Origin of the sequence: Streptomyces sp. NPDC101178, from assembly GCF_044767965.1 — a bacterium.
In the GTDB taxonomy this organism is placed as follows: domain Bacteria; phylum Actinomycetota; class Actinomycetes; order Streptomycetales; family Streptomycetaceae; genus Streptomyces.
In genome coordinates this window covers 56,825-113,798 of the sequence record NZ_JBIWOZ010000012.1, presented here as the reverse complement: position 1 = coordinate 113,798, position 56,974 = coordinate 56,825, and the positions used below count along the sequence as shown (strand labels likewise).

Annotated in this window: 52 protein-coding genes and 1 riboswitch (2 of these 53 cut by a window edge); of the genes, 32 read left to right on the top strand and 20 right to left on the bottom strand. The window is 71.7% G+C overall.

What is annotated here, in order from left to right; translation table 11 throughout:
• Positions 1-459 carry the 5' portion of a bacterioferritin gene (bfr, locus tag ACIRR8_RS28915; protein ID WP_387550899.1) on the bottom strand. Its footprint begins 21 nt before the window's first position, so the window shows 459 of its 480 coding nt (coding positions 1-459); its start codon is at positions 457-459; its stop codon lies off the left edge, out of view.
• Between the two features lie 152 nt (positions 460-611).
• Here bfr and ACIRR8_RS28910 point away from each other — a divergent pair, with 152 nt between their 5' ends.
• Positions 612-1,244, top strand: a complete 633-nt coding sequence (locus ACIRR8_RS28910; RefSeq protein WP_404070289.1) for a sulfite oxidase-like oxidoreductase — start codon at positions 612-614, stop codon at positions 1,242-1,244.
• A gap of 75 nt (positions 1,245-1,319) precedes the next feature.
• Here the strand turns inward: ACIRR8_RS28910 and ACIRR8_RS28905 are convergent, their stop codons facing one another.
• The 5 genes from ACIRR8_RS28905 to thiO form a co-directional block, all read right to left on the bottom strand.
• Positions 1,320-2,183, bottom strand: coding sequence for a deoxyribonuclease IV (locus ACIRR8_RS28905; RefSeq protein WP_404070287.1), 864 nt, complete (start codon positions 2,181-2,183; stop codon positions 1,320-1,322).
• Between the two features lie 2 nt (positions 2,184-2,185).
• Entirely contained in the window at positions 2,186-4,114 is a 1,929-nt protein-coding gene (gene pknB, locus ACIRR8_RS28900) for a Stk1 family PASTA domain-containing Ser/Thr kinase (RefSeq protein WP_404070285.1), read from the bottom strand.
• Positions 4,115-4,295: 181 nt separating this feature from the next.
• Entirely contained in the window at positions 4,296-5,090 is a 795-nt protein-coding gene (locus ACIRR8_RS28895) for a thiazole synthase (protein WP_404070283.1), read from the bottom strand.
• A gap of 2 nt (positions 5,091-5,092) precedes the next feature.
• Positions 5,093-5,305, bottom strand: a complete 213-nt coding sequence (gene thiS / locus ACIRR8_RS28890) for a sulfur carrier protein ThiS (protein WP_404070281.1) — start codon at positions 5,303-5,305, stop codon at positions 5,093-5,095.
• Complete coding sequence (gene thiO, locus ACIRR8_RS28885) at positions 5,302-6,510, bottom strand: glycine oxidase ThiO (protein WP_404070279.1); 1,209 nt, start codon at positions 6,508-6,510, stop codon at positions 5,302-5,304. Before thiO ends, thiS begins: the two co-directional genes overlap by 4 nt.
• A riboswitch (TPP riboswitch) is annotated at positions 6,508-6,620 on the bottom strand. It overlaps the preceding gene by 3 nt.
• Before the next feature lie 109 nt (positions 6,621-6,729).
• On the opposite strand from thiO, the gene ACIRR8_RS28880 reads away from it, so the two are divergent.
• The 6 genes from ACIRR8_RS28880 to ACIRR8_RS28855 all read left to right on the top strand — a co-directional run bounded on the left by ACIRR8_RS28880 (position 6,730) and on the right by ACIRR8_RS28855 (position 11,557).
• Positions 6,730-7,071 carry a hypothetical protein gene (locus ACIRR8_RS28880; RefSeq protein WP_404070277.1) on the top strand — a complete coding sequence of 114 codons (342 nt, stop codon included), beginning with the start codon at positions 6,730-6,732 and terminating at the stop codon, positions 7,069-7,071.
• A gap of 29 nt (positions 7,072-7,100) precedes the next feature.
• Complete coding sequence (locus ACIRR8_RS28875) at positions 7,101-8,345, top strand: NAD(P)/FAD-dependent oxidoreductase (protein WP_404070275.1); 1,245 nt, start codon at positions 7,101-7,103, stop codon at positions 8,343-8,345.
• A 71-nt stretch (positions 8,346-8,416) separates the two neighbouring features.
• Positions 8,417-8,782, top strand: a complete 366-nt coding sequence (locus ACIRR8_RS28870; protein ID WP_030564177.1) for an Rv2175c family DNA-binding protein — start codon at positions 8,417-8,419, stop codon at positions 8,780-8,782.
• A 79-nt stretch (positions 8,783-8,861) separates the two neighbouring features.
• On the top strand, positions 8,862-9,512 hold the full coding sequence (gene thiE, locus ACIRR8_RS28865) for a thiamine phosphate synthase (protein WP_404070273.1): 651 nt from the start codon (positions 8,862-8,864) through the stop codon (positions 9,510-9,512).
• A 122-nt stretch (positions 9,513-9,634) separates the two neighbouring features.
• Positions 9,635-10,552 (top strand): methylenetetrahydrofolate reductase [NAD(P)H], encoded by a 918-nt coding sequence (gene metF, locus ACIRR8_RS28860; RefSeq protein ID WP_404070271.1) that lies wholly within the window; start codon positions 9,635-9,637, stop codon positions 10,550-10,552.
• A 48-nt stretch (positions 10,553-10,600) separates the two neighbouring features.
• Positions 10,601-11,557 carry a hypothetical protein gene (locus tag ACIRR8_RS28855; RefSeq protein WP_404070269.1) on the top strand — a complete coding sequence of 319 codons (957 nt, stop codon included), beginning with the start codon at positions 10,601-10,603 and terminating at the stop codon, positions 11,555-11,557.
• Between the two features lie 21 nt (positions 11,558-11,578).
• Here the strand turns inward: ACIRR8_RS28855 and ACIRR8_RS28850 are convergent, their stop codons facing one another.
• From ACIRR8_RS28850 to ACIRR8_RS28830, 5 genes are all read right to left on the bottom strand, one after another.
• A complete protein-coding gene (locus ACIRR8_RS28850) occupies positions 11,579-13,084 on the bottom strand; it encodes a phytoene desaturase family protein (RefSeq protein ID WP_404070267.1) in 1,506 nt (501 codons plus the stop codon).
• A gap of 65 nt (positions 13,085-13,149) precedes the next feature.
• The gene (locus ACIRR8_RS28845; protein ID WP_026241479.1) at positions 13,150-13,767 is read right to left on the bottom strand and encodes a DUF4126 domain-containing protein; all 618 of its coding nucleotides are present in this window, start codon (positions 13,765-13,767) and stop codon (positions 13,150-13,152) included.
• A 350-nt stretch (positions 13,768-14,117) separates the two neighbouring features.
• Positions 14,118-14,729, bottom strand: a complete 612-nt coding sequence (locus tag ACIRR8_RS28840; protein ID WP_093692959.1) for a TetR/AcrR family transcriptional regulator — start codon at positions 14,727-14,729, stop codon at positions 14,118-14,120.
• A 29-nt stretch (positions 14,730-14,758) separates the two neighbouring features.
• Entirely contained in the window at positions 14,759-16,855 is a 2,097-nt protein-coding gene (locus ACIRR8_RS28835; protein WP_404070265.1) for a YhgE/Pip family protein, read from the bottom strand.
• A complete protein-coding gene (locus tag ACIRR8_RS28830; protein ID WP_404070263.1) occupies positions 16,827-17,597 on the bottom strand; it encodes an ATP-binding cassette domain-containing protein in 771 nt (256 codons plus the stop codon). Before ACIRR8_RS28830 ends, ACIRR8_RS28835 begins: the two co-directional genes overlap by 29 nt.
• 187 nt (positions 17,598-17,784) lie before the next feature.
• Between ACIRR8_RS28830 and ACIRR8_RS28825 the strand changes: the two genes are divergently transcribed.
• From ACIRR8_RS28825 to ACIRR8_RS28815, 3 genes are all read left to right on the top strand, one after another.
• Positions 17,785-18,312 carry an SAV_6107 family HEPN domain-containing protein gene (locus ACIRR8_RS28825; protein WP_404070261.1) on the top strand — a complete coding sequence of 176 codons (528 nt, stop codon included), beginning with the start codon at positions 17,785-17,787 and terminating at the stop codon, positions 18,310-18,312.
• Positions 18,313-18,436: 124 nt separating this feature from the next.
• Positions 18,437-19,195 (top strand): class I SAM-dependent methyltransferase, encoded by a 759-nt coding sequence (locus ACIRR8_RS28820; RefSeq protein WP_404070259.1) that lies wholly within the window; start codon positions 18,437-18,439, stop codon positions 19,193-19,195.
• 302 nt (positions 19,196-19,497) lie between these two features.
• On the top strand, positions 19,498-19,905 hold the full coding sequence (locus ACIRR8_RS28815; RefSeq protein ID WP_404070257.1) for a DUF3040 domain-containing protein: 408 nt from the start codon (positions 19,498-19,500) through the stop codon (positions 19,903-19,905).
• 375 nt (positions 19,906-20,280) lie between these two features.
• On the opposite strand, the gene ACIRR8_RS28810 is transcribed toward ACIRR8_RS28815, so the two are convergent.
• The 4 genes from ACIRR8_RS28810 to ACIRR8_RS28795 form a co-directional block, all read right to left on the bottom strand.
• Positions 20,281-22,701 (bottom strand): transglutaminaseTgpA domain-containing protein, encoded by a 2,421-nt coding sequence (locus ACIRR8_RS28810; protein ID WP_404070255.1) that lies wholly within the window; start codon positions 22,699-22,701, stop codon positions 20,281-20,283.
• The gene (locus tag ACIRR8_RS28805) at positions 22,698-24,080 is read right to left on the bottom strand and encodes a DUF58 domain-containing protein (RefSeq protein WP_404070253.1); all 1,383 of its coding nucleotides are present in this window, start codon (positions 24,078-24,080) and stop codon (positions 22,698-22,700) included. Before ACIRR8_RS28805 ends, ACIRR8_RS28810 begins: the two co-directional genes overlap by 4 nt.
• On the bottom strand, positions 24,080-25,132 hold the full coding sequence (locus ACIRR8_RS28800; protein WP_404070251.1) for an AAA family ATPase: 1,053 nt from the start codon (positions 25,130-25,132) through the stop codon (positions 24,080-24,082). Before ACIRR8_RS28800 ends, ACIRR8_RS28805 begins: the two co-directional genes overlap by 1 nt.
• Before the next feature lie 211 nt (positions 25,133-25,343).
• Positions 25,344-25,892 (bottom strand): beta-class carbonic anhydrase, encoded by a 549-nt coding sequence (locus tag ACIRR8_RS28795; RefSeq protein ID WP_404070249.1) that lies wholly within the window; start codon positions 25,890-25,892, stop codon positions 25,344-25,346.
• A gap of 423 nt (positions 25,893-26,315) precedes the next feature.
• Here ACIRR8_RS28795 and rsmH point away from each other — a divergent pair, with 423 nt between their 5' ends.
• The 16 genes from rsmH (at position 26,316) to ACIRR8_RS28715 (ending at position 44,174) form a co-directional block, all read left to right on the top strand.
• A complete protein-coding gene (rsmH, locus tag ACIRR8_RS28790) occupies positions 26,316-27,281 on the top strand; it encodes a 16S rRNA (cytosine(1402)-N(4))-methyltransferase RsmH (RefSeq protein WP_404070247.1) in 966 nt (321 codons plus the stop codon).
• 19 nt (positions 27,282-27,300) lie between these two features.
• Positions 27,301-27,906 (top strand): septum formation initiator family protein, encoded by a 606-nt coding sequence (locus ACIRR8_RS28785; protein WP_404070245.1) that lies wholly within the window; start codon positions 27,301-27,303, stop codon positions 27,904-27,906.
• A 4-nt stretch (positions 27,907-27,910) separates the two neighbouring features.
• On the top strand, positions 27,911-29,893 hold the full coding sequence (locus ACIRR8_RS28780) for a peptidoglycan D,D-transpeptidase FtsI family protein (protein WP_404070243.1): 1,983 nt from the start codon (positions 27,911-27,913) through the stop codon (positions 29,891-29,893).
• A gap of 40 nt (positions 29,894-29,933) precedes the next feature.
• A complete protein-coding gene (locus ACIRR8_RS28775; protein ID WP_404070241.1) occupies positions 29,934-31,652 on the top strand; it encodes a UDP-N-acetylmuramoyl-L-alanyl-D-glutamate--2,6-diaminopimelate ligase in 1,719 nt (572 codons plus the stop codon).
• 4 nt (positions 31,653-31,656) lie between these two features.
• Positions 31,657-33,078, top strand: a complete 1,422-nt coding sequence (gene murF / locus ACIRR8_RS28770) for a UDP-N-acetylmuramoyl-tripeptide--D-alanyl-D-alanine ligase (protein WP_404070239.1) — start codon at positions 31,657-31,659, stop codon at positions 33,076-33,078.
• A complete protein-coding gene (gene mraY, locus ACIRR8_RS28765; protein WP_380955654.1) occupies positions 33,075-34,145 on the top strand; it encodes a phospho-N-acetylmuramoyl-pentapeptide-transferase in 1,071 nt (356 codons plus the stop codon). The genes murF and mraY overlap by 4 nt, the downstream gene beginning before the upstream one ends.
• Positions 34,127-35,569 (top strand): UDP-N-acetylmuramoyl-L-alanine--D-glutamate ligase, encoded by a 1,443-nt coding sequence (gene murD / locus ACIRR8_RS28760; protein ID WP_404070237.1) that lies wholly within the window; start codon positions 34,127-34,129, stop codon positions 35,567-35,569. The genes mraY and murD overlap by 19 nt, the downstream gene beginning before the upstream one ends.
• A gap of 60 nt (positions 35,570-35,629) precedes the next feature.
• Positions 35,630-36,961: a putative lipid II flippase FtsW gene (ftsW, locus tag ACIRR8_RS28755; protein WP_404070235.1), complete on the top strand. Its 1,332-nt coding sequence runs from the start codon at positions 35,630-35,632 to the stop codon at positions 36,959-36,961.
• A 6-nt stretch (positions 36,962-36,967) separates the two neighbouring features.
• Positions 36,968-38,062 carry an undecaprenyldiphospho-muramoylpentapeptide beta-N-acetylglucosaminyltransferase gene (murG, locus tag ACIRR8_RS28750; RefSeq protein ID WP_015607995.1) on the top strand — a complete coding sequence of 365 codons (1,095 nt, stop codon included), beginning with the start codon at positions 36,968-36,970 and terminating at the stop codon, positions 38,060-38,062.
• A gap of 49 nt (positions 38,063-38,111) precedes the next feature.
• On the top strand, positions 38,112-38,906 hold the full coding sequence (locus tag ACIRR8_RS28745; protein ID WP_404070233.1) for a cell division protein FtsQ/DivIB: 795 nt from the start codon (positions 38,112-38,114) through the stop codon (positions 38,904-38,906).
• Between the two features lie 276 nt (positions 38,907-39,182).
• Complete coding sequence (gene ftsZ / locus ACIRR8_RS28740) at positions 39,183-40,406, top strand: cell division protein FtsZ (RefSeq protein ID WP_404070231.1); 1,224 nt, start codon at positions 39,183-39,185, stop codon at positions 40,404-40,406.
• Positions 40,403-41,143 (top strand): peptidoglycan editing factor PgeF, encoded by a 741-nt coding sequence (gene pgeF / locus ACIRR8_RS28735; RefSeq protein ID WP_404070229.1) that lies wholly within the window; start codon positions 40,403-40,405, stop codon positions 41,141-41,143. The genes ftsZ and pgeF overlap by 4 nt, the downstream gene beginning before the upstream one ends.
• Positions 41,144-41,149: 6 nt before the next feature.
• Complete coding sequence (locus ACIRR8_RS28730; RefSeq protein WP_404070227.1) at positions 41,150-41,860, top strand: YggS family pyridoxal phosphate-dependent enzyme; 711 nt, start codon at positions 41,150-41,152, stop codon at positions 41,858-41,860.
• A gap of 126 nt (positions 41,861-41,986) precedes the next feature.
• Positions 41,987-42,604, top strand: a complete 618-nt coding sequence (locus ACIRR8_RS28725) for a cell division protein SepF (RefSeq protein ID WP_404070225.1) — start codon at positions 41,987-41,989, stop codon at positions 42,602-42,604.
• Between the two features lie 90 nt (positions 42,605-42,694).
• The gene (locus ACIRR8_RS28720; RefSeq protein WP_084996064.1) at positions 42,695-42,979 is read left to right on the top strand and encodes a YggT family protein; all 285 of its coding nucleotides are present in this window, start codon (positions 42,695-42,697) and stop codon (positions 42,977-42,979) included.
• Positions 42,980-43,028: 49 nt separating this feature from the next.
• Positions 43,029-44,174, top strand: a complete 1,146-nt coding sequence (locus ACIRR8_RS28715) for a DivIVA domain-containing protein (RefSeq protein WP_324793327.1) — start codon at positions 43,029-43,031, stop codon at positions 44,172-44,174.
• A 329-nt stretch (positions 44,175-44,503) separates the two neighbouring features.
• Here the strand turns inward: ACIRR8_RS28715 and ileS are convergent, their stop codons facing one another.
• Complete coding sequence (ileS, locus tag ACIRR8_RS28710; protein ID WP_404070222.1) at positions 44,504-47,647, bottom strand: isoleucine--tRNA ligase; 3,144 nt, start codon at positions 47,645-47,647, stop codon at positions 44,504-44,506.
• Between the two features lie 576 nt (positions 47,648-48,223).
• Here ileS and ACIRR8_RS28705 point away from each other — a divergent pair.
• From ACIRR8_RS28705 to ACIRR8_RS28685, 5 genes are all read left to right on the top strand, one after another.
• Positions 48,224-49,009 carry a TraR/DksA family transcriptional regulator gene (locus tag ACIRR8_RS28705; RefSeq protein WP_404070220.1) on the top strand — a complete coding sequence of 262 codons (786 nt, stop codon included), beginning with the start codon at positions 48,224-48,226 and terminating at the stop codon, positions 49,007-49,009.
• Between the two features lie 58 nt (positions 49,010-49,067).
• Positions 49,068-49,658: a signal peptidase II gene (lspA, locus tag ACIRR8_RS28700; protein WP_404070218.1), complete on the top strand. Its 591-nt coding sequence runs from the start codon at positions 49,068-49,070 to the stop codon at positions 49,656-49,658.
• A gap of 43 nt (positions 49,659-49,701) precedes the next feature.
• Positions 49,702-50,643 carry an RluA family pseudouridine synthase gene (locus ACIRR8_RS28695; protein WP_003969718.1) on the top strand — a complete coding sequence of 314 codons (942 nt, stop codon included), beginning with the start codon at positions 49,702-49,704 and terminating at the stop codon, positions 50,641-50,643.
• Complete coding sequence (locus ACIRR8_RS28690) at positions 50,640-51,113, top strand: GNAT family N-acetyltransferase (protein WP_404070216.1); 474 nt, start codon at positions 50,640-50,642, stop codon at positions 51,111-51,113. The genes ACIRR8_RS28695 and ACIRR8_RS28690 overlap by 4 nt, the downstream gene beginning before the upstream one ends.
• Positions 51,114-51,323: 210 nt before the next feature.
• Entirely contained in the window at positions 51,324-52,910 is a 1,587-nt protein-coding gene (locus tag ACIRR8_RS28685) for a Na+/H+ antiporter (RefSeq protein WP_404070214.1), read from the top strand.
• A 12-nt stretch (positions 52,911-52,922) separates the two neighbouring features.
• On the opposite strand, the gene ACIRR8_RS28680 is transcribed toward ACIRR8_RS28685, so the two are convergent.
• Positions 52,923-54,074, bottom strand: coding sequence for a mechanosensitive ion channel family protein (locus ACIRR8_RS28680; protein WP_404070212.1), 1,152 nt, complete (start codon positions 54,072-54,074; stop codon positions 52,923-52,925).
• Between the two features lie 37 nt (positions 54,075-54,111).
• Here ACIRR8_RS28680 and ACIRR8_RS28675 point away from each other — a divergent pair, with 37 nt between their 5' ends.
• Entirely contained in the window at positions 54,112-54,690 is a 579-nt protein-coding gene (locus tag ACIRR8_RS28675) for a dienelactone hydrolase family protein (protein ID WP_404070210.1), read from the top strand.
• Positions 54,691-54,749: 59 nt separating this feature from the next.
• Here the strand turns inward: ACIRR8_RS28675 and ACIRR8_RS28670 are convergent, their stop codons facing one another.
• From ACIRR8_RS28670 to ACIRR8_RS28660, 3 genes are all read right to left on the bottom strand, one after another.
• The gene (locus ACIRR8_RS28670; RefSeq protein WP_404070208.1) at positions 54,750-55,565 is read right to left on the bottom strand and encodes a DsbA family protein; all 816 of its coding nucleotides are present in this window, start codon (positions 55,563-55,565) and stop codon (positions 54,750-54,752) included.
• A gap of 65 nt (positions 55,566-55,630) precedes the next feature.
• Complete coding sequence (locus ACIRR8_RS28665) at positions 55,631-56,362, bottom strand: hypothetical protein (RefSeq protein ID WP_404070206.1); 732 nt, start codon at positions 56,360-56,362, stop codon at positions 55,631-55,633.
• 80 nt (positions 56,363-56,442) lie between these two features.
• Positions 56,443-56,974 carry the final stretch of a DUF2252 domain-containing protein gene (locus ACIRR8_RS28660; RefSeq protein WP_404070204.1) on the bottom strand. Its footprint extends 794 nt past the window's final position, so only the last 532 of its 1,326 coding nucleotides appear in the window; the start codon falls outside the window, past its right edge; it ends in the stop codon at positions 56,443-56,445.

Sequence of the window (56,974 nt, the reverse complement as noted above, 5' to 3'; positions counted from 1 at the left end):
CAGCTGCGCGATGTACAGCGGCTCACCGAGCTTCTCCACCAGCTCCAGCTGGGTGTCGAGGTAGTCGATGTGGTGCTCCTCGTCCTCCAGGATGGACTCGAAGATGTTCGCCGAGGTGATGTCCCCCTTGGCGCGCATCACCTCGATCCCGCGCTTGAGGCGGTCGATCGCCTCCACCTCGACCTGGCGGTCCGCCTGGAACATCTCGGTGACCGTCTGGCCCACCCGGACGTGGAAGAGCCGCTGGTAGTTCGGCAGTCCGTCCAGGAACAGGATCCGGTCCGTGAGGATCTCGGCGTGCTTCATCTCGTCGAAGGACTCGGCCCGGGTGTACTTGGCGAGCTTGGTCCAGCCGAAGTTGTCCTGCATCTTCGCGTGCAGGAAGTACTGGTTGATAGCGGTCAGTTCGGCGGTCAGCTGTTCATTGAGGAACTCAAGGACCTCGGGGTCGCCCTGCATCGCAGAGGCTCCTTCCAAGCGTGATCGACAAGGTGGCCGCATCCTCGCACCGCACTCACCGGCCGTCCAGTAAGTGCACGCTTAGTACGAGTTGACCCCGAGGGGGTCTGCCCTGGTCATGACCACCCCTGCCTGTCTGTCACCATGGAGACATGGGTCAGCCGGAAAGCCGGGAAAACCGCGAGTCAGAGCAGTCCGAGCTTCCGCCGGGACAGCGCCTGCAGCGCGGATGGCCGGTCACCCACTACGGGCCCGTTCCCAAGTTCAAACCGGAGCGCTGGGAGTTCCGGGTCTTCGGGGCCACCGCCGACGGCGACAAGCACTGCTGGAACCACCAGGACTTCTCGGCGCTGCCGTTCTCCTCCGTCGTCGCCGATCTGCACTGCGTGACGAAGTTCAGCATGATCGGCGCCGAGTGGGGCGGAGTCTCCGCCCGTACGGTGCTCGATCTGGCACCACCGGCGCCCGGCGTCACCCATGTGATGGTCTGGGCCGAGTACGGCTTCTCCTCGAACCTGCGCCTGGCCGACTTCGCCTCCGACCGCACGCTCTTCGCCACCCATAAGGACGGCGAGCTGCTCACCGCAGAGCACGGCTTCCCGCTCCGCCTCGTCGTCCCGCACCTGTACGCCTGGAAGGGCCCGAAGTGGGTCCGGGGCGTGGAGTACATGACGGCCGACCGGCGCGGCTTCTGGGAGGAGCGGGGCTACCACAACATCGGCGACCCCTGGAGCGAGCAGCGCTATTCGTACCAGGAGGAGCCGGGGGACGGCCCCGAGCTCTAGGGGGTGCCCTGCCGAAGACACCCCCTAGGTGGTGCCCTGCCGAGCATGCCGGGCTCGGCTTGTTCAGCCCCAGGGCTACTTCCGGACGTCCTCCCGCAGCTCCTTCAGCCGGGCCACGTCCGCCGCGTGCCCCTCCTTGCCGCCGGGCGTCTCGATCACCAGTGGTACGCCCTCGGTCGCCGGGTGGGTGAACAGCTCCCGGAACGGCTCGGCGCCGATATGGCCGGAGCCGATGTTCTCGTGCCGGTCCTTGTGCGCGCCGACGACGTCCTTGGAGTCGTTGGCGTGGATCAGCTTCAGCCGCCCCTCACCGACCGTCTCCACCAGCAGATCGAGCGTCTGCCGCATCCCGGACGGTCCGGCCAGGTCGTGGCCCGCCGCGTAGATGTGACAGGTGTCCAGGCAGATGCCCAGCTTGGGGTGGGCGTCCAGCGCCTCGAAGTACGGTCCGAAGTCCCACGTACGGGAGCAGAGCGAGAAGCCCTGGCCCGCCGTCGACTCCAGCAGCAGATACGGGTCGTTGTCATGGGTCAGCTCGTCCAGCAGCGGCCGCATGTGCTCCCGCACCTGGGCCAGCGCCTCGGAGCGGGGCCGCCCGCCGGTCGCCGAGCCGGTGTGCACCACCACGCCCAGCGCGCCGATCTGCCGGGCCCGCCGCAGCGAGTGGCGCAGCGACTCCACGGACTTCTCGACCGTCGCCTCGCTGTGCGACCCGAAGTTGATCAGATACGGGGCGTGGACGTACGCCGGTATCGACGCGGCCGCGCACTCCGCGCGGAACAGCTCGTCCTGCGCCGGGTTCCCGGCGGGCGTCGCCCAGCCGCGCGGATTGGCGACGAAGACCTGCACGGCCTCGGCCACCAGCTCCCGGGCGTACTCCAGACCGACCTTCGCGAGGCCGCCGGCCACCGGGACGTGTCCGCCCACCGGGTTACGCATGTCTAGAGCCCCTTGGTCCTGATCGTGATGGTGGAACCTTCCGGAGCCTGCTCGCCGCCGTCCACGGACTGGCGCGCGACGGTGTCGCTGAAGGAGAGGAACGGCCGGTCGACCTTCACCTCGAAGCCCGCCTCCTCCAGGGTGGCCCGGGCCTCGTCGACGTCCCGCCCGGTGACATCGGGGACGTCCAGCATGCGCGGTCCCTTGGAGACGGTCAGCTCGATCGTGTCGCCTTCCGCCGCCTCGTCGCCGGCGCCCGGGGACTGCTCGGCGATGTCCCCGTCGGCCTCTGCGGAGTGGACCCGGCCGGGCAGCACCTCCACCTTCAGCCCCTCTCCTTCCAGCTCCGCGGTGGCGTCCTGGACGGAGAGGCCGGTGACGTCCGGCACGTCGATCGGGCTGCCCTTGCTGACGACCAGGGCCACGGCGGTGTCCGGGTTGCGGTCGGTGCCCGCGCGGGGCTCCGTACGGATCACCTCGCCGCGCTCCACCTCCTCGCTGAACTCCCTGGTCACCATGCCGGGGACCAGGCCCACCTTCTTCAGCGAGCGCTTGGCGTCCGCGAGGGAGGAGCCCGCCACATCGGGCACCCGGACGATCTCCGGGCCGCGCGAGACGACCAGCTTCACCGAGCCGTTGCCCCGGATCCGGTCGCCGGAGGCCGGGTCGCTGCCGACCACCGAACCCCGCTCCACGGTGTCGCTGAAGACCCGCTCCACGCCCTCCAGCCCGAGCCCCTCGTCCGAGAGCCGCTGCTCCGCCGCCTTCTGGGTCTGGCCGAGCAGCGAGGGGACCTGGGTGAACTGGCCGGAGTTGATGTACCAGACGCCCATGCCGACGCCGAGCGTCAGCAGGACGGCGGTGATGATCGTGATCAGCTTGCGGTGCGGGCCGCCGAACGGACCGCGCCGGGCAGCCCTGCGCCGGGGCGGTGCGACCGGCGGCGGCATCTCCAGACGGCTGGTGCGGTACACGCCGTCCCCGGGCCCGTCCGCCGGAAGGGCCCGCGGGATCACGCTCGTACGGTCCTGTGCGCCGTCGTGCGTGTCCGAGAGCGCCTGCGGCGGTACGGCGTCCAGCTCCGCCTCGGTCAGCCCGGCACGGGCCTCCCGGGCCTCGGCCAGCAGCAGCACCGCGTCGTACGGGCGCACCTCGGGATTGCGGGCGGTCGCGCTCGCCACCAGGCTGTCCAGCGCCACCGGCAGCCCCGGCACCATGGCGGACGGGGCCGGGACGTCGTTGTTGAGGTGCTGGTAGATGACCTGGGCGGCGTTCTCGCCGGTGTGCGGCTTGGCACCGGTCAGCATCTCGTAGAGCACCACACCGCAGGCGTACACATCACTGCGGGTGTCGGCGGTGCCGTGCTCGATCTGCTCCGGCGCCAGATACGAGACCGTACCCAGCAGCGAACCGGTGGTGTCGGTGGCCGTGCCGACCGCTCTGACCAGCCCGAAGTCGGCGACCTTCACCCGGCCGTCGTCGCCTATCAGGACGTTCTCCGGCTTCATGTCGCGGTGCACGAACCCGGCCCGGTGCGCGGCGCCGAGCGCGGCGAGGACCGGCTCCAGGATGTCCAGCGCGGCCCGGGGCTGGAGGGCGCCGCGCTCACGCAGGACGTCGCGCAGGGTGCAGCCCGCCACGTACTCCATCGCGAGATAGACGTACGCACCTTCTGCGCCCTGGTCGAAGACCGCGACGACGTTGGGGTGCGCGAGCCGCGCCACCGACTTGGCCTCGCGGATGAACCGCTCGACGAAGGCGACGTCGACGGCGAGCGCCGGATGCATCACCTTGAGGGCGAGCACCCGGTCCAGGCGGGTGTCCACGGCCCGGTAGACCGTGGCCATCCCGCCGACCGCGATGCGCGCCTCAATGCGATACCGGCCGTCGAGCAGCTGCCCGACGAGAGGATCCTGGAGGGTCGTGTCCACCCCGAGAGTCTACGAGCCGCCACCGACAGCCCGGACGGGCCGGGGCGCTCCCGAGCCCGTTCTGCAGCCGATCCGTGACAGGGCCGCGCCCCAGGTCGGGAGGCAATTCAACCCCTCCGGCGTTTGAGGCGCGAGGGCTCGGGGGCAGCGCTCCCGACCACGCACCTGCGCCCACCTGCGCTCAGAACGCCGGCCGCTCCGGATCCAGCGCCGCCCGCCCGTCCACCGGCGAGGACGCCTCGGCGAAGTGGCGGCGGGGGATCCGGCCCGCCCGGAAGGCCAGGCGCCCGCCCTCCACCGCGTGACGCATCGCACCCGCCATCAGCTCCGGCTCCTGCGCCCGGGTCACCGCCGAGGCGAGCATCACCGCCGCGCACCCCAGCTCCATCGCCAGGGCCGCGTCCGACGCCGTCCCGGCCCCCGCGTCCAGGATCACCGGCACCCCGGCCCGCTCCACGATCAGCTCGAAGTTGTGCGGGTTGCGGATGCCTAGCCCGGAGCCGATGGGGGAGCCGAGCGGCATGATCGCCGCGCACCCGACGTCCTCCAGCTTCCGGGCCAGGACCGGGTCGTCGTTGGTGTACGGCAGCACGGTGAACCCGTCGTCTACCAGGATCTCCGCCGCGTCCAGCAGCTCGATCGGGTCCGGCAGCAGCGTCCTCTCGTCGGCCACCACCTCCAGCTTGACCCAGTCGGTGCCGAGCGCCTCCCGGGCCAGCCGCGCGGTCAGCACCGCCTCACCGGCGGTGAAGCAGCCCGCCGTGTTCGGCAGCACCTGGATGGAGAGCCGCTCCAGCACGGAGAGCACCGAGCCCTGCACGGTCGGGTCGAGCCGCCGCATGGCGACGGTGGTCAGCTCGGTCCCGGAGGCGATCAGCGACCGCTCCAGCACCTCCAGGCTCGGCGCCCCGCCGGTGCCCATGATCAGCCGGGAGCCGAAGGCGGCCGGTCCCAGGGTGAAGACGTCGTCGGACACGGTCAGCCTCCCTGGACGGCGGTCAGGACCTCGACGCGGTCGCCCTCGCCGAGCGTGGTGGCGGCCCACCGGCCGCGTGGCACGACGCTCTCGTTGACGGCGGCGGCGACCCCGGAGGGCGCGGCGGTCAGGGTGGCGACGAGCCGGTCCAGTGCGGTGCCCTCGTCGAGCGTGCGCGGCTCGCCGTTGACCGAGACGGATACCTGTGGGGTCATGCGGACTGCTCCTGGAGTACGGGGGTGGCGGCGGCGGACGTGAACCGGCCCGGCGCGAAGGGGCGGGCCACCTCGGGCAGCTCGCCGGTGGTCAGCGCTTCGGCCATCGCGTCGCCGGTGACGGGCGTCAGCAGGACGCCGTTGCGGTGGTGGCCGGTGGCGAGGAGGAGACCGGGCACGGCGGTCGGGCCGAGCAGCGGGGCGTTGTCGGGCGATGCGGGACGCAGGCCGGCGCGGGTCTCGGTGAGCGGCAGTTCGGTGATGCCGGGCACCAGCTCATGGGCGTCGCGCAGCAGCTCGTAGACCCCGCCGGCGGTGACCGTGGTGTCCCAGCCCATCTCCTCGCTGGTGGCGCCGACGACCAGTTCGCCGTTCTCGCGCGGTACGAGGTAGAGGTGGCCGCCCCGGACCACGGCACGGACGGTCCGGCTGAGGAAAGGGGCGTACGCCGGTGGCACGGTGAGCCGCAGGACCTGGCCCTTGACCGGGCGGACCGGCGGCAGGACCTCCTCGGGCACGCCCGCGAGCCGCCCGCTGAGGCTGCCCGCCGCCAGGACGACCTGGTCGGCCCCGACCTCCGTACCGTCATCGAGCGAGGCTCCGGTGGCCCGGCCTCCGGCGACGGTGAGCCGCTCGGCGGAGGCCCTGCGGAACACCACTCCGGCCCGCTCGCAGGCGGCCAGCAGCGCCGCGGCCAGCCGGCGCGGATCCACCTGGTGGTCACCGTCCACCCGCAGCCCGCCCCGGACCCCCGGCGCGAGCATCGGCTCCAGCCGGCGGCACTCGCGGCCGCTCAGCCAGACCGACTCCAGACCCGAGCGCTCCTGGAGGGCGTGCAGTTCCCGCAGGTGCGCCCGGTCGTCGGAGTCCAGCGCCACGGCGAGCGTCCCGCAGGTCCGGAAACCGGTCTCCCGGCCGCTCGCCGCCTCCAGCTCCGCGACGAACTCCGGATAGCGGGCGGCGGAGGCCAGGTTGAGGCCGAGGAGCATCTCCTCGCCGTAGTGCAGTTCGGTGACGGCGGCCAGCATGCCCGCCGCGACCTGGGCGGCCCCGCCGCCCGGACCGGGATCGGCCACGGTGACGGCCAGCCCGCGCTGGGCCGCCCGCCACGCGGTGACCAGGCCGATGATGCCGCCCCCGATGACGAGGACATCGGATCCTGTTCTCTCCCCCGGGCTTCCGGAGGTCTTCCCCGAGACGCGCATGGGTGTCCAGCCCCTCCCTTCGCCGGCATGACCCGGATCAGGTTCGTACGGTCGGAGGCGCTCCAGCCTCCCTCTCAGCCCGGTGCGCCCGGGCTCCCGCGAGTGTTCTACGTTGGCCAGCCTAGGGCCTGTCGTCAAACTGCCGCCTGCCGGGCGGCGACGGCAGTTTGACGACAGGCCCTACCCACCCGCCTTCCGACCGGCAAGGGAGCAGCCACCGTGGCCCGTTCGCTCGAAGGACTCGTCCTCTCACCCGTCGCCGACCAGGCCCCGGGCCAGGTCGGCACCCGTACCCGCTTCACCTACCACGAGCGGGACGGCGCGATCTGGGCCGAGTACGCGGGCGGTGACGTGGTCCGCGGCCATCTCGTCGGCACCCGCGAGGCGGATCGGCTCGACTTCCGCTACGTCCAGCTCAAGCAGGACGGAACGACCTCTTCCGGACACTGCCTCTCCACCGTCACCGACCTCCCGGACGGCCGGGTGCGGCTGGAGGAGCGCTGGGAATGGGAGTCACAGGAAGGCAGCGGAACGAGCGTGGTGGAAGAAGTCACCCATTGACGCCGCGTCAGCTGAATAGAGTGGTACACGTGAGCGAGCAGACGGAAGAGCACGTGGCCGGGCGGCCGACACGGAACGTCGTGGTCGTCGGGGCGGGCATGGCGGGCGTGCAGACCGCCGTCGCCCTGCGGGAAGCCGGCTTCGCCGGCACCGTCACCCTGATCGGCGCCGAACCCCACCAGCCCTACGACCGGCCGCCGCTGTCCAAGGCGGTGCTGCTCGGCAAGGCCGAGGACTCCGCCTTCGACGTCGACTTCGAGGCCCTGGAGATCACGCTCCGCCTCGGCCTGGGCGTCACCGCCCTCCGCGCCGCCGACCACGTCCTGGACACCGCCGACGGCCCCGTCCCCTACGACGTCCTGGTCCTGGCGACCGGCGCGGAGCCCATCGCCCTGCCCGGCACCGAGGGCGTCCCCGGCGTCCATCTGCTGCGCACCCTGGACGACGCCGCCCGGCTGCGTCCCGTCCTTGAGGAGCAGCACGACGTGGTGGTCGTCGGGGCCGGGTGGATCGGCGCCGAGTTCGCCACCGCCGCCCGCGCCGCCGGCTGCGCGGTCACCGTGGTCGAGGCCGCCGCCCGCCCGCTGGCCGGAACCCTGCCCGCCGAAGTCGCGGCCCCGATGGCCGACTGGTACGCGGAGAGCGGCGCCGCACTCCTCACCGACGCCCGGGTCGAGCGCGTCGAGCCCGGCAGGGTGGTCCTCGCGGACGGCCGCGTACTGCCCGCCGGAGCCGTCGTCGTCGGCATCGGCGCCCGCCCCGCCACCGGCTGGCTCGCCGGCTCCGGGATCGAACGCGGCCCGGACGGCTCGGTCACCGCCGACAGCGCGCTGCGCACCTCCCTGCCCGATGTGTACGCCGTCGGCGACTGCGCCTCCTTCCCCTCCGCCCGCTACGGCGAACGCCTGCTCATCCACCACTGGGACAACGCCCTCCAGGGCCCGCGCACCGCCGCCGCCGCGATCCTCGCCGCCGGGAGCGGCGACCCGCTGCCGGTCCACGACCCCGTCCCGTACTTCTGGTCCGAACAGTTCGGCCGCTTCGTGCAGTACGCCGGCCACCACGCCCACGCCGACACCCTGGTGTGGCGCGGCGACGGCACCGAGGCCACCTGGTCGGTCTGCTGGCTGAAGGCCGGCGCCCTGGTCGCCGTCCTCGCGGTGGGCCGCCCGCGCGACCTCGCCCAGGGCCGCAAGCTCATCGAATCCGGGGCCGTCCTCGACCCGGACCGGGTCGCCGACCCCGCCGTACCGCTGAAGTCCACCGCACTCTGAACCGCCGGGTCCGACCCCCGTACGGTCGGCCCGGCTACCGGCTGTCAGTCCTGGATGGCACGCTTGTCCCTGTGACCGAGATTGACGCAAAGACCGATGCACTCGTCCCCGCCTGGCTCCACCTGCCCGACATCGCGGAGAAGCTCGATGTCGAGGTGACGCGTGTACGGCAGCTGGTCAAGGAAGGCCAGCTCATCGCCGTACGCCGTGGTGAGAACCGGACGCTCCAGGTGCCTGCCGCCTTCATCGACGGCGACAAGGTGGTCAAGGGCCTCTCCGGCACCCTGACCCTCCTGAGGGACGACGGCTACTCCGACGAAGAGATGCTGGAGTGGCTCTTCACTCCCGACCCGACCCTGCCCGGCACCCCCGCACAGGCGCTGAGCGAGAATCGCGGTACGGAGGTGAAGCGCCGAGCCCAGGCGCTCGCCGTCTGACCGACACGACAGGAAGCGGTGTACGGGCCCCGCGTGGTGCGCGGCCCGTGCTCCGCCACGACCACGGGGGAACTCCACCATGCCCACGCCTCGCGAGCGGCTGTCCGACGCCCGGCTCTACCTCTGCACGGACGCCCGCAAGCGCCAGGGCGACCTCCCGGCCTTCCTGGACGCCGTGCTCTCCAGCGGTGTCGACATCGTCCAGCTCCGTGACAAGGGCATGGAGGCCGCCGAGGAGTTGGAGCACCTCGCGGTCTTCGCCGACGCCTGCCGCCGCCACGGCAAGCTTCTCGCCGTCAACGACCGGGCCGATGTCGCCCACGCCGTCGGCGCCGACGTCCTCCACCTCGGCCAGGGCGATCTGCCGGTGGGCGCGGCCCGCGCGATCATCGGCCAGGAGAAGGTGATCGGCCGCTCCACGCACGCCCGGTCCGAGGTCGACGCCGCCGTCGCCCAGGACGGCGTGGACTACTTCTGCACCGGCCCCTGCTGGCCCACCCCCACCAAGCCCGGCCGCCACGCCCCCGGCCTGGACCTCGTGCGGTACGCCGCCTCCCTGGCCCAGCCGCGCCCCTGGTTCGCGATCGGCGGGATCGACGCGGGCAACCTGGACCAGGTGCTGGAGGCCGGTGCCCGCCGCATCGTCGTCGTCCGGGCGATCACCGAGGCGGGCGACCCGGCGGCCGCCACCGCCGACCTGGCGGAGCGGGTCCGGGCGCACACCCTCTGAGCAGGTCTTACGGGCTCTCCAGGGGCGCCTTCATCCCAAGGGGTGGACGGCAAACCGGCAAAACGAGACAATCTCGCCCGCTCTGGTTGGGGGAGTGTCCACCCCCTGGTTAACCTCGCCGTATGGCCCTTGGGACACCTTCCACCAGGACGGATCACGCACGCACGGTGCGTGACCTTCTCGCGACCGGCAAGACCTCGTACTCCTTCGAGTTCTGGGCGCCCAAGACCGAGAAGGGCGAGCGCAACCTCTGGAACGCGCTGCGCCGGATCGAGGCGGTGCGCCCGAGCTTCGTCTCGGTGACCTACGGGGCCGGCGGCTCCACCCGGGCCGGGACCGTGCGCGCGACCCAGCAGATCGCCGCCGACTCCACGCTCACCCCGGTCGCCCACCTCACCGCCGTCAGCCACTCGGTGGCCGAACTGCGCAACATGATCGGCCAGTACGCCGACGCCGGGATCAGGAACATCCTCGCGGTCCGCGGCGACCCGCCCGGCGACCCGATGGGCGAATGGGTCGAGCACCCGCAGGGCGTGAAGTACGCGGCCGACCTCGTCCGCCTCATCAAGGAGTCCGGCGACTTCTGCGTCGGCGTCGCCGCGTTCCCCGAGATGCACCCGCGCTCCACCGACTGGGAGACCGACATCGGTCATTTCGTCGACAAGTGCCGGGCCGGTGCCGACTACGCGATCACCCAGATGTTCTTCCGCCCGGAGGACTACCTCCGGATGCGTGACCGGGTGGTCGCCGCCGGTTGCGATACGCCGGTGATTCCCGAGGTCATGCCGCTCACCAGTGTGAAGCAACTGGAAAGATTCTCGCAGCTCAGCAACGCGACCGTCCCGGAGCCGCTGAAAGAGCGCATCCTCGCGGTCAAGGACGATCCCGCCGCTGTACGCTCCATCGGTATCGAGTTCGCAACGGAGTTCTGCGCGAAACTGCTGTCCGAGGGTGTACCCGGGCTGCACTTCATCACGCTCAACAACTCGACGGCAACGCTCGAAATCTACGAGAATCTCGGACTGCACAAGCAGTCGTGACCGGCCGTACCCGCCCCCGAGCGGCTGCGGCCGCAGGAGGGGGCGGGCGTGGGCTGGACGGTCCTCTACATCGCATTCGGTCTGGTGGCACTGTGGCTGCTGGGTGAGGTGCTGCTGCAGTACAAGGCGCGGCTGCGCTGGCGGCTGCTCGCCTTCGGCGGCTTCCTCGGTGTCGTCATGGGCGTCCTGCTCGCCTCCGTCCCGGTCATCGTCGTCGGCACCCTCGCCTTCGCCACCGGCCAGACCTATGTGACGCTCTCCTTCCGGCGCGGCTTCTCCACCGGCTGGGCCATAGGCGGCAGCCCGGGCGAGAGCCGCCGCCGCAAGGGCGGCGAGCGCGCGGCCGCCAAGGAGCCCACGCTGGAGGTCTCCGGCCTGGAGGTCTCGGACCCGGCCGCCGACTCCGGCTTCGACTCCTTCGGCCACTCCACCGGGATCCCGGCCACCGCCTCCGACGAGCCGACCTCGGTGTACGAGCCGCAGCCGCTTCCCGACGACACCGGCCAGTACGGCGTGTACAGCGACTCCGGCTACGGGACGGGCGGCTCCGGCGGCCAGGACCAGCACGCGTACGAGCCGGACCCGGCGGGAGCGCCGCAGTTCGCCGCGTACGACCCGTACACCGCCTACGACCCGCAGCAGGCCCAGGACACCTACACGGGCCCGTACGACTACGGGACGACCGGCCAGCAGAGCTACGCGGCCTACTCCGACCCGTACATCGGCACGACCAACGGGACGGCCTCCCACGCCGGTTACGACGCCTACGGGAACGGCGGCAACGGCTACGACAGCCAGGGCGGCCAGCAGGGCTACGCCGACCCCTACGCCCAGGGCTACGGCACGGACGCGTACACCACGGACACCCCGCCCGGCGGCGTCTGGGTCCCGCAGCAGCGCGACGCCGAGCAGTACCCGCCGATGCCGCCCGAGCAGCCCGCTCCGTACGGCCGGAGCAACGGCAACGGGTACGACACCGGCCAGAACGAGCAGTACCGCTACTGAGTCGGCGCGCCCCAGCGGCCCCTACCGCGAGCCGCGGAAGCCGTCGCCCTCCACCACCAGCCCGGCCACCAGCGTCCCCGACATCCCGGCGTGCGCGAGCCCGCCGCCCGGGTGCGACCAGCCGCCCGCCAGATAAAGCCCCGGCAGCCGGGTGAGGTTGCCGGGGTGCAGATACGTGCCGTGCGCACCGGCCAGCGCCGGCGGCGGCACCGCACCACCCTCGGCGCCGGTCTGAGCCTCCGTCTCCGCGGGCGTACGGACCTCCATGTGCAGGATCCGCTCCCGCAGCCCGGGAACGGCCGCGGCGGCCCGGTCCACCAAGGCGTCGGCGAACCGCTGCCGCACCGCCGGGTCCGTCCACTCCACCCGGCCCCGCGGGGCCACCACCGCGGTCAGCGTCACCGCCTCGTGCGCCTCGTCCGGCCGGGTCGCCGGGTCGTCGGGGCGCAGCACCGTCACCGTCGGGTGCTCGGCGACCCGGCCGCCGAACACCGCCTCCTGCTCCGCCGCCGCGTCGGCGCTGTGCACCACGGTCCGGTGCACCGCGTCCGCCTCCCGGCCCCCGCGCAGGGACAGCAGCACCACGAACCGCCCCGGCACCGCCGCACCCGACCGGACCCGCACATCGTCCGCGCCCCACACCTGCTGCCCCGGCACCAGATCCGCGTGCGGCCGCGCTCCGAGCACCACCCGGTCCGCCTCGGCCACCTCACCGCCGGCCAGCTCCACCCCCGCCGCCCGGCCGTCCTTCTCCACGACCCGGATCACCTCGGCCCCGAAGACGAACTCCACGCGCCGCGCCAAGCACCGCTCGTACACCGCCCGGGCCAGCTCCCGCATCCCGCCCACCACATACCAGCTGCCGAAGGTCTGCTCCATGTACGGCAGCAGCGCGGCGCTCGCGGGCGCGGTGCGCGGGTCGAGGCCGTAGGAGAGCGCGTACCCGTCGAGCAGAGCGGCGAGCCGGGCGTCCGCCAGCTCCCACGCGCCGATCTCCGCCACCGTGGCCGCCTGCCGGGTGCGCAGGAGCCGCCGCTGCTTCACGGCGGGATACGGGTCGCGGCCCAGCACCTGGTGGTCCGCCCGTAGCGGCTCCTCCAGCAGCGGCCGCCGCGACCGGTCCCAGGCGTCCCGGGCCCGCTCCAGGAACCCGCTCCACCGCTCCCCGGCACCGGATCCGAGCGCCTCGTCCAGGGCGGAAGCCACTCCGGCGCGGGAGGCGTTGGGCAGGGAGACCGTCGTGCCGTCGGCGAAGAGGTGACGGCTCGCCGGGTCCACCTGGGTCAGCGTGACGCACTGCTCCAGGGGCTCCTTGCCGGTCTTGACGAAGAGGTCCCGCTGGACGGCGGGCAGATGCAGCAGCCCGGGCCCGGTGTCGAAGACGAAGCCCTCGTGCTCATGGCGGCCGAGCGAGCCGCCGTAGCTCGCGGACCGTTCGTACACCGTCACCTTGTTGCCCGCGACGGCGAGCCGGGCGGCCGCCGCCATGGCGCCCGTCCCGGCGCCGATCACCGCAATTCGTGCCATGCCGGTGACCTTATCGACCACCACCGACACACCGGCCGGGAGGCCTGGGCCCCACCGCGTACAGCTCAGCCGGGAGGCCAGGGCCCTTCCGCGCCGGCCAGGCGTTTCTCCTCGCGGCGCTGGGCCCGGCGGCGCAGGAAGCGGCGGATCCGCGAGGCCAGGAAGATCACGATGACGATCCCGAGCACCAGCAGAACGGCGGCGATGATCGCCGCCGCCACCGGATTGAATATGGCGAACGTGACGACCCCGGCGACCCCGAGGTCCTCGGCGATGCTCATCCCGATGTTGCTGAAGGGCTCCGGTGAGGTGTTGACCGCCATCCGCGTGCCGGCCTTCACCAGATGGCTCATCAGCGCCGTCGACCCGCCGATCGCCCCGGCCGCCAGCTCCGGCAGCGAACCGCTCTCCCCGGCGAGCAGCGCGGCGATCACCGCTCCCGCCACCGGACGGATCACCGTGTGCGCGGTGTCCCAGACGGAGTCCACGTACGGGATCTTGTCGGCCACCACCTCGCAGAGGAAGAGCACACCGGCCACGATCAGGACGTCGGTGCGCTGCAACGCGGCGGGCACCTCGTCGGAGACGCCGGTCGCGCCGAAGACGCCGAGCAGCAGGACCACCGCGTAGGCGTTGATCCCGCTCGCCCAGCCACTTGTGAACACCAGAGGGATTACGGACACGCAGGAGATCGTAACGACCCGGTCCGACAACCGGCTGGGGTCGGGTGCGCAGCTCTGAGTACCCGTACTCAGGGAGCGAGATGAGTAGGTGCGCGGATAGGCCCGGACCTGCGAGGACGGAAGAGTGGTGACCACGGAAGGGGCGCGGCGCCCGGACCGCCGACACGGGGCGGCGGACCGGCGCGGCCCCTGACGGAACGGGGGTGCACGACGTCAGGACCCGGGGGCCACGGGGGACATACGGGGTCACGGGGAACGGGTCCGACGGATGCGCGGAAGACGCCGGTCCGGTGGCGTTCGCAGGGGGATGCGAACGCCACCGGACCGGCGTCATCGTGTTGCCTGCGTCCTCAGTGGCCGCTGACCCGCCCGTGCAGCAGCAGGGACAGCGCCGAGTGGACCTCGTCGATCGACCGCTCCGGCTGGAACGCCTGCCAGTCCAGCGCCGCCACCAGCACCATCCCGACCAGGGCCGCGGCCGTCAGTGGGATGTCGATCTCCTCGCTCAGCTCACCGCTGCGCACCGCCTCGCGCAGCACGTCCTCCACCACCGCGACGGCCTCCTGCCGCACCACCAGCAGCGTGGACTGCCAGGCGCGGTTGGTGCGCCAGAGCTCGGCCACGTACAGCTGCGTGAAGGCCGGGTAGCGGTCGATGAAGGCGAGGCCGGCCCGGATCATCGCGTCCAGCGCCTCGACCCGGGTGCCGCCGCGCTCCTCGGACTCCTCGGCGGCGGCCCGCAGCGAGGCGGTGAGCAGCCCGACGCCGTGCCGGAGCAGCTCCTCGAACAGTTCGGTCTTGCTCTTGAAGTTGTAATAGACCGTGCCCTTGGCGACCCCGGCCCGCTCGGCGATCTCGTCGACGGTGGTCGCCGAGAACCCCTTCTCGGCGATGAGGGTCACCGCCGCCTCGTAGAGCCTCTGCCGGGTGGCCTGGCGGCGCGTGGTGCCACTGCTTTCCATGAGCCCGATTCTCCCAGCTTCCGGCGCGCTCACAGGCTCAGCTCCGGGTGCAGCCGGCTCAGGCTCCACACCTGCTTGCGGCGTGCGGTCCAGGCGGTGAGGGCGAGCGCGCCGACGGTGAAGGCGGCCAGCACCGCGCAGCCCAGCCAGACCGGGCCGAGCGGACCGCCGGTGATGAGCCTGCGGAGCCCTTCGACGACGTACGTCATGGGCAGGTACGGGTGGATCGCGCCGAAGAAGCCGGGGCTGGTCTGGACGGGGTACGTGCCTCCGGCCGAGGTCAGCTGGAGCATCAGCACGACCAGCACCAGGATGCGTCCCGCCGCGCCGAAGCAGGCGTTCAGCCACTGCACGATCGCGCCGAAGCAGCAGGTCACCAGCGCCAGGAAGGCGATCGTCCCGGCCGAGCGCTCCATCTGGAGCCCCAGGCCCCAGTGCAGGACGGCCATCAGGGCGCCGACCTGGAGGATGCCGATCGCGGCGACCGGGAGCCAGCCGGCGAAGGCGATCCGCCAGGCGGAGGCGCCGGTCGAGAGCGCTCGCTTGTTGAGCGGCTGGATGATCATATAAGCGACCATCGCGCCGACCCAGAGGGAGAGCGGGATGAAGTACGGGGCGAAACCGGTGCCGTAATTGGGTGCCGCGTGAAGAGACTTGGAGGCCAGCTTCACCGGGTCGGCCATGACGTCGGTCCGGGCGTCGCGGTCCTTCTTGTCGTAGTCCGGGATCTTCTCCACGCCGTCGTTGAGCCCCTGGGCGAGCTCGGCCGAGCCGTCGCCGAGCCGGAACAGCCCGCCGTCCAGGTTCTCGGCGCCCGTCTTGAGCTTGCCCATGCCGGTGTCCAGATCGGCCGAGCCGGTACGGGCGTTGCCGAGGCCGGTGTGCAGGTCCGCGGCACCCTTGGCGACCTTGTGGGCACCGGTGTTGAGGGCGTTCACGTCCTTGACGGCCTTCTCCAGGTCGGACTGCAGGGTCGGCGCGCGCTGCGCCAGGTGCTCGGCCTGCTTCTGGAAGGCGGCCAGGTGGGTGCTGAGCGTCTTCAGTTCGCCGTTCTGGCTGGTGACCAGCTTGCTCACGTCGGCGGCCGTCGTGGCGGTGTCCGACGCCGCCTCACTGGCCTTCTTCAGCGCCGGGCAGGAGGCCTCGTCGGGCTCGGCGGCCTCCTCGCACCGGGTGCGGTACACCTCGCCGAGTTCGTCGGCGGCGGTGCGGGCGTCGGCTGCCGCCGCCGGGGCGGCGGCCACCAGCTTGCCGAGCTCCTCGCGCGCGGTCTTCGCCCCGTCGGCGGCCAGGCTTGCGGCCTCCCCGATGCTCTTCCCGTTCTCCTTGAAGTACGTGAAGAAGGGGCGGGCCTGGCCGGCGGCGCCGTTGACCTTGTCGGCCAGCTGCTGGGTGCCGCCGGCCACCTGACGGGCACCGGAGGCCACTTCGCCCGCACCGGTGTTCAGCTTCACGATCCCGTCGGAGAGCCGCTTGCTGCCCGCCTTCGAGTCCTTCAGGCCGTTCGCCAGCTCCTGGGACCCCTTCTTCGCCTTCGATATGCCGCCCTTGAGCTCGTCGGCGCCCTTGGCCGCGTCGGCGGTCTTGTCGTGCAGATCGGAGAAGTTGACGAAGATGCGGTCCAGGAAGCCCCGGGAAGCGTTGGTGGAGGCGGCGTTGCGTACCTCGCCGAAGACCGTCTTGGAGATCTGCCCGACGATGTAGTTGTTGGCGTCGTTCGTCCGCACCTGGAGCGCGCCAGTCTCCGGTGAGTCGCCGCCGCTGGAGGCGATCTTCTCGCTGAAGTCGGACGGCATCGTCAGCGAGAGGTAGTACGTCCCGTCCTCGACGCCCTTGTCCGCTTCCGCGGAGCTCACCTCATGCCACGAGAACACCTTGGAGTCGAGCAGTTTGTCGCTGATCTCGTCCCCCGCCTCGAGGCGCTTGCCGTCGTTGACCGCCCCCTTGTCGTTGTTGACCAGGGCGACGGGCAGCTTGTCGAGGTTCCCGTACGGGTCCCAGAACGAGAACAGGTACAGGGCGCCGTAGAGCAGCGGCAGGAGCAGCAGGGCGACCAGCGCGGCGGCCGGCAGCTTCCCCCTGCGGAACCGCCTCAGCTCAAGCGCGGCCAGCTTCGGCGATCGCATCGGCGCTCTCCTTCTCGGTGGTGGGTGTGGTCGGGATGTCTTCGGCGGCGGGCCCGGTACGGACGACGTGGGCGTCCTGCGGGGCCTCGCTGCACACGGCGAGCACGGTGGTGCCGGACGCGGCCACGGACCGCAGCAGCGCCCAGGCGTCGGCCCGTTCGGCGGGGGAGAGCTTGAGGTCGGCGTCGTCCAGGGCCAGCAGCCGGGGTTTGCCGATCAGGGCCAGAGCGACGGAGAGCCGCAGCGCCTCGATCCGCTCCAGATCCCGTACGGAGGTCCGCTCGGCCTTCGGCAGGGTGGCGGGGTCGAGCCCCGCGGCTTCGAGGGCCGTGTCGATCCGGGCCCGGGCGGTGGCCCGGCGTTCGGCGCGCGGGCGGAGCAGGGTGCGCAGGGAGGACCCGTAACGGCCTTGGAGCAGGGCCCGTTCGCGCAGGTGCTCGGCGACGGTGAAGGCCGGGTCCAGCTCGCTGACGCCCGGCACCGGGCCGAGGGCCGCGATCCTGCGGACGGGCGCCGCCTTGCGGGGCAGTTCGAGGCCGCCGACCCGCGCGCTGCCCTCGGTGGTGCGCATACGGCCGGTCAGAGCGAGCAGAAGGCAGGTGCGTCCGGAGCCGGAAGGTCCTTCGACGGCGACGAGCGACCCCGGCGGAGCGCTGAACCCCACGCCGCGAAAGGCCCAGCCGCGTGGCCCCTTGAGTCCGAAGTCCTCGGCGCTCACTGCGGCGCCGTGCGGGCTCTCCACAGACCCTCCCCTGATCTCGTCCGTGCTGCGATCTTTTAAACTGACTGGTCAGTGCAAAAAGTTAGCCCGAACTCGCGCTCGAAGCAAAACGGCAGGTCAGGGAAGGGTTCTGACCGATTGTCAGTGGGGACCGTCACCATGGACACAGATGGCCACGGAGCCGTCACACGACGACAGGAGGTTCGTCATGGCCAGCTCGTCCGCAGCCGCCGCCCCGCGGCGCCGCGCAGGCAGCCCTGCCCCCTCACTGACCGGTCCCGCCGACGATGTGCACCCCGTGCTGCGCCGCACCACGGCACCGCCCGCCGCCCTCGACCTGCTCGCCAAGGCCCGCACCGGCCTGGACGAGGCCGCCGTGCTGCGCGAACCGAACGAGCGCTACGCCACCGCCCACCTCGCGGCCCTGCGCACGGCGGCCGCCGTGCTGGCCGCCCGTGGCCGCCCCGAGACGAACAAGCGCCACCGCGACCGCATCCGGAGCGTCTGGGAAGTCCTCCCGGAGGTAGCCCCGGAGCTCACCGACTGGAGCGACCTCTTCGCCTCCGGAGCGACCCGCCGGGCCCGCGCGGAGGCGGGCATGCCCGGAGCCGCCGACGACCGGGACGCGGACGGCCTGCTGCACGACGCCGCCCGGTTCCTGCGCCTGGTGGAGCGGCTGCTGGTCCTCCAGCCGGTCCTCCCGCAGCCCAGGCCGGGGAGGCCGGCCACGGGGTGAGACGGGCCGGTGCCGGATGACCGGGACGGCGGTGCGAGGCAATAGGGTGGTCAACGCTCACATCACCACCCGCACTGTTCACGCTCCGCCGTCCAGGCGGCACCGTGCCGAGGAGTCATCTGCCGTGTCGGACCAGCTGCGCCCCCGCGCCTCCCTCCGTACCGCCGTGGTCTGGGAGGTCCTGAAGGACGCTCTGGACCGTCAGGTCAAGGCGGCCGGCCGGGACGCCCTGGATGTCCTGGACACCGGCGGCGGCACCGGCAACTTCGCGGTCCCCGCCGCCCGGCTCGGCCACCGCGTCACCGTCGTCGACCCCAGCCCCAACGCGCTCTTCGCGCTGGAGCGCCGCGCCGCCGAGGCCGGGGTCGCCGACCGGGTCCGCGGTGTCCAGGGCGACATCCTCGGCCTCTTCGACGTCGTGGACCGCGGCGGCTTCGACGCGGTCCTCTGCCACGGAGTCCTGGAGTACGTCGACGAGCCCGCCGAGGGCGTGCGGAACGCGGTGGAGGCCCTGCGCCCCTCCGGGGCCCTCAGCCTGCTCGCCGCGGGGCTGGGCGGGGCCGTGCTGGCCCGCGCGCTGGCCGGTCACTTCACCGAAGCCCGGCAGGCGCTCACCGACCCGGCGGGCCGCTGGGGCGAAGGCGACCCGGTGCCCCGCCGCTTCACCGCCGAGCAGCTCACCGAGCTGGTCTCCGGCGCGGGTCTGGAGGTCGGCGCCGTCCACGGCGTTCGGGTCTTCGCCGACCTCGTCCCCGGCGTCCTGGTGGACACCGAGCCCGGCGCCGTGGACGCGCTCCTCAAGCTCGAAGCCGCCGCCGCCGAGCTGCCGGCCTTCCACTCCGTCGCGACCCAGCTGCACGTTCTCGGCGAGAAGCACCGCTGAACCGACCGCGCGGACCGGCCCCCGGAAGCCCCCGCGAGGGCCGGTACGGGGCTGATCAGCAACGAAGCTGCGAACGGAGTAGGACTCGGGACCCCCGTAGCGGGCAGGAGCCCCGTATGATCGGGTGACACCATCCGGCATGGCGGATCGGTCGTCGGGGAATCTACGCCTCAGCAGCCGAGCCGACATAGCGGTCCGGACTGGCTGAGCGCTAGAGGGCGGGTTTCACGGGGGCGAATCCCTGCCTATCCTGGAAGGGCCGCATACCGGTCGCCCCCGCGGCCGACGACGAGGAGGATCCCGTGCCGCTCTCGGAGCACGAGCAGCGCATGCTCGAGCAGATGGAGCGAGCGCTGTACGCCGAAGATCCCAAGTTCGCGACAGCGCTCGAGGGAAGCGGGCTGCGTACGTACACCCGTAAAAGGGTCTACCAGGCGGTCGCTGGCTTCCTGGTGGGTATCGCGCTCCTCATGGCCGGAATGGTCGCCCAGCAGATCTGGATCAGCGTGGTGGGGTTCCTCGTCATGCTCGGCTGCGCCGTGCTCGCGGTCACCGGATGGCGCAAGGCGCCGAAGCCCGGTGAACAGCAGCAGGCCGCCGCCGCGGACGGCGGGGACGGCGGCTCGCGCCGACGACCCAGACAACGCCGGACGGTGATGAACCGCATCGAGCAGCGGTGGCAGCGCCGCCGCGACGAGCAGGGCCAGTAAGAATCTCTTTGGCCCGGCCCCGAAGCTCATCGCGGGGCGGGGCGGATCGTGCCCGGCACGACGCACGACACTGATGGGTGAGGGGCGGCCGCATTTCTGCGGCCGCCCCTCAGCCGTGTTGCCACATGAATTCTGTGTGACGGGCAGGCGGGCGGAAGGACGGACGGGGCGGGGGGGGGCCCGGCCCCCCCCGGCCGGGCCCCCCCCCCCCCCCCTAAACCCCGCAGGGGGGGGAGCCCCGCCCCCCCCCCCCCCCCCCCCCCCCCCCCCCCCGGGCGCCCAATTTTTTGGGGGGGGGGGGGGGGGGCGGGGGGGGGGGGGGGGGGGGGGGCCCCCCCCCCCCCCGGCCCCCCCCCCCCCCCCCCCGCCCCCGTTTCAGCCGTGCTGGCGTGACAGCCGTCGCCACCGGGCCGTCCAGCGGCCACGCCCCGGACGGTCCGTCCACCGCTGGACGAGCGCCGCCCATCGGTCCGAGACCGCCCACGCCACCCGGACGGCCGAGCGCGGTGCAAGCTTCGCCCGCAACCGTGCGCCCCGGCTCGCATTGGCCTCCAGCCCGGCCCGTACCGCCAGCGCGTCCTCGGTCAGCCGGGCCGCGAGGCGCGGCTCGGGGGCGTACAGCACCTGTTCCACCGCGCCCGCGATCCGGTGCGCGGCCTCGGCCGCCATGGTGTCGAGCCCACCCAGACGCACGATCCGGACCGCCGCCTTCCGGGGCGTCAGCGACTCGTCCGGCGCGATGCCGTAGTCCCAGGCGCAGTCGGTGACCTCCTGCCAGGCGGCCAGAGCTCTGGCCGCCGCGTCCGCCGGCGTACGCCCTCCGGAGCCGAGCCGCCGATTTCTCACCCGGGTCCGCCAGAGCAGCGGCAGCAGGGGCAGCAGCAGGACCGCGAGCGCACCGGCACCCACCAGCAGGACCGTGCCGACCGGCGTGCCCCGGTCGGTCGGAGCCGTCGGGCCGGGTGCGGCGGAGACGCCGCACTCACCCTGTCGGCGCATCTGCGGCGAGCAGCTTTCCGGGGCCGACGGGACCGCGGACGGCGCGGCGGAGGCGCCGGCCGACGGCTGCGCCGGATCGCTCGGGCTGCCCGTGGGGGTCTCCGGCAGCGTGTACGCCGGTGTGTTGCCGCGGCTCGGGGTCGGCTCGAACCGGGTCCACCCGACGCCTTCGAAGTACAGCTCGGGCCAGGCGTGCGCGTCGCGCAGGCCGACCGAGTACGAGCCGTCGCCCTGGAGGGCGCCCGGAGTGAATCCCACCGCGACCCGGGCCGGGATGTCCAGGGTCCGGGCCATCGAGGCCATGGCGAAGGAGAAGTGGATGCAGAACCCCTCCTTGTCCCGGAGGAACCGCGCTATCGCCGAGGAGCCCGTTCCGGAGCTGACCGAGGTGCTGTACCGGAAGCCGCCCTCGGAGGCGAACCAGCTCTGGAGCTTCACGGCCCGCTCGTAGGCGTTGGCCGAGCCCTCGGTGATCTCCCGGGCCTGCTCGGCCACCACACCCGGCAGCGAGTCGGGGACCTGCGTGTACTCGTCGAACAGCTTCTGCGGCGGCGGCCCGGCCGCCGCCAGCTGGGCCGCGGTCGGCTCGACGACCAGCGAGGAGACCTCGTACTGCGCGCCGCCGGTGTTCTGCCCCTTGTCGCCGATGAGCGTGCGGCCCTCCGGCTCGTACCGCCAGCGGCCCTCGATCTCCACCTCGCTCGCCGGGTAGGGGAGCGGCAGATAGTCCTGCTGGTACGAGGGTGAGGAGGAGATGTTCGTCCGGATCTCGGTGACGGCGACGTCACGGCCGAGACCGGTGGGCTGCGGGAGGCGGTCCGGCACGTCCCTCAGCCGGCGGGTCGAGGATCGCCAGTCGCTGCCGTTGAACTCGTCCAGGGAGAGGATCCGCAGATAGAGGTCGCGCGGGTCCTCGGCGTTCGTGCGGTACGTCATCACCTGCCGGTTCTCCGGCTGGTTGAGGTTGTCCTTGAGCGAGACCAGCGGGTTCACCGCGGAGATGGTGCCGCCGCCGCTGCCCTTGCCGTTCCCGCCGCCCCGGCCGCCCAGCAGACCGCTGTCCATGGCGGGCAGGGCCAGCGGGACGACCAGGGCGATGCCGAGGGCCAGCACACCGATGCGCCGCCCGGTACGGACCGGCGCGGAGGCCCCGCCGCCCCGGCCGGAGAGACCGTCCGACAGGCCGCCCGGGGACCGGTTGGCACCGCCGAAGACGCGCCCCCACCGGGAGAGCCGGTCGCGGCCCTCGGCCAGCAGGAGCATCAGATAGCCGCAGGCGGCCAGCAGGAACCAGAGCCAGCCGGTCGTGCCGTCGCCGAGCCCGGCGGCGATCGAGTACAGGGCGAGCAGCGGCAGTCCGGCCGGGGCCGCACTGCGGAAGGTCACCGCCAGCGCGTCCACCGTCAACCCGATCAGCAGCACCCCGCCGACCATCATCAGCCGGATGCCGTCCGTCGTCGGAGCCGGGATGGCGTACATGCCGATGTCCTCGCCGCCCGCCACCAGCAGCTCACCGAGGCGCGCGAGGGCCTGTGGGCCCGGGACCACGCCGAACAGGGCCTGGTCGCGCGCGAAGACCACGGTCAGCAGCAGCAGGGTCACCAGCGTCTGGGCGGCGATGGTCAGCGACCGGGCCAGCGGAACCCGGCGCGCGAGCGCGCCCACTCCGCTCTGGACCGCGAGCAGCAGCGCCGCCTGCGGGAGCCAGCCGACCCCTTCCACCAGCGGGATCAGCGCTCCCGACGCCAGGAGTGTCGCCGCGAAGGCGCACAGCGCCAGCCGGGCCCGTCCGCTCATGACCATCCCCCCGCAAAACCTGTCGAACCGCCGTTCCCGGTGGCCTGGGTGTCGGTGCGCATCTGGCCCGCCAGCTGCCACAGCGCCGGAAGCTCGGCCCCCGGCTCCACGGGCACCACGATCCAGCCCGCCTCGCGCAGCTGCCGCAGCCGCTCCTCGGCCCGCCCGGGCGGGGAGTCGAGGAGCAGGTCCATGCCGCCGGACCAGCGGGCGCTGTCCAGGACGAAGGCGACCGCCGCACCGGCGCGCTGCCGCATCCGGGCCGCGACCGAGGCCTGCTCCTCGTCGAGATCGCCGAAGAACGCGATCAGCAGCCCCTCGTTGCCGCCGCGCAGCACGTCGTGGGCGCGCGAGAGCCCGCCGCCGTCGGAGTGGCCGACGACCGCGAGGGTGTCGAGCATCAGGCCCGCCGAGTCGGCGGACTCCTGCGTCGAGCCCGCGAAACCGTCGGAGCCCTCGCCGGGCACCGCGTTCCCGTCGTCCGTGAGCAGCCGTACGGCGAAGCCGCGCTCCAGCATGTGCACCAGCGCGGAGGCCGCACCCGAGACCGCCCACTCGAACGCCGAGTCGGGTCCCGCGCCCGCGTACCCGACCTGACGGGTGTCCAGCAGCACCGTGCACCGGGCCCGCTGTGGCTGTTCCTCACGGCGGACCATCAGCTCGCCGTATCGCGCGGTGGAGCGCCAGTGGACCCGGCGCAGGTCGTCGCCGTGGCGGTAGCCGCGCGGAATGATGTCGTCCTCACCGGCCAGCGCGAGCGAGCGCTGCCGCCCGTCCCCGTATCCCGACGCCTCGCCCGCCAGTCGCAGAGCGGGCAGCGGAACCGTGCGCGGAACGACGACGAGGGTGTCGTACGCGCTGAAGGAGCGGGTCAGCTCGCACATCCCGAACGGGTCGCTCAGCCGCAGCTGCAACGGGCCCAGCGGATAGCGGCCGCGCAGGTCGGAACGGACCCGGTAGGACACCTCACGCCGGCCGCCCGCCTCCACCCGGTCCAGCACGAACCGGGGCCGGGGCCCCAGCACGTACGGCACCCGGTCCTGGAGCATCAGCAGCCCCGTGGGCAGCCGGGACACGTTGTCCATGCGCAGGTGCACCCGCGCCTCCGAGCCCGCGGGCACCCGGGACGGCGTCAGCCGCCGGGTCCCCGTCACCCGGTAACGGGTGCGGTAGAGCACGGTCACGCAGACCAGGGGCAGCACGGCCAGCAGCAGCCCGACGCGCAGCAGGTCGGCCTGGCCCAGGACGTACGCGCAGACGGCGGCGGCCACCCCGGCGGCGAGGAAGGAGCGCCCCCGGGTGGTGAGCCCGCCGAGAGCCGCGCGCGGACCGCCCTTGCTGGAGCCGTCCTCCACCGCGCCGGGCTCGCCGGCCGCCATCACAGCCGCCGGGTGCCGGGCTGCTGCTGGCCGTAGAGCGGGCGGCCCGGCTCGTGCGCGCCCTGCGCCGGGGGAATGGGGCCGCCGGGCGAGGTCGGGACCGGGGTGCGCTGGACGATCTCCAGCACCACCTGCTCCGCCGTGCGGCGGTTGAGCTGTGCCTGCGCGGTGGGCAGCAGGCGGTGGGCGAGGACGGGCGCGGCCAGGGCCTGGACGTCGTCCGGCAGGGCGTAGTCGCGGCCGCTGAGGGCCGCCGAGGCCTTCGCGGCGCGCAGCAGGTGCAGCGTGGCGCGCGGCGACGCGCCGAGTCTGAGGTCGGGGTGGCTGCGGGTGGCCCCGACCAGCTCCACCGCGTACCGCCGGACCGCGTCGGCGACGTGCACCGTACGGACGGCGTCGATCAGCTTCACGATGTCGTGGGCGTGCGCCACCGGCTGGAGGTCGTCCAGCGGGGAGACGCCGCCGTGCACATCGAGCATCTGCAACTCGGCCGCCGGGCTCGGATAGCCGATGGAGACCCGGGCCATGAACCGGTCGCGCTGGGCCTCGGGCAGCGGGTAGGTGCCCTCCATCTCCACCGGGTTCTGGGTGGCCACCACCATGAAGGGGTCGGGCAGCTCGTAGGTCTGCCCGTCGATGGTGACCTGGCGCTCCTCCATCGACTCCAGCAGCGCCGACTGCGTCTTCGGCGAGGCCCGGTTGATCTCGTCGCCGATCACGATCTGCGCGAAGATCGCGCCAGGCTTGAACTCGAAGTCGCGCCGCTGCTGGTCGAAGATCGACACACCGGTGATGTCGGACGGCAGCAGGTCCGGCGTGAACTGGATGCGGCGCACCGAACAGTCGATGGACCGCGCCAGCGCCTTGGCCAGCATGGTCTTGCCGACCCCGGGGACGTCCTCGATGAGGAGATGCCCCTCCGCGAGCAGCACGGTCAGCGAAAGCCGTACGACCTCAGGCTTGCCCTCGATCACACCCTCCACCGACCTGCGCACCCGCTCCGCTGTGGTGGTCAGATCTGTGAGGCTCGCTCGATCGTCATAGGTCGTCACCCGGCCCTCCTCGGCCCATTTCTGCGCACGGACCGGCGCACTGCCCGCCCGGCCCACCCCGAAATTCGTGACCCTCCTCCGGAAGGCCCGGTGGAGGTCACTCCCGCATTCTTGTTGCCGTTACCGCTTCGTGTCACTCGCCTGTGGATAAGTGGGTGTGATTTGTCAGTTTCTGCCGTGTTTCGGGGGGTGGGCCGGGCGTGCGCGATGTTCAGGAAGCGGGCTTGATCTCTCGGAGCAGACCGGTGGTCACGTCGAAGACGAAACCGCGGATGTCGTCGGTGTGCAGGAGGAACGGTGAGGTCCGCACCCGCTGCATCGACTGGCGTACGTCCTGGTCGGCGTCCGTGTACGCCTCGACCGCCCAGACCGGCCGCTGGCCGACCTCGCGCTCCAGGTCCTGCCGGAACTCCTCGGTGATGGCTTCCAGGCCGCAGCCCGTGTGGTGGATGAGGACGATGCTGCGGGTGCCGAGCGCCCGCTGGCTGATGGTGAGCGAGCGGATCACGTCGTCGGTGACGACGCCGCCGGCGTTGCGGATGGTGTGGCAGTCGCCGAGTTCGAGACCCAGCGCGGCGTGGAGGTCGAGACGGGCGTCCATGCAGGCGACGATGGCGACCTGGAGGACGGGCTTGGCGTCCATCCCGGGGTCGCGGAAGCCCTTGGCGTACGTGGAGTTCGCCTCGATCAGCTGATCGGTGACCTGGCCCCCCTCGCGGACCGTGACGGACTCGGCGGGGGAGTGAGCTGAAGTCGACATGGTGACGACGTTAGCCTTCCCCCCTGGCTCGGGTGGGCTGTGAGAGCGGACAAAGAACATCAACGTGTCTTGTTGTGAGCTAACCCACAAGCACCAGGGGACGCGGCCGTTCGGGTGACGTCGCCGCTTCCGGACGGGTGGTGCGACTCGCTGCCCGGTTCGTTGATCGCGCATCGATCGAATGGCAGGGTGGACTAAAGTAACGCGAAGTCACCACCCTGAACCCGTATCACCCACTCCGTACACCCTGCACCTCCTGCATATTCCGTTTTCCCCGTGATGTGCGGCGTACGTGCGGCCCGGCCCTCTCCCGCTCCCGGTCGGCCGACGCCCCTTCCCCGGCGCCGGCGGACCTCCCCTTCGGAGCGGGCGGGGACCAGGACGTACGTACCGGCCGCGCGGTACAGAGCCTGAGAGGGCGCATTGAGCCAGACCCGACACGTCCCGGTGATGCTCCAGCGGTGTCTGGACCTGTTGGCCCCGGCTCTCCAGGACCCGGCCCACCCCGAGCCCGTGGTCGTCGACTGCACCCTCGGCCTCGGCGGACACAGCGAGGCGCTCCTCGAAGCCTTCCCCACCGCCCGGCTGATCGCGCTGGACCGGGACAAGGAGGCCCTTCGGCTCTCCGGCGAGCGGCTCGCTCCGTACGGCGACCGCGCCACGCTCGTCCACGCCGTCTACGACGAACTCCCCGACGTACTCGCCCGGCTCGGCACCCCCAAGGTCCAGGGCATTCTGTTCGACCTCGGCGTCTCCTCCATGCAGCTCGACGAGGCCGACCGCGGTTTCGCGTACGCCCAGGACGCCCCGCTCGACATGCGCATGGACCAGACGACCGGGATCGGCGCCGCTGAGGTGCTCAACACCTATCCGCCCGGCGAACTCGTCCGGATCCTGCGGGCGTACGGCGAGGAGAAGCAGGCCAAGCGGATCGTCTCCGCCGTCGTTCGCGAGCGCGAGAAGGAGCCCTTCAGCAACAGCGCCCGGCTCGTCGAGCTGATCCGCGACTCCCTGCCGCAGGCCGCCAAGCGCACCGGCGGCAACCCGGCCAAGCGGACCTTCCAGGCCCTGCGCATCGAGGTCAACGGCGAGCTGAGCGTGCTGGAGCGGGCCGTTCCGGCGGCCGTGGCGAGCCTCGCCGTCGACGGCCGGATCGCCGTCCTCTCGTACCACTCGCTGGAGGACCGGCTGGTCAAGCAGGTGTTCGCGGCCGGCGCCGCCAACACCGCGCCGCCGGGCCTGCCCGTCGTCCCCGAGCGCTACCAGCCCCGCCTGAAGCTCCTGACCCGGGGCGCCGAGCTGCCCACCGAGGAGGAGGTCGCCGAGAACCGCCGTGCCGCCCCCGCCCGGCTGCGCGGCGCCCAGCGCATCCGGGAGGACGAGCGATGAGCACCACGAGGGGCGCGCGGTGAGCAGGCCGGACGCACCGCTGAAGGGGCGGGCCGGACGGCTCGCCCGGCTGATGCCGTCCGCGTCCACCAGCAGCGCGGCCCGCACACCCTTCGTGCTGCTGGTCGTCCTCCTCCTGGGCGGCGGGCTCATCACCCTGCTCCTGCTGAACTCGGCGCTCAACGAAGGATCGTTCAGGCTCAGCGAGCTCAAGCGGGACACCACCGAGCTCACCGACGAGCAGCAGGCCCTCCAGCGCGACGTCGACAGCTACTCCCAGCCGGACGCCCTGGAACGCCGCGCCCGGGAGCTGGGCATGGTCCCCGGCGGCAGCCCCGCCTTCCTGAACCCGGACGGCACGGTCCGCGGAGTCCCCACCGAGGCCACCGCCCCACCGCCCCCGCCCAGCCCCACCCCGAGCCCGGAGCCGGCCCCCGAGGACGGCGCGCCGGACGACGGAGCCGACGCCGACGCCCCCGCGGCCACGCCCTCCGCCTCCGCGACCCCCTCACCGGCCGCCTCCGCGGACCCCCAGGCGCAGAGCGCCCCGGCAGGGCCCGACGTCCAGCCCGGCACCGCCCCCGCCACAGAGAACACCCCGCCCCCGACCACCCCCGGCAGGTGACGCAGTGCCGCCCAAGGAACCGCCGCGCCGCCGCGTACCCGGCCCGGCGCGCCCCCGTAACGGGGCCAACGGCCGCTCCGGCGCACGCCCCCCGGCCCGCGCCCCCCGCCCCGCCCCACGGCGCACCACCGCACGCGGGCGCGCGCCCCGGACCCTGCGCCTCGGCTCCCCGCGCCCCCGGCTCCGGCTGGTCAGCCTCGGGCTGACGCTGGTCATGCTGCTCTTCGTGGCCCGGCTGCTCCAGGTCCAGGCCGTCGACGCCACCGCGTACGCGGCCAAGGCCGAGAAGAACCGCTACCTGGAGTACACGGTGGCCGCCGAGCGCGGCGAGATCACCGACCGCCGGGGTGTCGCGCTGGCCACCAGCGTGGACGCGCACAACATCACGGCCGACCCGAAGATGTTCACGCCCGAGGACAGCAAGGCCCCCGACGCACCGCAGCAGGCCGCGGCCCTGCTCGCCCCGATCCTCGGCAAGGACATCGACGAGCTGGTCAAGAAGCTCTCGGCCCCCAAGAGCCGCTACACCGTGCTCGCTTACCGCCAGACCCCTCAGGTCTGGAAGCAGATCAAGGACCTCAAGGCGGTCTTCGCGGAGAAGGCCCTGGCGGACAAGCGCAACGGCGGTACGGGCGCCAACGTCCTGGCCGGGGTCCTCCAGGAGCCCACCACCAAGCGGGTCTACCCCAACGGGGGCCTGGCCGCCGGGATACTGGGATTCGTCAGCGCCGACGGCAAGGGCGGCGGCGGACTCGAATCGCAGCTGGACAAGGAGCTGGCGGGCGAGGACGGCAAGATCCGCTACGCCCAGTCCGGCGGCCGCCGGGTCCCCACCGCCGGTGGCAGCGAGGACCCGGCCGTGCCCGGCTCCGACATCGAGCTGACCATCGACCGCGACATCCAGTGGGCCGCGCAGAAGGCCATCAGCGACCAGGTCGCCGCGTCCAAGGCCGACCGCGGCTACGTCATCGTGCAGAACACCCGGACCGGCGAGCTGCTGGCCATGGCCAACGCGCCCGGCTACGACCCCAACGACCTCTCCCAGGCCACCTCCGCCTCCCTCGGCAACGCGGCCCTCCAGGACGTGTACGAGCCCGGCTCCACCAGCAAGGTCATGTCGATCGCCGCCGTGCTGGAGGAAGGCGCCGCCACGCCCGGCACCCATGTCACCGTCCCCAACCGGCTGCACCGCGGCGACCGGCTCTTCAAGGACGACGTCGACCACCCCACCTGGTACCTCACGCTCAACGGGGTCCTCGCCAAGTCCAGCAACATCGGCACCATCCTGGCGACCGGTCAGCTCGGCAAGACCCAGGCCGAGTCGAACCAGGTGCTCTACGACTACCTGCGCAAGTTCGGCCTCGGCAAGAAGACCGGACTCGGCTACCCCGGCGAGTCACCCGGCCTCCTCGCGCACCCGAAGGACTGGTCGACCTCGCAGCAGTACACGATCCCCTTCGGCCAGGGCCTCTCCATCAACGCCGTCCAGGCCGCCTCGGTCTACTCCACGGTCGCCAACAAAGGCGTACGCGTCGCTCCCACGCTCGTACGCGGCACCAAGGGCGCCGACGGCCGCTTCACCGCCGCCGACGCTCCCGAGGAGACCCGGGTGGTCAGCGAGAAGACCGCCAAGACCCTGGCAGCCATGCTGGAGTCCGTCGTCGACGACCAGGAGGGCACCGGCACCAAGGCCGCCATCCCCGGCTACCGGGTCGCGGGCAAGACCGGCACCGCCAACCGGGTCGACCCGGTCCGCGGCGTCTACAAGGGGTACACCGCCTCCTTCGCCGGCTTCGCACCGGCCGACGATCCGCAGATCACCGTCTACTGCGCGATCCAGAACCCCACCAAGGGAAGCTACTTCGGCGGCCAGATCTGCGGCCCGATCTACAAGCAGGTCATGGAGTTCGCGCTCAAGACGCTCCAGACCCCACCGTCCGGCAGCAAGCCGCCCCGGCTGCCGGTGTCCTTCAAACCCGGCGAGTGAACACGGGGATGCGCGAGCCTCTCCGCCAAGGGAACCCTCAGTGACAACCATCACCCCCGATCCCGGGAACCGGAACGAGAACTTCCCGGCACCCGGTCCCTCGCTTCGCGAGAGCCCGCACCGGCCCGGTACGCTCACCGCCGTGCCCCACGCTGATCAGTCCCAAACCTCTCAGAAGGACGCGCCTGTGACCTACCCGGGAGCGCCCCGACCGAACCGGCTCCGGCCCACCCCCCTCGGCGAGCTGGCCGACCGGCTCGGCGTCGAGACCGCAGGAAGCGGCGAAGTCACCGGCATCACGCACGACTCACGGGCCGTGCGACCCGGAGACGTGTACGCGGCCCTGCCCGGCGCCCGTATGCACGGTGCCGACTTCGCCGCCCAGGCCGCCGGCCTCGGTGCCGTCGCCGTCCTCACCGACCCGACGGGCGCCGAACGCGCCGCCGCCACCGGCCTGCCGGTCCTGGTCGCCGAGGACCCGCGCGGCGTCATGGGCGAGCTGGCCGCCGACATCTACGGGCGGCCCGGCATCGGCCTCCTCCAGATCGGCATCACCGGAACCTCCGGCAAGACCACCACCGCGTACCTGGTCGAAGGCGGACTGCGCGCCGCGGGCCGGCCCACCGGGCTCATCGGCACCGTCGAGATGCGCATCGGTGACGAGCGCATCAAGTCCGAGCGCACCACCCCCGAAGCCACCGACCTCCAGGCCCTGTTCGCCGTCATGCGCGAACGCGGCGTCGAGGCCGTCGCCATGGAGGTCTCCAGCCACGCCCTCGTGCTCGGCCGGGTCGACGGCTGCGTCTTCGACGTCGCCGTCTTCAACAACCTCAGCCCGGAGCACATGGAGTTCCACTCCGGCATGGAGGACTACTTCCAGGCCAAGGCCCAGCTCTTCACCCCCGAGCGCAGCCACCGCGGCGTCGTGAACTTCGACGACGAGTACGGCCGCCGGCTCATCACCGAGTCCGGCGTCCCGGTCACCACCTTCTCCACCGAGGGCCACCCGGACGCCGACTGGCACGCCGAGGATGTCCTGGTAGGCCCGCAGGACAGCACCTTCACCGCCGTCGGCCCGAAGGGCGAGCGGATCGCCGCCCGCGCCCCGCTGCCCGGCCCGTTCAACGTCGCCAACACCCTGGCCGCGATCGTCACCCTGGCCGTCGCGGGCGTCGACCCGCAGACCGCCGCCGACGGCATCTCCGCCGTCCCCGGCGTCCCGGGCCGGCTGGAGCGGGTGGACGCCGGACAGCCGTACCTCGCCGTCGTCGACTACGCGCACAAGACCGACGCCGTCGAGTCCGTGCTGCGCTCGCTGCAGAAGGTCACCGAGGGCCGGGTGCACATCGTCCTCGGCTGCGGCGGCGACCGCGACACCACCAAGCGCGGCCCGATGGGCGCCGCCGCGGCCCGCCTCGCCCACACCGCCGTACTGACCTCCGACAACCCCCGCTCCGAGGACCCGCTCGCGATCCTCGCCGCGATGCTCTCCGGCGCCGCCGAGGTCCCCGTCCACGAACGCGGCGACGTCCTGGTCGACGCCGACCGGGCCTCGGCCATCGCCGCCGCCGTCGCGCGCGCCGAACCGGGCGACACCGTCCTCGTCGCGGGCAAGGGCCACGAGCAGGGCCAGGACATCCACGGGGTCGTACGCCCCTTCGACGACCGCAAGGTCCTGCACGACGCCATCGAGCGGTCGCTGGGGCGCACCGGCGCCGCCGACCGTGCCCCGCACCACGAGAACAACAGTCAGGGATGACCAAGTGATCACCCTTTCCCTCGCCGAGATCGCCGAAATCGTCGGCGGGCAGCCGCACGACATACCGGATCCGGCAGTCACCGTCACCGGCCCCGTCGTCATCGACTCCCGCGAGGTCGGACCCGGCAGCCTGTTCGCCGCGTTCGCCGGCGAGCGCGTGGACGGCCACGACTACGCGCAGCGCGCCGTCGAGGCGGGCGCGGCAGCGGTACTCGCCGCCCGCCCTGTCGGCGTTCCGGCGATCGTCGTGGACGACGTCGTCGGCGCGCTCGGCGCGCTCGCCCGTACCGTCGTCGAACGCCTCGGCACCACCGTCGTCGCGCTCACCGGCTCCGCGGGCAAGACGTCCACCAAGGACCTGATCGCGCAGCTCCTGCAGCGCCACGGCCCGACCGTCTGGACGCCGGGCTCCCTCAACAACGAGATCGGCCTGCCGATCACGGCCCTGAGCGCCACCTCCGAGACCCAGCACCTGGTCCTGGAGATGGGCGCCCGCGGCATCGGGCACATCCACTACCTCGCCGAGCTCACCCCGCCCCGCATCGGCCTGGTCCTCAACGTCGGCTCCGCCCACCTCGGGGAGTTCGGCAGCCGCGAGGCGATCGCCCAGGCCAAGGGCGAGCTGGTCGAGGCGCTCCCCGAGGACGGCTGCGCCGTACTCAACGCCGACGACCCTCTCGTACGCGCGATGGCTTCGCGCACCAAGGCCCGCGTCCTGCTCTTCGGAGAAGCCCCGGAAGCGGACGTACGGGGCGAGAAGGTCCGGATGACCGCCGACGGGCGGCCCGCGTTCGAGCTCCACACACCCACCGGGTGCAGCGACGTGACCTTGCGCCTGTACGGTGAGCACCACGTGTCGAACGCGCTCGCCGCGGCCGCCGTCGCCCATGAGTTGGGCATGTCCGTGACCGAGATCGCCGAGGCGCTCTCGGAGGCGGGCACCCTCTCCCGCTGGCGCATGGAGGTCACCGAGCGCGGGGACGGTGTGACGGTTGTCAACGACGCCTACAACGCGAACCCCGAATCCATGAGAGCCGCACTGCGTGCGCTGGCTGCCATGGGCCAGGCCCGAGCGGCCGACGGGGGGCGCACCTGGGCGGTGCTCGGCCAGATGGCCGAGCTCGGTGACGCGTCGCTCGCCGAGCACGACGCGGTCGGACGGCTCGCCGTCCGGCTCAACGTCAGCAAGCTCGTCGCTGTCGGGGGGAGAGAAGCCTCCTGGCTGCAACTGGGCGCATATAACGAGGGTTCGTGGGGTGAGGAGTCGGTGCACGTGTCCGACGCACAGGCGGCCGTCGACCTGTTGCGCAGTGAACTGCGCCCGGGAGACGTCGTGCTGGTGAAGGCGTCCCGGTCGGTCGGCCTGGAGAAGGTCGCCCAGGCACTGCTGGAGAACTCGACCGAGGGCGAGGTCGCCGGCCGATGAGGCAGATCCTCTTCGCGGGGGCCATCGGGCTCTTCCTGACCCTGGTCGGCACCCCGCTGCTGATCAAGCTGCTGGCCCGCAAGGGGTACGGGCAGTTCATCCGGGACGACGGCCCGCGCACCCACGGCAGCAAGAAGGGCACGCCCACGATGGGCGGCATCGCCTTCATCCTGGCGACGATCATCGCGTACGTCCTGGCGAAGGTGATCACCGGCGAGGACATCCGGTACTCCGGCATCCTCGTGCTGTTCCTGATGGCCGGGATGGGCCTCGTCGGCTTCCTCGACGACTACATCAAGATCGTCAAGCAGCGTTCGCTGGGTCTGCGGGCCAAGGCGAAGATGGCCGGCCAGCTGATCGTCGGTATCGCCTTCGCGGTGCTCTCGCTCCAGTTCGCGGACTCCCGGGGCAACACCCCCGCCTCCACCCGGCTCTCCTTCGTGGAGGACTTCGGCTGGTCGATCGGCCCGGTGCTGTTCTGCGTCTGGGCGCTGTTCATGATCCTCGCCATGTCCAACGGCGTGAACCTGACGGACGGCCTGGACGGACTGGCCACCGGCGCCTCGGTGATGGTCTTCGGCGCCTACACCTTCATCGGCCTCTGGCAGTTCCAGGAGTCCTGCGCCTTCGCGGACAACCTGACCAACCCCAGCGCCTGTTTCGAGGTACGGGACCCACTCGACCTCGCTGTCGTCGCCTCCGCCCTCATGGGCGCCTGCTTCGGCTTCCTGTGGTGGAACACCTCGCCCGCCAAGATCTTCATGGGCGACACCGGCTCGCTCGCCCTCGGCGGCGCCCTCGCGGGCCTCGCGATCCTGTCCCGCACCGAGTTCCTGCTCGCCATCCTCGGCGGCCTCTTCGTGATGATCACCATGTCCGTGGTCATCCAGGTCGGCTCGTTCAAGATGACCGGCAAGCGGGTCTTCCGGATGGCGCCGCTCCAACACCACTTCGAACTCAAGGGGTGGTCCGAAGTCCTGGTCGTGGTCCGCTTCTGGATCATCCAGGGCATGTGCGTCATCGTCGGCCTCGGCCTCTTCTACGCGGGATGGGCAGCCAAGAAGTGAGCACCGTGGACTGGCAGGGCAAGCACGTCACCGTCGCCGGACTCGGCGTCAGCGGCATCCCCGCGGCCCGCGCCCTGCACGAGCGCGGAGCGGTCGTCACCGTCGTCAACGACGGCGACGACGAGCGCGCCCGCGCGCAGGCCGCCGAACTGGAGGCGCTCGGCGTCACCGTGCGCCTCGGCGACGGCGCCACCCTGCCGCCGTCCACGGAACTCGTCGTCACCGCCCCCGGCTGGCAGCCGGACAAGCCGCTCTTCCTGGCTGCCGCCGAGGCGGGCGTCGACATCTGGGGCGACGTCGAACTCGCCTGGCGGCTGCGCGGGACGAACGGCCGCAAGGCCGCGCCCTGGCTCGCCGTCACCGGCACCAACGGCAAGACCACCACCGTACGGATGCTGGCCTCGATCCTCGAAGCGGCCGGCCTGCGCACGGCTGCGGTCGGCAACATCGGCGTCTCGCTGCTGGACGCGGTGCTCGGCGAGCAGGAGTACGACGTCCTCGCCGTCGAACTCTCCAGCTACCAGCTGCACTGGGCACCCTCCCTGCGCGCCCACTCCGCCGCCGTCCTCAACCTGGCGCCGGACCACCTCGACTGGCACGGCTCGATGGAGGCGTACGCGGCCGACAAGGGCCGGATCTACGAGGGCAACACGGTGGCCTGCGTCTACAACGCGGCCGACCCCGCCACCGAGGACCTCGTCCGCGCGGCCGACGTCGAGGAAGGCTGCCGCGCCATCGGCTTCACCCTCGGCACCCCCGGCCCCTCGCAGCTCGGCGTGGTCGACGGCATCCTCGTCGACCGGGCGTTCGTGGCCAACCGCCAGAAGCAGGCCCAGGAGCTCGCCGAGGTCTCCGACGTCAACCCGCCGGCCCCGCACAACATCGCCAACGCGCTCGCCGCCGCAGCCCTCGCCCGCGCCTTCGGCGTGGAACCGGCCGCCGTCCGCGACGGGCTGCGGAACTTCCGCCCCGACGCCCACCGCATCGAACACGTCGCGGACATCGCCGAAGTCGCCTACGTCGACGACTCCAAGGCCACCAACACCCACGCCACCGAGGCCTCGCTCGCCGCCTACGACTCCATCGTCTGGATCGCCGGCGGCCTCGCCAAGGGCGCCACCTTCGACGAGCTGGTCACCGGCGCGGCGAAGCGGCTGCGCGGGGTCGTCCTGATGGGCGCCGACCGCGCGCTGATCCACGAAGCCCTGGCGCGACACGCCCCGGAAGTCCCGGTGGTCGACCTCGACCGCACCGACACTGGGGCCATGTCCGAGGCGGTCGAACAGGCCGCACGGCTCGCGCGGCCGGGCGATACGGTACTGCTGGCCCCGGCCTGCGCCTCGATGGACATGTTCACCAACTACATCAAGCGGGGCGAGGCGTTCGCGGACGCGGTCCGCGCACGCGCCGAGAAGAGCGCCTGACCGACCGGGCTCCGCGCCGGGGCCGCGCCCTGGGGCACGAGCAGTGGAGGGACAGCGACAATGCCGGCCGAGAAGAGCTCCGCCGTACGCAGCCGCCGGCCGGCGCCGCCCCGTGGCGCGGGACGCGGCTCCCCGGCACCCCGGACCCCGCGCGGCAGCGGGGTCCGGCGCCTCTACGAGCAGGCACGCCGGGCCTGGGACCGACCTCTGACCGCCTACTACGTGATCCTCGGCTCCAGCCTCCTGATCACCGTGCTGGGCCTGGTGATGGTCTACTCCGCCTCGATGATCAAGGCGTTGAGCATCGACAAGTCGTCGACGTACTTCTTCGGCAAGCAGTTCGTCGCCGCCGTCATCGGCGGCGCGCTGATGATGGTCGCCTCCCGGATGCCGGTGAAGCTCCACCGCGGTCTGGCCTACCCGATGCTCATGGTCACCGTCTTCCTGATGGTCCTGGTCCAGGTGCCGGGGATAGGGATGTCGGTCAACGGCAACCAGAACTGGCTCTATCTCGGCGGCCCGTTCCAGGTCCAGCCCAGCGAGTTCGGCAAGCTCGCGCTCATCCTGTGGGGCGCCGACCTGCTCGCCCGCAAGCAGGACAAGCGGTTGCTGACGCAGTGGAAGCACATGCTCGTCCCGCTCGTCCCGGTCGCCTTCATGCTCCTCGGGCTGATCATGCTCGGCGGCGACATGGGCACCGCGATCATCCTCACGGCCATCCTCTTCGGCCTGCTCTGGCTGGCCGGAGCCCCCACCCGGCTCTTCGCCGGAGTCCTCGGATTCGCCGCCGCCATGGCGTTCCTGCTGATCTGGACCAGCCCCAACCGGATGTCCCGGCTCTCCTGCATGGGCATCATCGGCGAACCCGACCCGGACGACGGCTGCTGGCAGGCCGCCCACGGAATCTACGCTCTGGCCTCCGGCGGATGGTTCGGTTCCGGGCTCGGTGCGAGTGTGGAAAAATGGGGCCAACTCCCGGAACCCCACACCGACTTCATCTTCGCGATCACCGGTGAGGAACTGGGTCTGGCGGGGACGCTGTCCGTGCTCGCCCTCTTCGCGGCTCTAGGCTATGCGGGTATCCGCGTGGCCGGACGCACGGAGGACCCCTTCGTCAGGTATGCCGCGGGAGGCGTGACCACCTGGATCATGGCCCAGGCCGTGATCAACATCGGTGCGGTGCTCGGCCTGTTGCCGATCGCCGGTGTCCCGCTCCCGCTGTTCTCCTACGGAGGATCCGCCCTGCTGCCGACGATGTTCGCGGTCGGGCTCATGATCGCCTTCGCGCGGAACGATCCCGCCGCGAAGGCGGCCCTGGCCATGCGGAGGCCCGGGGTGAGATGGAAGACGATGAGACGGCGCGTCACGAAGCGTCCGTCCGGAGAGCGGTGAATTTCGGTGCATGTCGTACTCGCCGGCGGGGGGACCGCCGGACACATCGAGCCCGCGCTTGCCCTCGCAGACGCCCTGCGCAGGCAGGACCCGACCGTGGGAATCACGGCCCTCGGCACGGAACGCGGCCTGGAGACCAGGCTCGTACCCGAGCGGGGGTACGAGCTGGCGCTCATCCCGGCCGTACCGCTGCCGCGTAAGCCCACGCCCGAGCTGATCACCGTCCCGGGCCGGCTGCGCGGCACCATCAAGGCCGCCGAGCAGATCCTGGAGCGCACCAAGGCGGACTGCGTGGTCGGCTTCGGCGGTTACGTCGCGCTGCCCGGCTACCTCGCCGCCAAGCGCGTCGGCGTGCCGATCGTCGTTCACGAGGCGAACGCCCGCCCGGGCCTCGCCAACAAGATCGGCTCGCGGTACGCCCACGGGGTCGCCGTCTCCACGCCGGACAGCAAGCTGCGCGGCGCCCGCTACATCGGCATCCCGCTGCGCCGCACCATCGCCACCCTGGACCGCGCCCGGGTCCGCCCGGAGGCCCGCGCCTCCTTCGGCCTCGACCCCAACCTGCCCACGCTGCTGGTCTCCGGCGGCTCGCAGGGCGCCCGCCACCTCAACGAGGTGGTCCAGCGGGTCGCGCCACTGCTCCAGCGCTCGGGGATCCAGATCCTCCATGTGGTCGGCCCGAAGAACGAATTGCCGCGAATCGACAACATGCCCGGGATGCCGCCGTACATCCCGGTACCGTACGTGGACCGGATGGACCTCGCGTACGCCGCGGCCGACATGATGCTCTGCCGCGCGGGCGCGATGACCGTCGCCGAACTCTCCGCCGTCGGGCTTCCCGCCGCCTACGTCCCGCTGCCCATCGGCAACGGCGAACAGCGGCTCAACGCCCAGCCGGTGGTCAACGCCGGCGGCGGCCTGCTGGTGGACGACGCGGCGCTGACGCCCGAGTGGGTGCAGGGCAACGTGCTGCCGGTGCTGTCGGACCCCCACCGGCTGTACGAGATGTCCCGTGCCGCGGCCGAGTTCGGCCGGCGCGACGCCGACGACCTGCTCGTCGGCATGGTGTACGAAGCGATTGCCTCCCGCCGCCAGGCGTGAGGCGGTGCGGACCCGGGGCGGGCGCCCCGGGTCCGGCGAAGGAGCGAGCGTGGCCGGACCGACGACCGCCCAGCGCGGCGCAACGGGGCGGGCGGACACCACCGCCCGCCCGCCGCACATCGGCCCCGAGGGGCGCCGGCTCAGCCGCCGTACGCTCCTGATCCTCATCGGCGTCGCGGCGGCCCTGCTCACCGCGTTCGTCATCTGGGCGCTGTACGGCTCCTCCTGGCTGCGCGTCGAACGCGTCTCCACCACCGGTGCCGAGGCGCTGACCCGCGAAGAGGTGGAAGCGGTCGCCGCCGTGCCGCTCGGGGCTCCGCTGATCTCCGTGGACACCGGCGCGATGGAAGGCCGGTTGCTCCAGAAGTTGCCACGTATCGACTCCGTGGATGTCGTGCGGTCCTGGCCGGACCGCATCAGCCTTAAGGTGACGGAACGCAAGCCGGTCCTGCTGGTGGAAAAGGGTGCGAAGTTCGTCGAAGTCGACGGAACGGGCTTCCATTTCGCCACGGTGGACCGGGCGCCCAAGGGCGTACCGCTGCTGGAGCTGAAGCCGGAACGGTCGGCGAGTCTGCGCAGATTCGGCAGTGACGGTCTGTCGGCGGAAGCCGTCCTGGTCGCGGGCGAGCTGCCGAAGCGTCTCGCGAAGGAGGTCAGGGCGGTGCGGATCACCTCGTACGACGGGATCTCCTTGCGGCTCACCCGTGGCCGGACGGTGATCTGGGGCAGTAGTGAGGACGGGCCGGAGAAGGCGGATGTTCTCACCGCGCTCATGAAGGCGGAGCCCAAAGCGGGACAGTTCGACGTGAGTGCCCCCAGCGCCCCTGCGGTATCGGGGAGTTGACGTGCATTTGTGCTGGCCAGCCCCCTGGTTGGTCAGCGCTACGGGTGATCACATAGGGTGAAAAGAAAAACGGGAGGTTCGGCGTGTTCGTTGAACGTGCGCCACTTGTCGACTTAGTGTCCTGTTCGGAAGAGTCCAGGAAGCAGACACACTGGTAACCCTAAACTTGAACGTTAGGGTTTGGGTCGGCGTTCGGACCGTCCCCATCGACATCAGTCGTCGCCGCGGATCACCCGCCGAGCGACGACACGTAACTCGAGGCGAGAGGCCTTCGACGTGGCAGCACCGCAGAACTACCTCGCAGTCATCAAGGTCATCGGTGTCGGCGGCGGTGGTGTCAATGCCATCAACCGAATGATCGAGGTCGGTCTCAAGGGCGTCGAGTTCATCGCGATCAACACGGACGCACAGGCCCTGTTGATGAGCGACGCCGACGTCAAGCTCGACGTCGGCCGCGAACTCACCCGGGGCCTCGGCGCCGGGGCGAACCCGGCCGTCGGTCGTAAGGCGGCAGAGGACCACCGTGAGGAGATCGAGGAGGTCCTCAAGGGGGCCGACATGGTCTTCGTCACCGCCGGAGAAGGCGGCGGCACCGGCACCGGCGGCGCACCCGTCGTCGCCAACATCGCGCGCTCGCTCGGCGCCCTGACGATCGGTGTGGTCACCCGCCCGTTCACCTTCGAGGGCCGGCGACGCGCGAACCAGGCGGAGGACGGCATCGCCGAGCTCCGCGAAGAGGTCGACACCCTCATCGTCATCCCCAACGACCGCCTGCTGTCCATCTCGGACCGCCAGGTCAGCGTGCTCGACGCCTTCAAGTCGGCCGACCAGGTCCTGCTCTCGGGTGTCCAGGGCATCACCGACCTGATCACCACGCCGGGCCTGATCAACCTCGACTTCGCCGACGTCAAGTCGGTCATGTCCGAGGCCGGATCGGCGCTCATGGGCATCGGCTCGGCGCGCGGCGACGACCGCGCGGTCGCCGCCGCGGAGATGGCGATCTCCTCGCCGCTCCTGGAGGCGTCCATCGACGGCGCCCGTGGTGTCCTGCTCTCCATCTCCGGCGGCAGCGACCTCGGTCTCTTCGAGATCAACGAGGCCGCCCAGCTGGTGAGCGAGGCGGCGCACCCCGAGGCCAACATCATCTTCGGCGCCGTCATCGACGACGCCCTGGGCGACGAGGTCCGGGTCACCGTGATCGCGGCGGGCTTCGACGGCGGGCAGCCGCCGGCCCGGCGCGAGAGCACCCTCGGCGCCAACACGAACAAGAGGGAGGAGCCGGCCGCCCCGGCCAGGTCCTCCGCCGAGCCCGCGCGTCCGTCGGGCGGACTCGGGTCCGTACCTCCGCGCGAGGAGAGCCCGGCCCCGGCCGAGCCCGCCCCCGCGTCGGCTTCGAGCGAGAGCCCGCTGTCGCCGGTCTCCCCGCCGCACGTTCCGCCGGCCCGTCCCTACCAGGACACCCAGGCCGAAGAGCTGGACGTACCGGACTTCTTGAAGTGATAGGTCAGGACCGGGCGGAACCCGTCACGGGCAGCGCTCATTTCGCCTTCACCGACCGGTGGGGCGGAGTGAGCGCCGCTCCGTACGGTGAGCTCAACCTCGGCGGCGCGGTCGGTGACGACCCCGCCGCCGTCGGCGCGAACCGCGAGCGCGCGGCCCGCCGGCTCGGCCTCGACCCGGCCTCGGTCGTCTGGATGAACCAGGTGCACGGCCGGGACGTGGCGGTGGTCGACGGGCCCTGGGGTGCGGAGGCGGAGATCCCGGCCGTGGACGCGGTGGTGACCACACGGCGCGGCCTGGCGCTCGCGGTCCTCACCGCCGACTGCACCCCGGTCCTCCTCGTCGACCCGGTCGCCGGAGTCGTCGGGGCGGCGCACGCCGGGCGGCCGGGGCTGGTCGCCGGAGTCGTCCCCGCGGTGGTCGAGGCCATGACCGCGCGGGGCGCACACCCGTCCCGGATCACCGCGCACACCGGACCGGCCGTCTGCGGACGGTGCTACGAAGTGCCCGAGGAGATGCGGGCCGAGGTCGCCGAAGCCGTCCCCGGCACCTGGTCCGAGACCAGCTGGGGGACGCCGGCGGTCGACGTCACCGGCGGAGTCCATGCCCAGCTCGCCGCTCTCGGCGTGAGCGACCTGCACCGTTCGCCGGTCTGCACCCGTGAATCGGGCGATCACTTCTCGTACCGCCGCGACCGCACCACCGGGCGGTTCGCCGGATATGTCTGGTTGGACTGATAGGGCATGACGGACCGTAAGGCTCAACTCGCGGCGAATCTGGCACAGGTGGAGGAAAGGATCACCTCCGCCTGTGCGGCGGCCGGGCGCAAGCGCGAGGACGTGACCCTGATCGTGGTCACCAAGACCTACCCCGCGAGCGACGTGCGGATGCTGCGGGAGCTGGGTGTGCGCCATGTCGCGGAGAATCGTGACCAGGACGCGGCACCGAAAGCCGCCGCTTGTGCGGATCTTTCCCTGATGTGGCACTTTGTCGGACAATTGCAGACGAACAAGGTTCGTTCTGTGACGAGTTATGCCGATGTGGTGCAGTCGGTCGACCGGATCAAGCTCGTCACCGCCCTCTCGGCCGCCGCGGTCCGCGCGGAGCGCGAGCTCGGCTGTCTGATCCAGGTCGCCCTGGACGCGGAGAGCGGTGAGCGCGGCGGGGTCGCGCCGGACGGGATCGAGGAGTTGGCGGCCGCGGTCGACGCGGCGGAGGGGCTGCGGCTGGACGGTCTGATGACCGTGGCGCCGCTGGCCGGACCGTTTGCCGGCAGGCAACGGGCCGCGTTCGACCGGCTGATGGAAATCGCCACCCGCCTGCGCGCCGGTCATCCGGCTGCCACCATGGTCTCCGCAGGTATGAGTGCGGACCTGGAGGACGCGGTGGCGGCCGGAGCGACACATGTACGCGTCGGTACGGCGGTACTCGGAGTCCGACCCGGGCTCGGGTAACGTCGCGAAGCAAGTCGGACCACAGCAGAAAATATGGTCATTGCCCGGCACGGCGGGGCGGACCACCGTGGATCGCGGGCACTTGGTGACGAATGCCGATCCACCACAGAGCGGAGGACTCGGAGCATGGCCGGCGCGATGCGCAAGATGGCGGTCTACCTCGGCCTCGTGGAGGACGATGGGTACGACGGTCCGGGGTTCGACCCCGATGACGAATTCGAACCTGAGCCGGAGCCCGAGCGGCGACGGCATCAGCCCCCGCACCAGGTGGAACGCGAGCGGGAGCGCGAAAGGGATGAACCGGTACGAGTGGTGCAGCCACCCGCCCAGCGCGAGCCGGTTCAGCTCCCCGCGGAAAGTGTGCGACCCGCCCGGATCGCACCCGTGGCATCCATCACACCTGAACGCCCGAACATGGAGAAGAACGCACCGGTGATCATGCCCAAGGTCGTGTCCGAGCGGGAGCCGTACCGCATCACCACGCTGCATCCCAGGACCTACAACGAGGCCCGTACCATCGGGGAACACTTCCGTGAGGGCACTCCGGTGATCATGAATCTCACGGAGATGGACGATACGGACGCGAAGCGACTTGTCGACTTTGCCGCAGGACTCGTCTTCGGGCTCCATGGCAGCATTGAACGCGTGACGCAGAAGGTGTTCCTGTTGTCGCCTGCTAACGTCGATGTCACGGCGGAGGACAAGGCCCGCATCGCAGAGGGCGGATTCTTCAACCAGAGCTGAGAACACGACACCGGGAACAACCCGGCCGCGAGGCCGGAACCGGCCGAGCGGCCGGAGCTATGAGAGCCAGGGGAGAGGGAACAGCGGGACATGGGCGTCGCACTGGATGTGGTCTATATCGCGCTGATGTGTTTCCTCATCGTGCTGATCTTCCGGCTGGTCATGGACTACGTCTTCCAGTTCGCGCGTTCATGGCAACCCGGTAAGGCGATGGTGGTCGTACTTGAGGCCACCTACACTGTCACCGATCCACCGCTCAAGCTTCTGCGGCGGTTCATTCCGCCGCTGCGTCTCGGGGGCGTGGCACTCGACCTGTCCTTCTTCGTTCTGATGATCATCGTCTACATCCTGATCAGCATTGTGATCAGGTTGTGAGCGATACGGTCTTGCCGACTGCCGACGACTACGTAGAGGTGAAGAAGAGATGCCGTTGACCCCCGAGGACGTGCGGAACAAGCAGTTCACGACCGTCCGCCTCCGAGAAGGCTATGACGAGGACGAGGTCGATGCCTTTCTCGACGAGGTCGAATCGGAGCTGACCCGTCTGCTCCGTGAGAACGAGGACCTGCGCGCCAAGTTGGCCGCCGCGACGCGTGCCGCCGCGCAGAACCAGCAGCAGCAACAGCAGCAGGGTATGCGCAAGCCCCCGGAGCAGCAGGATCGCCCGGGCGCTCCCGTACCCGCCGCCATATCTGGACCGCCGCAGCAGCAGCAGCCCCCGCAGATGGGTCCGCCCCAGCTGCCCGGTGGCGCGCCGCAGCTGCCCGCCGGCCCCAGCGGCCACGGCCCCCAGGGCGGCCACGGCGGCCCGCAGGGTCAGGGCCCGATGCAGGGCGGCCCCATGGGCGGTCCGATGGGCGGCCCCATGGGTCAGCACCCCCAGCAGCAGATGCAGCAAATGCAGCAGATGCAGCAGCCGCAGATGCAGCAGCAGGGTCAGGGCCCCGGTGGCGACAGCGCCGCCCGTGTCCTCTCGCTCGCGCAGCAGACCGCCGACCAGGCGATCGCGGAGGCCCGTTCCGAGGCCAACAAGATCGTCGGCGAGGCGCGCAGCCGTGCCGAGGGTCTGGAGCGCGACGCCCGTGCCAAGGCGGACGCCCTGGAGCGGGACGCGCAGGAGAAGCACCGCGTGGCGATGGGCTCGCTGGAGTCGGCCCGCGCGACGCTGGAGCGCAAGGTCGAGGACCTGCGGGGCTTCGAGCGCGAGTACCGCACGCGACTGAAGTCCTACCTGGAGAGCCAGCTGCGTCAGCTGGAGACCCAGTCGGACGACTCGCTCGCCCCGCCGCGGACGCCGGCGACGGCCTCGCTGCCGCCGTCCCCCTCGCTGGCTCCGGCCGGTGCGGGTGCGATGGGTCACTCCATGGGCAGCTCCAACCACGGCGGCCACGGTGGCCAGCAGATGGGTGGCGGCCAGTCCATGGGCGGTGCGCCGTCCTACGGCGGGCAGCAGCAGATGTCGCCCGCGATGACGCAGCCGATGGCGCCGGTTCGGCCTCAGGCGCCGCAGCCGATGCAGCAGGCGCCGTCGCCGATGCGTGGGTTCCTGATCGACGAGGACGACAACTGATCGGTGCGCGCTCGCTGAGCGCGTAGCCGTCGGCAGTCAGAGGGCCGGGCCCCGGGGTTTTCCCCGGGGCCCGGCCCTCTGCCGCGGGCGGTGGCCGGTGTGACCGGGGCGCCTGCGGCGGGCTGTTCCCCTACCCGCCCCTTCCCGAAACCGGAGCTGCGCCCCGGGCCCCCTCTGTCCTCAAGCGCCGGACGGGCTTGATTTCGGGGCGCTGCCCCGGACCTCGCTCCTCAAGCGCCGGAGGGGCTTGATCTCGGGGCGGAGCCCCTGAGGGGTACGACGAAGGGCCCGGCCGGAACGTATCCGGCCGGGCCCTCAGGCGTACGGACCTACCGCTTGCGCAGGCGGAACACCAGGGCCAGGCCCTCGTCCTCGAACGGGGCACCGTAGGAGTCGTCCGCCTCGCCCTCCGCGTAGTCCACCGCCAGGACCTCCTCGGAGATCAGCGGCGCGTGCTCCGTGAGGGCCTCCGCCGTGGCCGGGGACGTCGTGGTCCAGCGGACGGCGATGCGGTCCGCCACGTCCAGGCCGCTGTTCTTGCGGGCCTCCTGGATCAGGCGGATCGCGTCACGGGCCAGGCCCGCGCGGCGCAGTTCCGGGGTGATCTCCAGGTCCAGGGCCACCGTCGCGCCGGCGTCCGAGGCGACCGACCAGCCCTCGCGCGGGGTCTCCGTGATGATCACCTCGTCGGGGGAGAGCGTGATGCTCTCGCCCTCCACCTCGACCGACGCCGTGCCCTCGCGCAGGGCCGACGAGAGCGCCGCCGCGTCCGCCTCGGCCACCGCCTTGGCCACCGCCTGCACGCCCTTGCCGAACCGCTTGCCGAGCGCCCGGAAGTTCGCCTTCGCCGTCGTGTCGACCAGCGAGCCGCCGACCTCCGAGAGGGAGGCGAGTGATGTGACGTTCAGCTCCTCCGTGATCTGCGCGCGCAGCTCGGCGGGGAGAGCGTCGAAGCCCGCCGCCGCCACCAGCGCCCGCGACAGCGGCTGGCGGGTCTTCACGCCCGACTCCGCGCGCGTCGCGCGGCCCAGCTCCACCAGGCGGCGCACCAGCGCCATCTGGGTCGACAGGGTCGGGTCGATCGCCGTCGTGTCCGGCGTCGGCCAGGAGGACAGGTGTACCGACTCCGGGGCCTCCGGCGTGACCGGCGCGATCAGGTCCTGCCAGACCCGCTCCGTGATGAACGGGACCAGCGGCGCCATCAGCCGCGTCACCGTCTCCACGACCTCGTGCAGCGTGCGCAGCGCCGCCTTGTCGCCCTGCCAGAAGCGGCGGCGCGAGCGGCGGACGTACCAGTTGGAGAGGTCGTCCACGAACGCCGAGAGCAGCTTGCCGGCGCGCTGGGTGTCGTAACTCTCCATCGCGACCGTCATCTGGTCGACCAGCGCGCCCAGTTCGCTCAGCAGCCAGCGGTCCAGGACCGTGCGGTCCGCCGGGGCCGGGTCGGCCGCCGACGGGGCCCAGGACGAGGTGCGCGCGTACAGGGCCTGGAACGCGACCGTGTTCCAGTACGTCAGGAGCGTCTTGCGGACGACCTCCTGGATCGTGCCGTGGCCCACCCGCCGCGCCGCCCACGGGGAGCCGCCCGCCGCCATGAACCACCGCACCGCGTCCGCCCCGTGCTGGTCCATCAGCGGGATCGGCTGGAGGATGTTGCCCAGGTGCTTGGACATCTTGCGGCCGTCCTCGGCGAGGATGTGGCCCAGGCAGACCACGTTCTCGTACGAGGATTTGTCGAAGACCAGCGTTCCTACCGCCATCAGCGTGTAGAACCAGCCGCGGGTCTGGTCGATGGCCTCCGAGATGAACTGCGCCGGGTAGCGGCTCTCGAAGACTTCCTTGTTCTTGTACGGGTAGCCCCACTGCGCGAACGGCATCGAACCCGAGTCGTACCAGGCGTCGATGACCTCCGGGACGCGGTACGCCTCCAGCTGGCAGTTCTCGTGCGTGCAGGTGAAGGTGATCTCGTCGATGAACGGGCGGTGGGGGTCGAGTGACGACTGGTCCCGGCCTGTCAGTTCCGTGAGTTCCGCTCGCGAGCCCACGCACGTCAGGTGGTTGTCCTCGCAGCGCCAGATCGGCAGCGGCGTGCCCCAGTAGCGGTTACGGGACAGCGCCCAGTCCACGTTGTTGTTCAGCCAGTCGCCGAAGCGGCCGTTCTTGACCGAGTCCGGGTACCAGTTGGTCTTCTCGTTCTCCTGGAGGAGACGGTCCTTGATCGCGGTCGTACGGATGTACCAGGACGGCTGCGCGTAGTAGAGCAGCGCCGTGTGGCAGCGCCAGCAGTGCGGGTAGCTGTGCTCGTACGGGACGTGGCGGAAGAGCTTGCCCCGCGCGTCCAGGTCCGCGGTGAGCGCCTCGTCGGCCTTCTTGAAGAAGACGCCGCCGACCAGGGGGAGGTCTTCCTCGAACGTGCCGTCCGGGCGGACCGGGTTGACCACCGGGAGACCGTACGCACGGCAGACCAGGAGGTCGTCCGCGCCGAACGCGGGGGACTGGTGGACCAGACCCGTACCGTCCTCGGTCGTGACGTACTCGGCGTTGACCACGTAGTGCGCCTCGGCCGGGAAGTCGACGAGGTCGAACGGGCGCTCGTACGTCCAGCGCTCCATCTCCGCGCCGGTGAACGACCGGCCGGTCGCCTCCCAGCCCTCGCCGAGCGCCTTCTCCAGGAGCGGTTCGGCGACGACGAGCTTCTCCTCGCCGTTCGTCGCGACGACGTAGCGGACCTCGGGGTGCGCGGCGACGGCCGTGTTGGAGACCAGCGTCCACGGGGTCGTCGTCCAGACCAGGAGCGCCGCCTCGCCGGCCAGCGGGCCGGAGGTCAGCGGGAAGCGGACGAAGACGGACGGGTCGACGACCGTCTCGTACCCCTGCGCCAGCTCGTGGTCGGAGAGGCCGGTGCCGCAGCGCGGGCACCAGGGGGCGACGCGGTGGTCCTGGACCAGCAGGTCCTTGTTGAAGATCTCCTTCAGCGACCACCAGACGGAGTCCACGTACTCCGGGTCCATCGTGCGGTACGCGTCGTCCAGGTCGACCCAGTACCCCATACGGGTCGTGAGCTCGGCGAAGGCGTCGGTGTGGCGGGTCACCGACTCGCGGCACCTGGCGTTGAACTCGGCGATGCCGAACGCCTCGATGTCCTTCTTGCCGTTGAAGCCCAGTTCCTTCTCCACGGCGAGCTCGACCGGCAGGCCGTGGCAGTCCCAGCCGGCCTTGCGGCCCACGTGGTAGCCCTGCATGGTGCGGAAGCGCGGGAAGACGTCCTTGAAGACGCGGGCCTCGATGTGGTGGGCGCCGGGCATGCCGTTGGCGGTGGGCGGGCCCTCGTAGAAGACCCACTCCGGGCGGCCCTCGGACTGGTCCAGGCTCTTGGCGAAGACCTTGTTCTCGAGCCAGAAGTCGAGCACGGCGTGCTCCAGCGCGGGCAGGTCGACCTGGGCGGGTACCTGGCGGTACTGCGGCGATGTCATGTGCGGCTTCCTCCGGCGGACGTCTTCCACTTCCGTCGGAGGGACGAGAGCGTCCGGCGCTCCCGCGGTACCACCCTCCTTGGCCCCGGGCGTGCGCCCGTGGCCCCCTCATTGGGGTCGCGATGCCGGGTCTACTGGCCTGGCCGTCCGTGGGCGGTGCCCATGGACCGAGGCTTTCTTCCGGCGGCTCCGGGGTGATCTTCACGACGCGCTCGCCCCCGGGCTCCCACCGTCCCCGGGTCGCTGCTGGCTGCGTACGACGCTACTCGTCCCATCCACGCCTCTCGCTGGGCCCAGTGTACGGGCCCGTACGGCTGACGGCCGACCGGTTTAACCCGGCGCCCGGGCGTGACCCGAATGGCCAGTCGGAGGCGTACGGAGTTGGGCGCGGCGGTGCGGGGGCGGTCAGGGGCGGATTACTGGGCGGGGAGCTGGGAACAACCGATGCAGACGCGCCACGACCGGGCAGGGGGAGGGGCGAAAGGGCGGCGTGCCCCGTTGCCGCGGGGCTGGGGTCGATTTATCGTCCCAGCACGATTCGCGAGCAAGATCACAATATGTGAAGGGGCCGCGGCCATGGTGGCGAAGAAGACGGCGGAAGAGACCGCGGCCGGGCAGGAGGCCGACGGGAAGCCACCGGCCGGCGAGACGTCCCAGGACGACACGGCTGCCGGGAAGACGGCCGCCAAGAAGGACGTCGCGAAGAAAACGCCCGCCAAGAAGGGTGCGGCGAAGAAGACCGCCGCCAAGAAGAGCACGACGAAGAGCGCGACCAAGAGCAGCGCGAAGAAGAGCGCGGCCAAGAAGGCTTCGAAGACGGCCGCGGAGACGGCCACGGGGGCGGCTGCGGCCGCCGAGGAGACGGGAGCCCACACGGTGGTAGCCAAGAAGAGCGCGAGTCACCCCGCAGCCGGTACGGACGAGGCGGCCGTGCCGCCGGCCCGGGCCGGCGCCGCGACCGCTCCCGGCGAACTGGCGGTACGGCCCGGGGAGGACCCCTGGACGCCCGAGGAGGTCACCGAGGCGCGCACCCTGCTGACCAGCGAGATCATGCGGCTGCGCAGCGAGCTGGAGGCCTCGGGCGCCGCGCTCGCCGGGCTGATGCGGGACTCCGGGGACGGCGCAGGCGACGACGAGGCCGACACGGGCACCAAGAACATCACGCGGGAACACGAGCTGTCGCTCGCCGCCAACGCGCAGGAGATGCTGGAACAGACCGAGCGGGCCCTCGCCCGGCTCGAAGCGGGCACCTACGGGCTCTGCGAGATCTGCGGCAAACCGATCGGCAAGGCACGGATGCAGGCATTTCCCCGCGCCACCCTCTGCGTCGAGGACAAACAGAAGCAGGAGCGGCGCGGCTGACCCGTACAGGTGTGTCGTACCCTCGTCCTCAGTCAGGCACCTAGGTTGAGGGACTCACGTGGCAGAGGCGGAGCGCATCATCGGTACGCCGGACAATCCCGAGGCCGAGCACACGGAAGAAGGCGGCTTCACGGCCGCCGACGCCGCCGTGAACGCGGGTGTGGGCAAGCGCAAGATCCTGGCGCTCGTCGGCGTCGCGATCGTCGCCTATCTGCTGGACCTGGTCACCAAGCTGATCGTGGTCGCCAAGCTGGAGCACCAGCCGCCGATCGACATCATCGGTGACTGGCTGCAGTTCCGGGCGCTGCGCAACCCGGGGGCCGCGTTCGGGTTCGGCGAGGCGTTCACGGTGATCTTCACCATCATCGCGGCCGGCGTGATCGTGGTCGTGATCCGGCTGGCCCGCAAGCTCTACAGCCTGCCGTGGGCCATCGCCCTGGGGCTGCTCCTGGGCGGTGCGCTCGGCAACCTCACCGACCGGCTCTTCCGGGCGCCCGGCGTGTTCGAAGGGGCGGTGGTCGACTTCATCGCCCCCAAGCACTTCGCCGTCTTCAACCTCGCCGACTCCGCGATCGTCTGCGGCGGCATCCTCATCGTGATCCTCTCCTTCAAGGGCCTGGACCCCGACGGGACCGTCCACAAGGACTGACCGGGCTGCGCGGTGAGCGTTGCGCGCAAGGCATACTCGACTGGTGAGTACGCACCCCGAGATCCGCACCCTGCCCGTACCGGACGGCCTGGAAGGCGAGCGTGTCGACGCCGCCATCTCCCGGATGTTCGGTTTCTCCCGCACCAAGGCCGCCGAGCTGGCCGCCGCCGGGAAGGTCCAGGTGGACGGTTCGGTGGCCGGCAAGTCCGAGCGCGTGCACGGCGGTGCCTGGCTGGAGGTCGAGATGCCGGGCGCGCCCGCCCCGGTCCAGATCGTCGCCGAGCCCGTCGAGGGCATGGAGATCGTCCACGACGACGACGACATCGTGGTCATCATGAAGCCGGTCGGCGTCGCGGCCCACCCCAGCCCCGGCTGGACCGGCACCACCGTCATCGGGGGCCTCGCCGCCGCCGGGTACCGGATCTCGACCTCCGGCGCCGCCGAGCGCCAGGGCATCGTGCACCGCCTCGACGTCGGCACCTCCGGGCTCATGGTCGTCGCCAAGTCCGAGCGCGCCTACACGCTGCTCAAGGCCCAGTTCCGCGACCGGGTCGTCGACAAGAAGTACCACGCGCTCGTCCAGGGCCACCCGGACCCGATGAGCGGCACCATCGACGCCCCCATCGGGCGCCACCCCAACCACGACTACAAGTGGGCCGTCACCGCCGAGGGCAAGCCGTCGGTGACCCACTACGACCTGATCGAGGCGTACCGCGCCGCCAGCCTCCTGGACATCAAGCTGGAGACCGGCCGCACCCACCAGATCCGGGTCCACATGTCCGCCCACCGCCACCCGTGCGTCGGCGACCTGACGTACGGCGCCGATCCGACGCTGGCCAAGCGGCTCGGGCTGACCCGGCAGTGGCTGCACGCGGTGCGCCTGGGCTTCGAGCACCCGAGCGACGGCTCCTGGGTGGAGTTCTCCAGCACCTATCCGGCCGACCTCCAGCACGCCCTCGACACCATCTCGGCGGAGAGCCAGTGACCTCGTACACCACCCGCAGGGCCATCGAGGAGAGCGACCTCGCCGCCTGCTTCCAGGTGCGCAAGGAGGTCTTCGTCGGCGAGCAGAACGTGCCCGAGGAGATCGAGTACGACGCCTACGACCCGACAGCCGTGCACGTCCTGGCCGTGGCGGCCGACGGCACCGCCCTCGGTACGGGGCGGCTGCTGCACGGCGCCGACGCGTCCGGGAAGACCGGTGGCGACCTCACCGTCGGCTCGCTCGGCCGGCTCGCGGTGACGCGTCAGGCGCGCGGCCTCGGCGTCGGCGCCGCACTCGTGCGGGCCATCGAGGACGAGGCGGCCCGGCTCGGCCTCGCCGCCGTCGACCTGCACGCCCAGACCCACGCCCTCGGCTTCTACGAACGGCTCGGATACGTCGCGTACGGCCCCGAGTTCCCGGACGCGGGAATTCCGCACCGGGCGATGCGCCGCGAGATCGGCGCCGCCTGACCCCGCCCACCGGAGGGTTCCGGCCCGTCCACCAGGAGGTCCGGTCCCGGTCCACGGGGGGTCTCGGCCTCCTCGCGGGTCCCGCATGGCAGGGTGGAGGACCGCCCGGCCGGTGATCCGGCCGGGCTTCCTGACGGCCGTTCACCTCGGGGGGTGTCCTGGAGGACACGGTGAGCGGCCCGGAACCGTACGCTCCGGAAGGCGCCTCCCGTGGATCAAATGGCCCTGCTGCTCCTGCTGCTGCTCGGAGCCGTGGTCACGGTGCCGCTCGGCGCCCGGCTGGGGCTGCCGGCACCGGTGCTGATGACGCTGGCCGGGGTCGCCATGGCGTTCGCGCCCTTCGTGCCGAACGTCGACATCCCGCCCGAGATCATCCTCCCGGCCCTGCTGCCGCCGCTGCTCTACGCCTCCGTGCAGCGGACCTCCTGGCGCCAGTTCGCCGCCAACAAACGCCCGATCTTCCTGCTGGCCGTCGCCCTGGTCTTCGTCACCACGGCCGCCGTCGCCGCCGTCGCCAACTCCATCGTCCCCGGGCTGCCGATCGCCGCAGCCGTGGCGCTCGGCGCGCTGGTCGCCCCGCCCGACCCGGTCGCCGCGACCGCCGTGGCGGGCTCGGTCGGACTGCCGCGCCGGCTCGTCTCCATCCTGGAGGGCGAGGGGCTCTTCAACGACGTCACCGCGATCGTGCTCTACCACGTGGCCATCGCCGCGGCGGTGAGCGGCACCTTCTCGGTGCCCGAGGCCTTCGGCCTGCTGCTCCTCTCCGCCGTGGTCGCGGTCGCCGTCGGCCTCGCGCTCGGCTGGCTCACCATCAAGCTGATGGGACTGCTCGGCGACGCCACCCTCCAGGTCGGCCTGAGCCTGCTGGTGCCGTTCGCCGCCTACGTCCTGGCGGAGGAGCTGAAGGGCTCCGGCGTGCTCGCCGTCCTGACCATCGCGCTCTACCTCGCCGAGCACACCGCCGACGCCGACGACGTGCTGGGCCGGCTCACCGGACGCACCTTCTGGGAGATCGTCGACACCCTGGTCACCGGCGTGGCCTTCGGGCTGATCGGCCTGGAGCTGCACAGCGTGTTCGGCACCTCCGGCGGGCGCGAGTTCCAGATGCTCGGCTGGGGGCTGGCGATCGTCGGGGTCGTCGTCGGCGTCCGGCTGGCCTGGCTGCTGCCCGCCACCTGGCTCGCCAAGAAGCTCCACACCCGGCGGGACGTCAGCGAGGAGATCCCGACCAGCTGGCGGGAGACCGTCGTCATGTGGTGGGCCGGGATGCGCGGGGTGGCGTCCGTCGCGCTGGCGCTGGCGATCCCGCTGGAGACGGACGACGGGCAGCCCTTCCCCGGCCGCGACGAGATCATCTTCATCGCCTTCTGCGTGATCATGGTCACCCTGGTCTTCCAGGGCCTGACCCTGCCCTGGCTGGTCCGCAAGCTGCGCGTGCGCGCCGACGCGGACGCCGAGGAGGCCCTGGAGCGGGAGCTCGCTGTGCGCGCCGCCAAGGCCGCCAAGTACCGGCTCAAGGAGATCCAGGAGGTCGAGGAGTTCCCGGACGAGGTCGTGGAGCGGCTCCAGAAGGCCGCGTACGACATCGGCGCCCGGATCAACCCGGAGATCGTCGACGAGGAGCGGCGCGAGGCGTACGCGAAGCGGGCCGAGCGGTTCCAGGCGGTCAGCCGGGTCCAGCGGGAGATGATGTCGGCCGCCCGCCACGAGGTGCTCTCGGCGCGCAACGAGGCCGGCTCCGACCCCGAGGTCGTGGACCGGGTGCTGCGCTACCTGGACTTCCGCTCCCTGCGCTGAACCCGGCGGTCCTCAGCCGCGGCCCGTCCGGGGCGCCTTGGAGTCCTCCAGGTCGCGGGAGGGGCCGGAGCCGTTGCGGCCGGGCCGGGGCCGTGCCCCCGTCAGCTCCGCCCACTGCTCGCCCGGCGGCAGCGCGGCGGGGGAGCTGGCGATGCGCGGCAGCGCGTACGGGTGGTGGTCGCGCAGCCAGCCGATCAGCTGCTCGCGCACCGCGCACCGCACCGTCCAGATGTCGTCCGCGTCCTTCGCAGTGACCACCGCCCGCACCTGGATCGTGGACGGGGTCGTGTCGGTGACGGCGAGGGACCAGTCCCGGCCGTCCCACGCGGCGATGTCGCCGAGGATGTCCCGCAGCCTCTTGCGCATGGCGGCCACCGGCGCCGAGTGGTCCAGGTGGAAGAAGACCGTGCCGGTCATCTGGACCCCGCCGCGCGACCAGTTCTCGAACGGCTTGCTCGTGAAGTACGAGACCGGCATCGTGATCCGCCGCTCGTCCCACGTCCGTACCGCCAGGAACGTCAGCGTGATCTCCTCGACCGTGCCCCACTCGCCGTCCACCACCACGGTGTCGCCGATCCGGACCATGTCCCCGAACGCGATCTGGAGCCCCGCGAACAGGTTGCCGAGCGTCGACTGGGCGGCCACACCCGCGACGATGCCGAGCACACCGGCCGAGGCCAGCATCGAGGTGCCGACCCCGCGCATCGCCGGGAACGTCAGCAGCATCGCCGCGATGGCGACGACCATCACGACCGCGATGACGACGCGCTGGATCAGCGTCACCTGCGTACGGACCCGGCGGACCCGGGCAGGATCGCGGGTGGCTGTCGCGTACCGGGCGTAGCTGGCCTCGACGACCGTCGCGGCGGCCCGGACCACCAGCCAGGCCGTGGCACCGATCAGCACCAGGGAGAGGACCTGGCCGACCCCGACCCGGTGCTCCCACACCCAGGGGATCCGCGTCTGACGGTAGGAGCCGCGCAACAGCGCCGCGATGATCACCACCTGCAACGGTGGCCGGCAGCGCCGCAGCAGACCCCACAGCGGGGTCTCGTGGTGGCGGCTGTCGGCCCTGCGCAGCAGCCGGTCGACCAGCCAGCCGATCAGCAGGGTGATCACCACGGATCCGCCGAAGACGATCAGCGGGCGCAGCACGTTCTCCATCGTCCGGTCCTCCAAGCCTTGAGGCGCAACTGGCACCATGGGCCTCATGGACATCATGCTTTTCCACTCGACCTACGGGCTCACGCCCGCAGTGCACGCCGCGGCCGCACGTCTGAGGGACGCCGGCCACGAGGTGCGCGTGCCCGATCTCTTCGAGGGCCACACCTTCGACACGGTGGAGGAGGGCATGGCCTTCAAGGAGGAGGTCGGCAAGGAGGAGCTGCTGAAGCGCGCGGTGCTGGCCGCTGCGCCCTACTCCGACCAAGGGCTCGTCTACGCCGGCTTCTCGCTCGGCGCGGCGACCGCGCAGACCCTGGCGCTCGGCGACGCGAAGGCGCGCGGGCTGCTGCTCCTCCACGGCACCTCGGACATCGCGGAGAACGCCACGGTGGAGGAGCTTCCGGTCCAGCTGCACGTCGCTGACCCGGACCCCTTCGAGTCCCACGACTGGCTGAACAGCTGGTACCTCCAGATGCAGCGCACCGGCGCCGACGTGGAGATCTACCGCTACCCCGGGGCCGGCCACCTGTTCACCGACCCCGACCTCCACGACTACGACCAGGCGGCCGCCGAGCAGACCTGGAAGGTCGCGCTCGGCTTCCTGGCCACGCTGTAGAGGCCTGACGGGCCTGACGGCGGGCGGGCGAACAGGGCATGTCCGCCCGCCCGGAGGCGTTACGCCTTCAGCGCCTTGTCCACCGCCGCGGTGAAGTCGGCCGCCGTCATCGGGGCGTTGTCGCTGCCCTCCTTCGTGACCTTCTTGCCGTCCATCTTCAGCGTCGGTGTGCCCTCCACGCCGCTCTTGCCGAACGCCTCGGACATCTTCATCGCCCAGGCGTCGTACGTACCGTCCTCGACGTCCTTCTGGAAGGCCTTGTTCCCCTTGAGTCCGTCCACCGAGTCGGCGACCTCGATGAGGTAGCTGTCCTCGGCGAACTTGTCCTCGCTCTCCTGCGGGTGGAACTTCGCGGAGTACAGCGCGGCCTTGTAGTCCATGAACGCCTCGGGGCTCACGTTCAGCGCGGCGCCGAGCGCGCTCAGGGCGTTCTTGGAGCCCTCGCCGTTGTCGGTGTTGTCGATGAAGGTCGCACCGACGTACTTGACCTTGTACTTGCCGGCCTCGACGTCCTTCGCGACGGTCTCGCCGACGCCCTGCTCGAACGTGGCGCAGACCGGGCAGCGGGAGTCCTCGTACAGCTCCAGCGTCTTCTTCGCGTCGGACTTGCCGATCACCACGGTGGTGCCGTCGGTGCCGGAGGTGTTCTTCGGCGCGCTGACGTTCTTCGCGTCGGCCGCGGTCTCCCAGGCGGACGGCTTGTTCAGCTGCATCACGCCGTAGCTGATACCGCCGACGACGGCGAGGGCCGCGACGACCGAGACGCCGACGACGAGCTGCTTGCGGGTCCGGTCCTTCTTGGCCTGCGCCTCGCGCTCGGCGCGCAGCCGCTCACGGGCCGCTGCCTTGTTCTGCTGGGTGTTGCGCTTGCTCATGGTGGTGTTCTCCGTGGATGCGTGGGGAGTGGAAGGGGTGCTGCTCGGCGCCTGCCGCGCTGCCCTCAGGCAGCGGTGGCGTACGCGGTGAGCGGCGGCCCCCTCCGTCCCACGGAGTGCACGGGGAAGCGGGCCGGGGAGAGCGGGTGCACGCGCTCGGCGGCGCGCGGCAGACGGGGAGCGGACCGGACCGTTCCGCGCACCACGGCGACCGCGGTGAGCAGTGGCCGGAACGCCACCAGCGCCGCCGTGCGCACCAGCCCCGCCAGCGCCGCCTCGCCGCGCCGCAGCCAGGCGGCGGCGAGCAGCCCGACGGCCACATGCGCGGCGAGCAGCAGCCACGGCACGGCCGGACCGGGCTGCGCCAGCAGGGCCGCCGCGCGGTCGCCCGCACCCGTCATCCCGGCGAGCGGCGTGCCCACCGCGCCGACGCCCGCGATCCGGGTACCGGTCGCGCCGACCTCGCCGCCTCCGCAGAGCACGTCGAAGCCCACCGCGCGCAGCGGGCCCGCGATGGGCCCGCCGGCCGCTCCGTAACAGAGGTGCTGGCCGGTGGTGAAGAGCGTGTCGGCCGCCAGCTCCAGCGGGACCAGCAGCCCCGCGATGGCGCCGAAGCCGCGCTCCCGGCCGGCCAGCGCGTACGCCACGGTGAAGACGACGGCCGCGAGCAGCGCCACCGCCGTCAGCGGCAGCGGGACCCCGGAGAGCAGCACATGGGACGCGGTGGACAGGGTGACGACGAGCGCGGCGAACAGCGCCGCGCGCACCACCCTGAGCTGCGTACCTGAAATGTCCATCGCCGGAAAGTGTGTCATGTGCGGAGGTAAGCGGACCTTAAAAGAAGCTGAGAGTCACAGCACGGCCGGGTGCGGGCGGCCTACAACCCCGGGATCCTGCCGTTGCGGAACAGGTCCACGAAGATCTGGTGGTCCGCGCGGGCCCGGGCCCCGTAGCTGTGGGCGAAGTCGACCAGCAGCTCGCCGAACCCCTCCTCGTCGGCCGCGATGGCCGCGTCGATCGCCCGCTCCGTGGAGAACGGCACCAGCGAGTGGCCGCTCTCGTCGTCCGCCGCCGCGTGCATGGTGGCCGTGGCCCGGCCGAGGTCCGCGACGACCGCCGCGATCTCGTCCACCTCGTCGATCTCGGACCAGTCCAGGTCGACCGCGTACGGCGAGACCTCGGCGACCAGCTGTCCGGAGCCGTCCAGCTCGGTCCAGCCCAGCCACGGGTCCGCGTGCGCCTGCAGAGCGCGCTGCGAGATCACCGTACGGTGCCCCTCGTGCTGGAAGTAGTCCCGCACGGCGGCGTCCGTGATGTGCTGGGAGACCGCCGGGGTCTGCGCCTGCTTGAGGTAGATCACCACATCGTTCTCCAGGGCGTCGCTGTTGCCCTCCAGGAGGATGTTGTAC

Coding starts and splice junctions, on each gene's coding strand:
- ACIRR8_RS28795 (WP_404070249.1), bottom strand. CDS start 25,892: ATGTCGACTTCAGCTCACTCCCCCGCCGAGTCCGTCACGGTCCGCGAG.
- metF (WP_404070271.1), top strand. CDS start 9,635: ATGGCCCTTGGGACACCTTCCACCAGGACGGATCACGCACGCACGGTG.
- ACIRR8_RS28905 (WP_404070287.1), bottom strand. CDS start 2,183: ATGCGTAACCCGGTGGGCGGACACGTCCCGGTGGCCGGCGGCCTCGCG.
- mraY (WP_380955654.1), top strand. CDS start 33,075: ATGAGGCAGATCCTCTTCGCGGGGGCCATCGGGCTCTTCCTGACCCTG.
- ACIRR8_RS28840 (WP_093692959.1), bottom strand. CDS start 14,729: ATGGAAAGCAGTGGCACCACGCGCCGCCAGGCCACCCGGCAGAGGCTC.
- ACIRR8_RS28730 (WP_404070227.1), top strand. CDS start 41,150: ATGACGGACCGTAAGGCTCAACTCGCGGCGAATCTGGCACAGGTGGAG.
- thiS (WP_404070281.1), bottom strand. CDS start 5,305: ATGACCCCACAGGTATCCGTCTCGGTCAACGGCGAGCCGCGCACGCTC.
- ACIRR8_RS28715 (WP_324793327.1), top strand. CDS start 43,029: ATGCCGTTGACCCCCGAGGACGTGCGGAACAAGCAGTTCACGACCGTC.
- ftsW (WP_404070235.1), top strand. CDS start 35,630: ATGCCGGCCGAGAAGAGCTCCGCCGTACGCAGCCGCCGGCCGGCGCCG.
- ACIRR8_RS28665 (WP_404070206.1), bottom strand. CDS start 56,362: ATGGACATTTCAGGTACGCAGCTCAGGGTGGTGCGCGCGGCGCTGTTC.
- ACIRR8_RS28670 (WP_404070208.1), bottom strand. CDS start 55,565: ATGAGCAAGCGCAACACCCAGCAGAACAAGGCAGCGGCCCGTGAGCGG.
- ileS (WP_404070222.1), bottom strand. CDS start 47,647: ATGACATCGCCGCAGTACCGCCAGGTACCCGCCCAGGTCGACCTGCCC.
- ACIRR8_RS28720 (WP_084996064.1), top strand. CDS start 42,695: ATGGGCGTCGCACTGGATGTGGTCTATATCGCGCTGATGTGTTTCCTC.
- ACIRR8_RS28725 (WP_404070225.1), top strand. CDS start 41,987: ATGGCCGGCGCGATGCGCAAGATGGCGGTCTACCTCGGCCTCGTGGAG.
- ACIRR8_RS28850 (WP_404070267.1), bottom strand. CDS start 13,084: ATGGCACGAATTGCGGTGATCGGCGCCGGGACGGGCGCCATGGCGGCG.
- ACIRR8_RS28835 (WP_404070265.1), bottom strand. CDS start 16,855: ATGCGATCGCCGAAGCTGGCCGCGCTTGAGCTGAGGCGGTTCCGCAGG.
- ACIRR8_RS28825 (WP_404070261.1), top strand. CDS start 17,785: ATGGCCAGCTCGTCCGCAGCCGCCGCCCCGCGGCGCCGCGCAGGCAGC.
- ACIRR8_RS28675 (WP_404070210.1), top strand. CDS start 54,112: ATGGGCCTCATGGACATCATGCTTTTCCACTCGACCTACGGGCTCACG.
- ACIRR8_RS28910 (WP_404070289.1), top strand. CDS start 612: ATGGGTCAGCCGGAAAGCCGGGAAAACCGCGAGTCAGAGCAGTCCGAG.
- ACIRR8_RS28680 (WP_404070212.1), bottom strand. CDS start 54,074: ATGGAGAACGTGCTGCGCCCGCTGATCGTCTTCGGCGGATCCGTGGTG.
- murD (WP_404070237.1), top strand. CDS start 34,127: ATGGGCAGCCAAGAAGTGAGCACCGTGGACTGGCAGGGCAAGCACGTC.
- thiO (WP_404070279.1), bottom strand. CDS start 6,510: ATGCGCGTCTCGGGGAAGACCTCCGGAAGCCCGGGGGAGAGAACAGGA.
- ACIRR8_RS28810 (WP_404070255.1), bottom strand. CDS start 22,701: ATGAGCGGACGGGCCCGGCTGGCGCTGTGCGCCTTCGCGGCGACACTC.
- ACIRR8_RS28805 (WP_404070253.1), bottom strand. CDS start 24,080: ATGGCGGCCGGCGAGCCCGGCGCGGTGGAGGACGGCTCCAGCAAGGGC.
- ACIRR8_RS28705 (WP_404070220.1), top strand. CDS start 48,224: ATGGTGGCGAAGAAGACGGCGGAAGAGACCGCGGCCGGGCAGGAGGCC.
- thiE (WP_404070273.1), top strand. CDS start 8,862: ATGCCCACGCCTCGCGAGCGGCTGTCCGACGCCCGGCTCTACCTCTGC.